Here is a 52030-nt window from a genome sequence, read left to right as displayed (position 1 = left end):
CGCCGGCCGCCGGCATCACCAGCGCGTCGCCTGGACTCGCGGGGTGCGGCGCCGGCGCGGACTCGCCGTCTTCGCGCTCGACCACCGACAGATTTTCCGGCAGCACGCCCGACACATACACGTCTTCGGTGATGAATTGCGCGAGCGGCCCGGACTGACCGACCGGCGTCAGGTTGATGGTCGGAATGCGCTTGCGCGGATAGACGCCGCAGCGCGCGGTGCCGCCGCAATCGATCACCACCGCGGCCATTTCCGATTCGAGCGGCGGCGCGCGAAACCCGTCGACGACGGTCGCGCCAGTCAGTTCGGCCAGCCGTATCGCGAGTTCCGGAATCTTGCCGCCGGTCACCGCGACGATCTTGCTGCGCTCCGGCGTCGGCTGAATATAGAGCGGGCCGCCCCAGCCGTTCGGCCCACGCTCGACCTTGACGGTCCGATAAGCTCTCGTGTCCATTGCGTTTGTCCCCTTTCGTCTATCGATGCGCGGCGCGCGGTCACAGCTTGATGTTTTCGCGGTGCGCGATAAGCCGCGTGATCGCCTCGGTGAGCACGCCCTTGAGCAGGTTCACGACAAGGCCCACGATCAGATAGAACAAAGCGAGCTTGGGAATCGAAAAAGGCAGCGCTTGCGTTTCCGCGAGCTTCGTGAGCCCCGCGGCCACGCCGAGCCAGACGAACAGTTCACCCGGATTGCAGTGTGGAAAGAGCCCGGTGATCGGATGACACAGCGACACGGCCGAGTCGTAGAACGCGGGCTTGTGCCGCTCTTCGAGAAACACGCCGAACGTGTACGCCATCGGGTTGGTCAGGAAGAACATCGCGAGCAACGGCAACAGCGTATAGCGGGTGATCACGTTCTTCGAGAAAAAGCGCGCGAGCCCTTGCACGCGATGCTCGCCGATCAGCGCGATCAGCGTATAGACCGCGGTGAGCAGCACGATCAGCGTCGGCAGGATACCGGTGACGAAGCCGATAAACACCTTGCCGCCCGCATTGAACACGCCGATAAATGCTTCGGCAAAATGCGTAAGCCAGTCGAGAACGATCACGGCGACTCTCCCAGTGAGTCCAACACATGCACAGAAAGCTCCGTCGAAAAACGGCTAAAAGCTAAACGGCTGCGGACGGAACCGGACGATAAGGCGGCGGACTTTGCGGTTGTGCGGTGCGCTGCGCGCGTTCGAGCGCATCCGCGGCGGCGATCACGATGCTGCGGCGCAGGCCCGCACCCGAGAGCCGCATGCTGAATTCTTCGATGGAAAGGCCGGAAAACCCGGGGTGCGAACGAAACCGGCTAAAGACAGTCGCACCGGACATGCTGAGAAATTCGCGCACACGCAGCGCATCGTCGAGCACGACGATGGCAATGGCGCCGCGCCCGAAGCGGACCTTGCATGCGCCGACGCCGAGAAAGCCGTTGTCCCAGCGGCGCGCCGCCTGGCGCAACGCATCGCCGTAGCGGCGCATCTGAAACCACGATGCGACCACTTGCAATGCCCAGAACACGGCCAAAGCGAGCAACGCTCCACGCACATAGTCCATTGTCGTCTCCTGTATGCAGCGAGTCGGCCGGCGTAAGCGTGCAGCGCCTGCGCCGATTCCGTGCTGACGGAGCCTTCAGCGCGCAGCCCGCTTGCGGCAGACCTCGCGTGGCCCGATGTCGTTGCATCGAGCGGGCTCTCTATGCATGTGTCTCGCGCTTCCGGCGCACGTTATTCTGATGCGACCGGAATGCCAGCGCGTGTGCCGTGAAAACCGCGCGGCGCACGCATGAACATCATGCTCTCCTAATAATACAATTGTTCAATGCCGGCCGAATTGGGGAAAACGCGAGTCGGCCTGCCGGCGAGTGTGCCGACCGGTTGCATTGTCACTCTAATTGCGTGTCGCGTGCAGCCTTTTCGTCGGATGCGTGTTTATCGCGTTGTGCGGGTTGCCCCTCGCGTTGCCGCCTTTACAGCGGGCCTTCATGTGCTTTCCCAGCTGCGTTCGCACTCGCGATGTTCTGTGCGACGATCGCGGCAACGTCATCGCGCGCTTCGACTTGCGGCAGATGGCCGACCTGCGCAAAACGATGCACCGCGACACGCCCCGGCAGGCCGTCCGCGTGCCGTGCCGGCAGGATACGATCCTGCAGACCCCAGACCACGCGCACCGGTATGCGCAGCGCGGCCAGCGCGCCACGCAGATCGAGGCTTTGCGCGCCGTCCGGAAAGAATGTATCGGCGAGCGCGGCGAGGCGCGCGCGTACGCCGGCATCGGCCAGTTGCTGCCCGGCGGTCGTGATGAATCCGTCGTCCAGTTGCGCCGGGTCCGCGAACAGCTCCTTCAGCCATGCGGCCAGGCTCGCGCGCCGCGACGCTTGCGTGATGCCGCGCAGAAACGCCGCATTGCTATCGGGACCGAGGCCGGCGGGCGCGATCAGCGTCAGCGAAGCCACCCTCGTTTGTGCGAGCGGACCCGCGGACGCGGTCGCAAGGGCAAGCGCAATTGCGCCGCCAAACGAATGGCCGACCAGATGACCATGCGTGGCTCCTTCCGCGGCAAGCGTTTCGTCGACGGCCGCGACGATCTCGTCGAGCGTGCCCGCATGCTGCGCGGACGATTTGCCGTGCGCCGGCAGATCGAGCGCGAGCACGCCGAGCGTCGGCGGCGCAATGCGGTTCAACGCGTGGCAGAACGGACGCCAGCTATTGAGCTCAGCCGCAAAACCGTGCAGCAGCACGAGCGGACCTGTTGTGCCTTCGCGCAGCCAGACACGATGCAAAGGCGCGGCGGATGAGCGGGTGACGCGCGGCCTCGACGCACGATCCGGCTCGGTCGAGCCGCGCGCGTCAGGCGTCGTATGCGGTGCAGCAGATGCGGATTCGCGCAGCACATCGCTTGCACCGATCCGGCCGTGCGGGCCCGAGCCGGTCAGGTCCCGCAGACGCATGCCGCGCTCACGCGCGAGGCGCCGCGCGGCGGGCGTCGCGCGCAGGGCGCCGACACCCGCCAGATCCGCGACCGCTTCACCGTCCGTATAGATCCACGCGACCGGCGTGCCGACCGGCATCGACTCGCCGATCACGCCGCTGATATGGCGGATCACGCCGCTTGCCGGCGCGTCGACTTCCATGGTCGCCTTGCTCGTCTCGATCTCGAAGATCACCGTGCCCGCGCGCACCGTATCGCCTTCGTGCACATGCCACGCGGCGATCATGCCTTCGGTCATGTCCATATCGACGCGCGGCAGGATCACTTCGGTCGGCATCTCACGCTCTCCCGCCGACGCAGCGCCGCGCAGCCGCGACAATATCGCCGACTTGCGGCACCGCGGCCTTCTCGAGTTCCGGGTTGTACGGCAGCGGACAATCGGCGCCACCCAACCGAATCACCGGCGCATCGAGATAATCGAACGCATCGCTCTCGCAGACGATCGACGCGATCTCCGCGCCGATGCCGAGCTGCTGCACGCCTTCATACACGCAGATAAGACGCGAGGTCTTCTTTACGCTGCCGATCAGCGCGTCGCGATCGATCGGCCGCACGCTGCGCAGGTCGATCACCTCCGCGTCGATGCCCTCTTCTTCGAGCAATGCGGCCGCCTCCAGCGAACGGATCGACATCACCGAGGTCGCGACGATCGTCACGTCGCGCCCCGCGCGCCGCACCGCCGCCTTGCCGATCGGCTCCGTGTAATAGCCCTCGGGCACCGGGCCTTTGCTCTTGTAGAGCAGCTTGTGCTCGAAGATCATCACCGGGTCCGGGTCGTCGAGCGCGGCGAGCAACAGCCCTTTCGCGTCGTGCGGCGTACTCGGCTGAAGCACTTTCAACCCCGGCACATGCGCGAACCAGGCTTCGAGGCTCTGGCTGTGCTGCGCCGCCGCGCCGGTGCCGGAGCCGGCCGGAAAGCGCATCACGAGCGGCACCGACACCGCGCCGCCCAGCATGAAGCGCAGCTTCGCCGCCTGATTGACGATCTGCTCCATCGCGAGCGTTGCGAAGTCGGAGAACTGGAATTCGTAGATCGGCCGCGAGCCGGTCAGCGCCGCGCCGACCGCGATGCCCGCGCCGCCGAGTTCGGAAATCGGCGTATCCATCACGCGCTCCGCGCCGAAGCGCTGCGCGAGGTCGCCCGTCACCTGAAACGCGCCGCCATACACGCCGATATCCTCGCCCATCACGAATACGCGTTCATCGCGTGCGAGCGCGATCGCGATGCCTTCCTGGATGGCCTGCGCGTAGGTCAGCTCACGCACGTTCGCGTTCATCGCGCGCTCCCGCCGTCGCCGGCGCATCACTGGGCGGATCGCTCGCGCCGCACGATCCGGCTTGCTCCGTGTAGACATCGCGCGTCAGTTCCGCAAGCGACGGCGCCGGGCTGTTTTGCGCAAACGCGAGACCCTCTTCGATCTGCGCTTCGACATCCGCGCGCAGCGCTTGTGCTTGCGCCGCATCGAGCAAACCGTAGCGCAGCAGGTCCTGTTCGAAGCGCACGATCGGGTCGCGCGCGCTCCACGCGTCGATTTCCTCGCGCGTGCGGTAACGGTTGCGATCGCTCTTCGAATGACCGCGCAGCCGGTAGGTCTCGCACTCGATCAGGCTCGGCCCCGCGCCGCCGCGCGCCCGCGCGACCGCCTGTTCGCTCGCGTCGAGCACGTCGGCAAAGCAGTTGCCGTCCACCGTTACGCCAGGCATGCCGTACGCGGCCGCGCGCTGCGCGATATGCGGCACCGCGGTCGAGCGTTCGACCGACATCGACATGCCGTACCGGTTGTTCTCGCACACAAAAATGACCGGCAGCGTCCAGATCGACGCGAAGTTCAGCGACTCGTGGAACGCGCCCTCGTTATTGGCGCCGTCGCCGAAAAAGCACATCACGACCGCGTCGCGTTGCTGCTTGCGGATCGACAGCGCCGCGCCGACCGCGATCGGCAAGCCGCCGCCAACGATACCGTTCGCGCCGAGATTGCCGCGCGCGACGTCGGCGATATGCATCGAGCCGCCGCGGCCGCGGCAATAGCCGGTCTCCTTGCCGAAGAATTCCGCGAACATCCGTTTCGGGTCCGCGCCCTTGCCGATGCAGTGGCCGTGGCCGCGATGCGTCGACGTGATGTAGTCGGCATCGGTGAGCGGCAGCGTCGCGCCAATCGCGCTCGCCTCCTGCCCGATCGACAGATGCATCGTGCCGTGAATCAGCCCGCGCATATAGGCCTGTTCCGCGCTTTCCTCGAAGCGGCGCACGAGAACCATCTTGCGCAACGCGTCGCGCAAGCGCGCGGCGTCGTGGCGGCGATAGACGGCGGGCACGGAACCGGGCAGTTCCGTCGCGGGCTCGGCGAGTGGCGGCATGACAGTCTCCTGCGCGTGCGGCGTGCGTGTGGGGTGCGCGCGGGTGCGTTCAGCGTGCGGGCGGGGTGCGTTCAGGCCGCAGCCGCAGCCGTTGCAACCGCGGCCGCGCCCAGCACCATCTCATCCTGGCGGCGCCGCAACGCGACAATGGCCGACGCGCCATCGACCGCGCAATTGCGGTACGTCAGCAGTTCGCCGCGCCGGATCGGCTGCGTGACCGAACCGTGTTCGATCAGGCCGCACGGCACCGCCTGTTGCGCGCGCGCATCGGCGACCGTCATCGCCCACGCGCGGTACGTGTATTCGCCGATCGCATCGAGCCGCTCGCCCGGCCGCAGGTCTTTCTTCGCAACCGCGCACACTTCGACGACCGGCGCCGGCAGCGGCTCCATATCGGCGCGCCGGTACAGCACCGCACGCGCGCAGGTGAGCGGCACTTCGAGGCTTGTCAGGTGATACGGCCGATAGAACGTGTAGTACGGACCCTTGCCGAGCTTCAGGTCTTCCATGCGCTCGCGTAGCCGCGGATGCGCGAGCTCCGCGACGACGAACACACCGGGCGCGACGCGCTGGCCGATCGTGTAATCGACCACGCCCTTGCGCGACAGGATGCCGCCGTCGGCCTTCGGGCACAGCACGTTGTGCAGAACCTCGAGCGTCGCGCAGGGGCCGTGCATGCCGGGCACGTCCGGCACGAGCCCGGTCGCGTTGCCGATCGCGGCCATTTCGACCGCGGTCTTCGAGCCGTCGACGAATTCGACGAGCATCCGCGGGTTCATGTGGCGACGTTGCGCTTCGGCCATGTAGGCATCCGGTGTCGCGTCGATATTGAGCGGATTGTTCTTGCCCTTGCCGGCCGCGACCACCGGATAACCGAGCGCGCTGACGAACTGGATCAACTCGATCGTCGCGCTCGGTTCGTCGCCCGCGCCGAGCGAATAGACGACGCCAAGGCGCTGCGCCTCGCGCCGCAGATAGGCGCCGATCGTCACGTCCGCTTCGACGTTCATCATCACCAGATGCTTGCCGTGCTCCATCGCGGCAAGGCCGATCTGCGCGCCGACCGCGGGCTTGCCGGTCGCGTCGATCACCACGTCGATCAGGCCGCTCGTGCAGACGAGCTGCGCGTCCTGGGTAATCGCGATATCGCCCGCTTCGATCGCCTGCGCAAGCGCGCCGGCCGTTTCGACCACGCGATAGCCGGTATCCGCGCCGTTCGCGACGCGCACCGCCGCGCATGCGGCGTCCACGCGCAGATCGGCGATCGCGCCGATCGCGAGGCCGTGCATCTGGCGCACCTGCGTGACGATGTCGGTGCCCATTTCACCGCTGCCGATCAGCCCGATGCGAATCGGACGGCCGGTGGCGGCGCGCTGTTCGAGATCGGCGGCGAGGCCGCTGGGGGTGATGTTGTGCATGAACCTGTCTCCCGTCCCGTGCCGCACTACGCCGGGTTGGCGCACCAGCGCTTACCGGCTGTGCGGCGAAAAACGCTTCCGCCGAATCGGCCCTATCGGCGCATCAGCACTTTTGTATTTCATACTAGCAGTATGTTCACGCAATGGACAAGGCCGCGCATGCGGAAAATCGCGTGTGCGCGCTCGGGACTAACCCCTGGATACATGACGCGAAAAACGCGCGCCGCCGCACGCGCGGCAAGCGGCGCGTGCGGGCGCACGGTGCACTGCAAAAAGGGATCTGGAGCGAAGGAGAGAACAGCGAACTTCACGCGCACCGTCACACGATGCGCCGATGCGCCGCACGGCGGGCCGCGCTGAATTTCAGAGAGCGCGCCGCACCGCCGCCACGCGTTACCCGCCGACGACGAGCTTGAGCACGTCTTTCGCGGTGTATTCGTCGGTGATCAGCACGGTCGGCTTGAGCAGTTTCAATGCGCCCGCGAGCGCATGCACCTTGTTTGCGCCGCCGGCCGCCAGCACCCGCACCGGCACTTTCTTGATGATGTCGAGCGGCACCGACATCACACGTTCGTTGATCGGGTGATCGACCAGCTTGCCGTGCGCGTCGAAGAAATTGAACAGCATGTCGCCGACCGCGCCCGCTTTCAGCACCGACGCACGCTCCGCATTCGTGATGAACTTCAATTGATGCGAAGTCTGATCCGCGCCCGTGCCCGCGGCGCCGAGCAGCACCGCATCGAGCGATTTCGCGAGCTCGAAAATATCGGCGAGGCCGCAGCGATCGATCAGCGTCTGCCGCGTCGTCGCGCTGTCGACCAGCAGCGGCGCGGTCATCAGATAGCACTCCGCCTGGAACAGCGACGCGAGCCGCCACGCGAATTCAGCCGGATTGAACTTGCGCGCCTTGATGATGCCGCCGAGCAGCGACACGACGGACAGCCGGTCGACCGCGCGTTCTTCGATAAAGCCGAGCGAACTGACGAGCGTACGACCCCAGCCGACACCGATGCGCATATCCGCGCGCGCGAGCGACGACACATACGCGCCGGTGGCCGCCGCAATCGGCAAGGTTGCATCGGCGCCGCGCGCCGACAGCGGCACCACGATCGCCTCGCCAATATTGAAGCGGCGCTCGAGCAAACGTTCCGCCTCCACGCATTCGGCAAGCCGGTCGCCGATGGTGATCTTCACCTCATTGCGCTCGCGCGCGGCAGCGAGCAGCCGCACGACCGTCACGCGTCCGACCCCAAGCTTCTGCGCGATTTCGTTCTGCGTCATTTCCTCGACGTAGTACATCCACGCGGCGCGCAAACGCAGACGTTGCGTCGGATTCTGCTCATCGGTTTCGACGCTCGCAGCGGAAATATTCGCCTTCGGCAAGCCTGGCTCCTATCATTAAAAAGTTCAGCATTGACGCTGAACAGTTGTGCTATCTTAACTTCAAATGTTTCACTATTGAGGCTTCGTGATTGCTGCATGAGTGGCCTGCATCAGCAGACTTCATGAACGAGGTTTCATCACGCGGGTTCAGCGCCCGGGTTCCATCACCCGCGTGTCATCATCGAGACAGACCCATGGAGACGAAATCGCTGTTGCCGCAGCAGCTCTCCCGAGACATCAGTCAGCTCGGCATCGCGCTGAAGGATTGCGCACGGCAATTGCGCTACGCGGCGCGCAACGTGCCGGGTCCGGTGCGCGGCGAAGGGCCGGGCCTGCCTCGCGCCGCGCGTGCCGCACCCGCGCGGCTCGCCTCGCCGCTCGCGTCGCTCTCGCCGTTGTCGCTCGAATCGGTCGCGCATCTCGCCGACGATCTCCTCGAAAGCGCCGAATCGTTTGCCGGCCATGCGGTGCCGCCGCTGCAGGATCACTGGAAGTCGCCGGTGCCGCTCGCGTCGCTCACCGTTTATCTCGGCGCATCGGGCAGCGACACGAAAGCGCAGCGCAAATTCTCGATGTCGTACTACGCGGCCGCGAAGCGGATGATCATGCAATGCGGCGCCACCGACGTGCTGATTTTCGAACATCGCGTAAGCCACGCGCTCGATCACGCGCGCGCCGCGCTCGCCACCACGCGCGAACGTTCGATCCAGGCGTCGTTTGCCGGCGGCACGGCGGCGGCGAGCGCGCTCGCGCGGCCGTGCGCGCAACTCGCGGCGTCGCTGATCGACCTGCAGCCGATCCGCAGCACGCGCTTCGATACGTTGCCCGACGTCAGCGCGCCGTGGTGGCTCGTCACCGAGCCGAACGCGTATGTCTTCCTGATGCTGACGCTCGCATCGCTCTGCAAGGAAACCTGTCCGAACGGCATCGTCAGCGAGCCCGATGCGGTGCTGCGCTTTTTCGCCGACGTGATCGGCGCGCGCGAAACGGCGCTGCGCACCGCGTTGAAAGAGCGTGACCGGGTCGGCGCACTGGCGGACGAAATCGGCCATGTCGTTTCGCATCTTTGCTGACGGGTTGATTCTTCGTTGATTCGTTGATTGGCCGATCGCTGAACGCGGGCCAGCCCGCCCGCCAAGGAGCCGCGCATGTTACAGGCGCCGCGCAACAGCCACGTGCAACCGCCCCGCACGTGGGAGCACATGCAGAAACTGACGTTGTGCCGCCCGTTGCTGCAGCAATGCTGCGACGAGTACGGTGCGCGTCACGGCATCCGCATCGAGATCGACAGCCGCCATTTCACCGCGGCTTTTTTCGCGTGGGTCGACGCACTCGCGCATAACGACGATTATCGCCGGCGCAATCCGCGCGACTTTTTCCAGTTCGCGTACGGCGTGCTATTGCGCGATCTGCTGCATGAGAAGGCGGTGCGCATCGTCGACGATCCGCTCGCCCATCGCGTCGAAAACCCCGGTGGCGAGCCGCCGTCGTCCGACGATATCGCGCACTGGTGGCCGGCCGGTTATATGCTCACCTACTTTTGCGTCGGCATGCTCAAACGCACCGTGCGCGAAGAATGCGGCATCACGCTCGAGCCGTCCGACGCGCTGTCGCAGCCCGCGGTGTGGCAGTCGTTTCGCGAGAACCTCGTCGAGGAGCCGGCGCTTGCGATCGCCTACTTCGACAAGTTTATGGGCATCGAGCCGAACTGGCGCGAACCGGGCTTCGTCGTGAATCGTCCCGGGTCCGCGCGGCCGTTGAAAAGCGTGCGGCCCGTGTGAGCACGGCTACGCTCGCGTAAGCAGAAAACGCACGCGGCGCGCCGCAACCATGTCCGTCGCGATGTACCTGCCAGGATTCTCCGCGAGACGCCCACACGCCCACACGCTCACGCCAGCGCCGCCTTCAATCGCGCGCCCGCCAGCGGCAGATCGCGGATTCGCGCGCCGGTCGCATCGGCAATCGCATTCGCGAGCACGGCGGCGGCCGGCCCCTGCGCCGCTTCGCCGACACCGAGAAACGGCATCCCGGGCCGGTCGATCAGATGCACGTCCACGCGCTTGGGCACCGACGAAAAACGCATGATCGGATACGTGCTCCAGTCATAGCTCGTGATATGCCGCGTATCGAACGCGGTCGCTTCGTAGAGCGTCCAGCTGGTGGTCTGCAGGATGCCGCCTTCGATCTGATTGCGTACGCCGTCCGGATTGACGATCTGCCCGCAATCGATCGCGGCGACCACGCGCTCGATGTCGACGCGACCCGTATCGCGGTCGACCGCAATCTCGATGGCGACCGCACAATACGCCATCAGGTTCTTGTACTTCGCAAACGCAAAGCCGACGCCGCGCGAGGTGCCGCCGGCGCCCGCGCGTAGCGGCGGCGTCGCGTGCGGCACACGTTGCAGCACACGTTTTTGCCAGCCGAAGCGTTGCGCCGCGAGCTGGATCACATCGCGGGCGCGCGGATCGTCGAGATGCTTCAACCGGAATTCGACCGGATCGGCTTGCGCGGCGAGCGCGAGTTCGTCCATCAGACTCTCGATCGCGAAGATGTTCATATGCGCACCGAGCGAGCGCATCGCGGACACGCGAATCGGCATGTCCGGCAGGAAGTGATGCTGAACATACAGGTTCGGCAGGCGATACAGCGGAATGCTGTTGCGATCGCCGCCGCCTTCGGGCATTGGAATCGGCTGCGGCGGCGCCGGCGTGAACGGCTGCGCGAGCAGTTGCGCCGGCAACAGGCGGCCCGCGTTGTCGATCCGGTTGTTGTGCGTGTTGCTCCAGAGTTCGTAGCGCCAGTCGACGATCGTGCCGTTCGCATCGAGCGACGCGGTGGCATGCGTGATCATCGCCGGGCCGAACGGTTCCCACAGGTGTTCCTGCTCGCGCATCAGTTGCACGCGTATCGTGCGGCCAGGCAGTGCGCGCGCAATCAGCGCGGCGTCGGCGGCGACATCGTCCGAGCTGTTGTGCCCGTAGCAGCCGGAGCCTTCGACGTGAATGCAGCGCACGTTGTCCTTCGGCAGCGACAGCATCTCGGCGATGCCCTCGCGCAGCGGAAACACGCCTTGCGTGTGCGACCACACGGTCAGCGAGCCGTTGTCCCAACGCGCGAGCGCGCACGACGGGCCGATCGAGCCGTGCGTCATATACGGCTTGCTGTAGCGCGCATCGAGCGTGCGCACCGCGGGCGCCGCGCTGCCGCGCTGATCGGCCACGCCGATCTCCCGCGCGGGCAGTTTCATCAGCGTCTCGTGGATGGTCGCCGGGTCCGGCAGCGGCGGACCCGCTTGCCAATGCGCAGCGTCCATCAACTCGCGCATCGCGACGATCGCGCGCCATTCGTCATCGGCCACCACCGCGAGATAGCTGCCGTCGTGCACGACCTTCACGACGCCGGGCAAGCTTTCGATGCGCGCGGTATCGACCGATGCGAGCGTCGCGCCGTACGCGGGCGGCCGCACGACGCGCGCGTGCAGCATGCCCGGCGGCCGCATATCCTGGATATAGCTGGCGCCGCCCGTTACCTTGCCCGGAATATCGACGCGTCGCAGCGTGCGGCCGACCACCTGAAACTGCGCAGGCGGCTTGAGCAGCACGCCGGGTCGCGCGGCCTGATGCAAGTTGGCGCCGCGCACCGCGTCGCCATACGACAGACGCCGGCCGTCCGGCGCAACGATCTCGCCGTCTTGCGTCGTAAGCGTCGCCGCGTCGACCCGCAGTTGCGCCGCCGCGCTTTGCAGCAGCAGCGCGCGCACCTGCGCGGCTGCGTTGAAGATCGCGGTACCGCTATCGGCGACCGAATGGCTGCCTGCGGTGTAACCTTCGTTCGGCGTTTCGCCGGTGTCGGCGGTAATCAGCGTGATCGCGTGCGGCTCGATGTCGAGCTGTTCGGCCGCGAGCTGCAAAAACGCGGTGCGAATGCCGGTGCCAAGCTCGGCCTTGCCGGTGCAGACGGTCACCTTGCCCGCGGGATCGACCCGAATCCACGCGTCGAGCTGCGGCGATATTTTCAGGCTGCCCGGCAGGTTCGGCGCGGTCGCGGTGAACGTGCCGGCTTCGGTTGTCGTGCTTGCCGGGCTCTGCGCGAACGCGGCGCGCGGCCGCGGCAGCAGCGTGAAGCTGACGAGAAGCGCGCCGGCGCTCAGGAAGCGGCGGCGGCTCGCATCGGGCAGGGTGTCGCGAGGTATGTCGCGATGTGTGTCGCGGGCGGCGGCAGGTGTCGCGTGGCCTGATGCACCACGTGTCGCATCAAGTCTCGCATCATGTGCCGTATCGGCTTCCTGCCGCAGATCCGCTTCATGCGCCGCATAGACTTCCTGCCGCCCATCCGCTTCATGCGATTCGCGCGCCGCATCCGTCATAGGCGGCCCGCGCCCTTCATCGTCTTTCATGATTGCGCCTCCGCCGCGCGCTGCCCGCTCGCCGGCTGGGCCGCCTGCCGGATTGCCGCGACAATCCGCATATGCGTGCCGCAGCGGCACAGATTCGGCTGCAGGTGTTCACGAATCTGCTCGTCTGTCGGCGCGTTCTCGCGTTCGAGCAGCGCCTGCGCGCGCATGATCATCCCCGCGATGCAATAGCCGCACTGCGCGGCCTGCTGATCGATAAACGCGCGCTGCAGCGGCCCCGGATGCTCGACGCTGCCGAGGCTCTCGATGGTGCGCACCGCGCGCCCATCGCATGCGGCAACCGGCAGCAGACACGAAAACACCGGCTCGTCGCCGACGATCACCGTGCATGCGCCGCACTGTCCGAGACCGCAGCCGAACTTCGCGCCGTTCAGCTGCAACTGGTTGCGCAGCACATAAAGCAGCGGCGTCGATGGATCGACGTCCATTTCGTGGCTCATGTTGTTGACGGTCAGCGTGATCATGGCCCAGCAGTCTCCTTGCGGATGCGCGCGACGGCCGCCGCGTCGAGCCGCGGCCACGGCCCGCTCGCGCTGAAGCGCGCCCGTGTGTAGTTGGCGAGATCGGCGATCTGCGCATCGGTGAAGCTTTGCGCGAACGGCGGCATGTAATGCGCGGCGTCGCTGCGATGCCAGTCGATGCCGTCGAGTATCATCCGCACCGCGTTGCGCGGGCTGTCCGCGTTCACCGCGGTGCCTTGCGCGAGCGATGGGCGCTCGCCCTGCGTGGTCATCGGCGCGACGGTGCTATGGCACGACGCGCAGGCCGCATTGAACAGCGTCGCGCCGTTCGCGAGCGACGCCGGCGCCGCGAGCTGATCGAGATCGACCGGCTGCCGATAAGCGGTTGTTGCGCCAGCCGGCGCCTGCAGCGACATCACGTAGGTCGCGATCGCGTCGACGTCCTCTTGCGGTGCGTTCGCCAAAGACCGCGTGACCGGCAGCATCGGGCCGGCCGCCGCACCATGTTCGCTCGCGAAACCGGTGCGCAGATAAGCGACGAGCTGCGCCTGCGTCCACGGTGTCGGCGCCTGCGCGAGCTTCGTCAGCGCGGGCGCGTCCCAGCCTTCGAGCGTGCCGCCGGCAAACGGCTCATCGCGCCTTTCCGCGCCGAGCTTCGTGAGCGGCGTATGACATGCGCCGCAATGCGCAAGGCCGTCGACCAGATAGCGGCCGAGCTGCCATTGCACCGCGTAAGCGCTATCGGCATTCGCAGCGGTTGCGGCAGTGGCCGTGTTTGCCGCGGTTGTGCCATCGTCAGGTGCGGCTGTGGCACTGGCCGACGTGCTGGCCGATGTGGCGACCGATGCGGTGGCCGCAGCATCGGCCGATTCGTCAGCCGGCCCTTCAGCCGGCACCCACGGCGGCGCCGCAGCGGCGCGCTCGGGCCCGCGCTTCAGATACAGCATGTTCCAGCCCGCGACGAGCGGCCGGAAATTCAGCGGGAAGGTCAACCGGTTCGGCGGCGTGTTCGCGTGCACCGGCGCACGCGACATGAGGAACGCATAGAGGTCGGCAATATCCGCATCGCTCATGCGCGTGAAGTGCGGATACGGGAACGCCGGATACAGCAGATGCCCGTCGCGCGACACGCCTTTGCGCATCGCGCGCGCAAACGCCTCGAGCGACCAGTCGCCGATGCCCGTTTGCGGGTCCGGCGTGATGTTGGTTGCGTAGATCGTGCCGAACGGCGTGTTGAGCGGATAGCCGCCCGCGTAAGGTTTGCCGTGCACGGACGTGTGACAGACGATGCAGTCGCCGAGCGCGGCAAGACGCGCACCCCGCGCGATCTGCGCCGCATCTGCTGCATGCGCCGGCGGCGCGCTCACCGGATTGATCGTGGGCTCCCATGCCCGCGACAGCCCGGCAGCCACAGCCAGCACAACGGCAACAAAGACGACCTTCCCTTTCATCGGGCCTCCAGCGGCAGCGTGATGCGCGATGATGACGGCTCATGCTTTCAGCGAGCCTCCATCGCCTCATCGCCGCGCGCATTGACCCGTATGATGCGTCGGCCAGATAAAAGTTGCTCGCGCTCACGCGGGCAAACGCCGTCATCGATTCGTGTTCGACGGGATATCGGACAGGTTGCCGGAGAAGCCGACCTGCCTTTGGGCGAAACCGGATCGCCGCTCACCCGACCCTTGTCGAGACCCGCGAGTGTGATGGCGAGCGTGATGCCGCGGCCGGTCCTGCCATTCTTCGGTGACCCGGCGACGGTTCCGTTACAGCGGTGCGCGTCGGCTGTCGCGCCGACTACGCCTGATTACAGCGCGACAACACCGGATGCCGGGCGCGCCGGCTGGGCAATCGAAAGCGACTCGTTAGCACGCAGACGAACGGGATCGCGAGACGGCGAAGCAACGCGTCGCGCCCATTCAAATTTGGAGAATCCGCACTCACTATTCATGCCTGCCGGGAAAAACAGTGGCGCACAAAACGCACGAAGAAACGCGCGATATCGTTCAACGCCGTTGCGCCGGAGCGAACCTGCCCGCGCACATTCGAATCGCTCTGTTGCGCCGGCGCGTTTGTCCATACGGTTGTGCTCGTCGAATCGCGGCAACCGGCAACGAACGCGCGCCGCACTCCTGCTGTTATGTGCGCAAAGACCACGAGCACAATTTTTTATCGCTGCAAGATGCAAACTTTATCGTTGCAAGATACAAACCCAGACGGTAACGTCGTAGTTCGATCGAAGCGCGGTTAGGTAACCTGACATTCGACACTGCGTAGCGCAGGCAGCGTCGATCGCCGCAAATCTGCTGAAGCCTTCCCACAGGGAACCCGGTTCCCCGCACCCTGGAGTGAGCTGAGTGAATCGGTCGCCCGGCCTGTTAGGCGCCCTTGGAAACAGATCCCATGAAGTATTGTGGGACGACGGCGAACGCGTCCTGTCGAGAGCGTGGCAGGTCCACCCCGACGGCGGCCGCGAGTCGTTTCTGACCGTGCGGCCCGTGGCGGCGCAGCCCGCGCCGCGCACGCTGAGCCGCCTCGAACACGAATTCGCGTTAGCGGAAAAACTGGCCGGCGCGCCGATCGCGCGACCGCTGGCGCTGACCCAGGAAGACGGGCAACTCGTGCTCGTACTCGAAGACCGCGGCGACGCGCCGATCGCGCGAGAACCCGTGCCGATGGCGCTCGGTCATTTTCTGCGCGTCGCGCCCAACATGGCGAGTGCATTGGGCAAGCTGCATGCGGCCGGTGTGATTCATAAAGACGTCACACCGGCCAATGTTCTGCTGAATCCGGCAGACGACAGCATCCGTCTGACCGGCCTCGGCATCGCTTCATTTTTGCCGCGAGAACGCCAGGCGCTGTGGCCGCCGGAATCGATCGCCGGCACGCTGGCCTACATGGCCCCCGAGCAGACCGGACGCATGAACCGCTCGGTGGATTCGCGCAGCGACCTCTATTCGCTCGGCGTCACGCTCTACCAGTTGCTCACCGGTGTATTGCCGTTCAGCGCCGATGACCCGATGGATTGGGTGCACTGTCATATCGCGCGCAAGGCGGCGCCGCCCGCCGAGCGCGTCCCGAGCCTGCCGGCCGTGCTGTCGGACCTCGTGATGAAGCTGTTGGCCAAGGCCGCGGAGGATCGCTACCAGACGGCCGCCGCACTCGAGCTCGACCTGCGGCGCTGTCTCGCGCAGTGGGAAGCGCACGGCGAGATCGCGCCGTTCACGCTCGGTGAACACGATACGCCCGACCGGCTGATGATTCCCGAAAAACTTTACGGCCGCGCGCGCGAAATCGACACGCTGCTCGCCGCGTTCGATCGCGTGGTGGCAGGCGGCCGCACTGAACTGGTGCTGGTGGCGGGCTATTCCGGCATCGGCAAATCGTCGGTGGTCAATGAACTGCAGAAGGTGCTCGTGCCGCCGCGCAGCCTCTTTGCCACCGGGAAGTTCGATCAATACAAGCGCGACATTCCGTACTGGACCCTCGCGCAGGCGTTTCGTGGCCTGCTCACGCCGTTTCTCGGCAAGCGCGACGCCGAGCTGAAGGACCTGCGCGAACGGCTGCGCGACGCGTTGGGTTCGAACGGGCTGCTGATGACCAACCTCGTGCCCGGACTGAAACTGATCATCGGCGAGCAGCCGCCGATTACCGATCTGCCGGCGCACGATGCGCAACGCCGCTTTCAACTGGTGCTGCGCCGCTTTATCGGCGTGTTCGCCCGCCCCGAGCATCCGCTGCTGCTGTTTCTGGACGACCTGCAATGGCTCGATTCGGGCACGCTCGATGTGCTCGAAAGCCTGCTGCTCGATCCGGATCTGCGCCATCTGCTGCTGATCGGCGCGTACCGCGACAACGAAGTCGACCGCAACCATCCGCTGATGCGCAAGCTCGCCGCGGTGCGCCGCGCGCAAGCCGCCGTGCAGCAGATCACGCTGCGGCCGCTGTCAGGCGACGATCTGCAAAGACTGGTGGCCGATACGCTGCGCTGCGCGCCGGAGGAGGCCGAACAGCTCGCGCGCCTCGTCCACGAGAAAACCGGTGGCAACCCGTTCTTCGCGCTGCAGTTTCTGACCGCGCTCGCCGACGAAGGGTTGCTCAGCTTCGACCATGCGTGCGCCACCTGGGTGTCGCACATCGAATGCATACGCGCAAAGGGCTATACCGACAACGTCGTGCATCTGATGACAAGCAAACTCGCGCGGCTGCCCGAACACACGCAGGCCGCGTTGCAGGATCTCGCGAGCATTGGACATATGGCCGAGGCCGAGACGCTTGCGTTGATCTTCGAGAAGTCGCACGCGCAAGTCCATGCGGACCTGTGGGAGGCCGTCTGTCAGGAACTGATTTTCCACCAGGACGGCATGTACCGATTCGTTCACGACCGCGTGCAGGAGGCGGCCTATTCGTTGATCCCGAAACGGCTGCGCGCCCAGACGCATTTGCGCATCGGCCGCCTGCTGGCCGCGCGCACGCCGCCGGAAAAACTCGACGAGGCCGCGTTCGAAATCGTCAACCAGCTCAATCGCGGCGCCGCGTTGATGACCGAACCGGCCGAGCTCGAACGCCTCGCCGAGTTGAATCTGATTGCCGGCAGGCGCGCCAAAGCCTCCGCCGCGTATGGCTCGGCGCTCGAGTATCTGAAGGCGGGCGCGGAACGGCTCGCGGACGATGGCTGGCAAACCCGGCACGCGCTGGCGTTCTCGCTCGCGTTCGAGCGCGCGGAGTGCGAGTTCCTGCACGGCGATCTGGCCGCCGCGCAAGCGCGCGTGAGCACACTCATTCCGCTTGCGCGCGACACCACCGAACTCGCGACGCTCGCATGCCTCGGTATGGACGTGTGTCTGACGCTCGACCGGATCGACGAGGCCGTCGCCGTCGGCCTCGATTATTTGCGGCGGCTCGGCATCGTCTGGTCGCCGCATCCGTCAGATGAAGAAACGCACATCGAATACGCGCGCATTGCTTCGCTGCTCGGCGAGCGCACCATCGAGGAACTGATCGACCAGCCGTTGATCACCGACCCGACCTCGCTCGCGACGATTCGCGTGCTCGACAATCTTTCTCCAGCCGCGCTCTTCAGCGACGCGAATCTGCTTTCGATGGTGCTGTGCCGGGCCGTCAACCTCGGGCTCGAATACGGCAATTGCGGCACGTCCCCGGCCATTTTCGTCACGTTCGGCATGATCGCCGGGCCGCATTTCGGCGACTACGAGACCGGCTTCCGGTTTGCCCGTCTCGGCTACGAGCTGGTTGAACAGCGCTCGTTGACCCAGTTGCAGGCACGGGTCTATGTGAACTTCGGCAATATCGTGATGCCGTGGACCCAGCATGTCCGCGCCGGCAGGGAACTGCTGCGCCGTGCGTTTGACATCGCCACCAGAAGCGGCGACCTGACCTTCGCCGGCTACAGTTGCAACCATCTGAACACGAGCCTGCTCGCGGCCGGCGATCCGCTCGAGGACGCGCATCGCGAAGCCGAGCACGGGCTCGCGTTTGCAAAGAAGGCGCGGTTCGGGATCGTGGTCGACATCATCTCCACGCAGGTTGCGTTGATCCGCACGCTGCGCGGCCTCACGCTCCGCTTCGGTTTTCTCGACGACGAGCACGGCAGCGAGACGCAGTTCGAGCAGCGCCTGTCGAGCGACCCTGCATTGGCTATCGCGGAGTGCTGGTACTGGATTCGCAAATTGCAGGGGCGTTATCTGGCTGGCGACTATGCCGCCGCGGTCGAGGCGTCGCTCAAGGCCAGCAAGCTGCTGTGGACGTCGCCCTCGTTCTTTGAAACGGCGGAATACCACTTCTATAGCGCGCTTGCGCATGCGGCGCTGTGCGACGCGGCCGCGCCGAACGTGCGGCAGGAGTACGTGGCGGCGGTCGACGCGCACCATCGCCAGCTCGAAGTCTGGACGACGCACTGTCCGCAAAACTTCGGCAACCGCGCCGCGTTGGTCGGCGCGGAACTCGCACGGATCCACGGCCGCGGCACGGATGCCGAAGATCTGTATGAACGGGCGATCCGCTCGGCGCGCGAAAACGGATTCGTTCACAACGAGGCAATCGCTTATGAAACGGCGTCGCGCTTTTACGCGGCGCGCGGGCTCGTGGAATTCGCGAACCTGTATCTGAAGAATGCGCGCTACGCGTATCTGTGTTGGGGCGCGCAAGGAAAAGTGCGGCAACTCGACGACTTCCATCCGCAGCTCGCCGCGCCCGATCAACGCACAGGCGCGACGGGCACGATCGAGACGCCGGTCGAACATCTGGATCTCGCCACCGTGCTCAAGGTATCGCAGGCGGTATCGAGCGAGATCGTCCTCGACACGCTGATCCATACCATCATGCGCAGCGCGCTCGCCCATGCCGGCGCCGAGCGCGGTCTGCTGATCATGCCGTCGGATGCCGCGCCCAACATCGTGGCGGAAGCGACCACGAGCGGCGACGCGCTGTGCGTGAGTGTCGCGACCCAGGCGTTGCGCGCGGACCTGCTGCCGGAATCGCTCGTCCACTATGCGATGCGCACCGAGGATAGCGTCATCCTGAACGACGCAAGCGGCCGGCACGACTTCTCGACCGATCCGTATATCCAGCGTGGACACGCGCGTTCGATTGCCTGCATGCCGCTCGTCAACCAGGCCAAACTGATCGCGCTGCTGTACCTCGAGAACACACTCGCCCCCGATGTTTTCACCGCGAGCCGTATCGCGGTGCTGAAGCTGCTCGCATCACAAGCGGCGATCTCGCTCGAAAACTCGCGCCTGTATCGCGACCTCGCCGAGCGTGAAGCGCGCATCCGGCGGCTCGTCGATGCGAACATCATCGGCGTCTTTATCTGGGACTTCGACGGGCGCATCCATGAAGCGAATGACGCGTTCCTGCAGCTCATCGGTTACGAGCGCGCCGATCTCGCCGCGGGCCGGCTGCGCTGGACCGATCTGACGCCGCCCAGTGCGCGCGCGAACGACGCACGCGCGCTCGCCGAGATCAGTTCGCTAGGTTTTGTACCGGCCTACGAAAAGGAATTCGTGCGCGCCGACGGCGTCCGTGTGGCCGTGCTGGTGGGCGCCGCGACGTTCGGCGATGCGCTCGACCAGGGCGTCGCGTTCGTCGTCGATCTGACCGAACGCAAACGCGCGGAATCGGACGCACGCGAAAGCGAGCGACGCTATCGCGAGATCGAGATGGAGCTCGCTCACGCGAACCGCGTATCGACGATGGGGCAGCTCACCGCGTCGATCACGCATGAGATCCGGCAACCGATCGCGGCATCGGTGACCAACGCGCACGCAGCGCTGCGCTGGCTCGATGCGCACACGCCGGATCTCGACGAGGTCCGGCAGGCGCTCGCGCGCATCGTCAACGACGGCACGCGCGCGAACGACGTGATCGGACGCATTCGCGCGCTGGTGAAAAAGGCGCCCACGCGCAGGGAGCGCGTCTTCGTCAACGACGCGATTCGCGAGGTGATCGGACTGGCCCGCGCCGAAGCGACCCGGCACCGCGTATCCATCGAGGCTCAGCTCGACGATACGCTGCCGGTCATTCATGGAGACCGCGTGCAGTTGCAACAGGTGATGCTGAACCTGATGATCAACGCAGTCGAAGCGATGAGCTGCATGAGCAACGGCCCGCGCGAACTGCTGATCACGACGCGCACCACTCATGGGCCGGCGGGCGAACAGGCCGCGCGCATCGCGGTATGGGATACCGGCCCGGGCGTGGATGGCGAGGATATCGAACAGCTTTTCGAGCCTTTCTATACGACTAAAGCCGGCGGAATGGGCATGGGTCTGTCGATCTGCCGCTCGATCGTCGAAGCGCATGGCGGCACGCTGCAGGTTTTCGCGAACTCGCCGCGCGGCGCGACATTCGAATTCGAACTGCCTCGCGCCGACGCCGGCGCGTTGCCCGAGAACGACCGGGAGCGGCCAGAGTCGTGACGGCCTGCGCTTTCCGCGTGCGTTGAAGTCAGCCGGCGACGGCGGCCATCTCGCGAGCCGGGGCGTGCTTCAGGCCGAGTCCGCTTTCGGCATGCCGCGTACGACGAGTTCCATGAAACCGGTAGCGGCATCGGGTTCCCGCGAGAACGCATGCTGCGGCAGCAACGCCAGCAACAACTCCGCGGTCGTGCGTACTGTGCAGCCGTGTGCGACATGGCCGCCGAACACCTGACCGTTTGCGTCGGCGATAGACATATGCAGGTGCGCGCCGTCCGGCGACACGGAACCGGCGAGGGTCAGGATTTCGAGGTCGCCGTGAAGCTCGGCGGGAACGGCCGCGCCGGCAAACCGCAAGCTTGCGACGCTCAGGCTGCCGATGCCCTGGATCACGAATGCGGCGCGCAGCGCGCGCTGATGGAGCGCGTCCTCCACGGCGGCGCGCAGATCGTCGCCGGGGACGAGGCGTAGCGGATGAACCTGCATGATCGACAAGACTACGTCTCCTCGCGATTGGCGCGCAACGGAAAGATCAGCAGCGCGGCCGCGAGACCGAGCGCGCCGCCGATCAGCGTCTCCCACAAGCGCGCAAAGAGATACGACACCGAGTGCACGCCGTTCGCGGCAAGCGTGACGATCAGGATAAACGCGAACGCGCCGCACGCGACATCATAGCGATCCGGCAGCCCCATTGCATAGACGATCATCGCGAGCGCCGCGAACGACCAGACGACGAGCGGCGCGTGCTCGGCAAGCGGCAGGCACGCGAGGCCGAGCGGCACGCCGATCAGCGTGCCGATGATGCGCCGGCGCACGCGCTGCGCAGTGCCGCTCGTCGAGCCGGCCACGACGTACGTGCACGCGGTGATCGCCCACACCGATTCCTCGAGCTCGAATATCTGGTTCAACGCGACCACGACCGCCGACCCGGCCGCCGCCTGCAGGCCCATCACCAGTTCGGGCGGCCAGCGCCGCGCGAAGCCCGGCGGCATCGCGGGGACCGTCGAGAGCGCCGCCAGCGAAACCGGCCGTTCGGCCGGCCCGCTCAACAGGCGCGGCACGATCGAGCCGAGCGCGGCAATCAGCACGGCCACGCCGATCGCCTGCAAATCGGCAGGGACCAGATTCGTGCCGTACGCATAAAGCTGGCCGAGATAGATCTGCGAACCGATGCCGGCGCCGAGCATGCCGAACCGCTTCAGATAACCGACGCAGAACGCGCCGCTGACCAGCGTCATTTCCGGGCCCACGCGGCCGACGCCGGAGAGAAGCGGCAGCAGCGCGACAAAGGACGCCGCGCCGACGCCCGCCGCGATGCACAGCAACGCAAGGTCGCGGCTCGAGTCGGCGCGCGTGGTGCTCGCTTCGGACACGCTCGCCCACAGCGCGAAGCTCGCGGCGAGCGTCGCGAGCACCGCGCCCTGATGCACGTCGCGGGTGACGTCGTGCAACGCGCCGAGCGCGGCGGCCAGCCCGTACGCCGTGACGAGGCGCAGCCCCTTCAGACGACGGTGCGCGCCCGGGTCGAGCCGTTCGAGCCACGCGACGAACGTTGTCCACGGTTGCACAAACCGGCGTGCCGGCGGCGCGCTAAAGGCCACATGGTCCGCTTCTGCACCTCCGCCCGCATCCACGCTGGCGTCTGCGTCGCCGTGCGCGGCCCGCGCGCGCCCGGCCGGGCGCGGCGGCATTGCATCGACCTGCTTCGGATCGTCCATGACGTCGACACTGCCGGTAATCGACACAGTGTCTTTATAGACGCTTTACGCGGGTCGCGGCAATCAGCGGAAGCACCGCACGAACGCGCGGCGGAAAACCGCTTAGCGCGGTGGCGGCCCGCCCGCCTGCACCGCAAACGCAGCAGGACTGAGCTCGATATGCAGAATGACGAGCCAGCGCTTCGGGCAGTCCGCGGCGATCTGCAGCGCGCGTTCCTTGCCCTCCTTGATCGTCACGAACTTCCGCTTGCGTGCGAACGCGAATGCGCGGCGCGCATCGGCCTGCAGCCACAATGTCAGCAGGCCGCACGTGATGCAGCTGAAGAGCCACACCGTCTGATGCGGCAGCGTCGCATCCACCTTCTGCGCGACAAACTCGAACACGGTCGTCAACACCTGGTTGACCGCAAACGCGATCGCAATCACCTTGCACATGCCGCGCAGCATCATCAGGCGCTGCGGCACCATCAACAGCGGAGCGGCGCGCGGGCTTCCGTTGCTGCGGTTCATGCGGCACGCGGGAAAGTGGGGCACGGCAGTTCGAGGCGGCGCGACCAGTTCGCGAGCGTGCGCGCGGCCACCGGCGGCTTGCTGAGAATCGCGCTGTCGTAGTCGCGTTCCGGAAAACGCAGCACGTCGATCATGCGAAAGCCCTGGCTGCGATAGAAGTCGAGCAGATGCACGGCCGGATACGGCGTGTCGAGCGCGAGCTGCGCATAGCCGCGCGTCGCGGCCCAATGCTCGGCAAACGCGATCAGCGACTTGCCGATGCCGCGGCTTTGCCAGGCCGGCTCGACGCCGAACTGACGCAGCGTCGCGACGTTTTCGACGCGATAGTGCTCGCAGGGCGATTCGGTATCGCGCGCATAGAGCGTCATCGTGCCGACCACGTCGCCGCCGCAGACCGCGACGAAACAGTCGCCGGCCTTCGCGCGCTTACGCGTCGCCGACGGCGTCTGCGCGACGCACAGGCAGTTCAGGCCCATCATGCCGAGCCGCGCGAACGCGCGGTGCAGCACCGCGGTCAGTTGCTCGTACGAGTCGCGCGCCGGGTCGAAGCGCCGCAGCACGACGCTGCCGGCGCCGCTGCCGCGCTGAACGGTGGCGACGCGGGCAGTCTTGCCATCCGGCTCTGCCGCCCGCGTGCCGGCCGCGATGTGTTGCTTGTGCATGGATACCTCCAGACTTCGAGCGCTACCCGAAGTCCCAGAACTGTTTGAGTCGTGAATCGGTTTCCTGCCGGCCTCGCAGAACGCGTACGACACGCCGCGCCTTGTCAGTGCGTCGCGCCCGTCAACTCCGCGCGCAAATCCTGCAACGCGTTGCGTGCCTGCAGGAGCCGCTCGACCAGTTGCGCCGATGCGCGTGCAATCGGCATGCGCGTCTCGTCGGTCAGCGGGTGATCGAACGCGAGCATCGCCTTGATGGCGGCCGGGTTCGGCGCGGAAAACAGCAGCCGCAGCAGCGGCACGAGGTTCGCGAAGAGCCGCCGCGCGTCGTCTTCGCGCCCGCCGCGATGCAGTTCGCGCACTTCGACGAGCAGGTCCGCGCACACATGCGCGCTCGCGAGAATGCCGCCCGCGCCGCCTGCGTCGAGGCAATCGACGAACGCGTCATCGGTGCCGCACAGCACGTTGACCGGCAGATCGTGCAGCGCGTCGAAATGGTCTTTCACGCATTCCTTGATCGCGACGATATTGTCGAATTCGAGCAGCCGCTCGACCGTGTCCGGCGCAATCCTGACGCCGGTGCGATGCGGCACGTCGTACAGCACGACCGGCCGCGCGGTGGCGCAGGCAATCTGTTCGAAATGCCATTGCACGCCCGCCTGATCCGGACACAGATACGCGGGCGCCGACACCAGAAAGCCGGCGCAATTCCAGCGCTCGTAGCGCCTGATCTCGCGCACCACGTCGCGCGTATCGAAACCGCCCGCGCCGACCAGCACCGGCAGGCGGTCGCCGGCCACATCGAGCAGCGCCTGCAGCACCGTGATGCGCTCGCTTTCGGAGAGCAGCGCCGCCTCGCCGGTCGTGCCGAGCGCGACGAAACCGCTGATCTCCGTATGCAGGTAGTAATCGGCGAGACGCTGCAAGCCTTCGACATCGACCTCGCCGTTGCGAAACGGCGTGACGATCGGCAGCCAGATACCGGAGTACATCAGTGCGCCTCTTTGGACGAGCCGGTGCGCGCGAGCGAACCGATCAGCGCGTGCGGCACCGAGGCGATCAACGTATGCAAGGTGAAATCGAGGTCTTCGGGGGCGATCGAGAACAGCACGCGCACGCCGTCACGGACGACTTCCGTGCTGACGACATAGACACCGAGTGGCGAGTGCAGCAGCGATTTGAGTTGTGCGCGCGCTTCGTCTTCTGACTGACGGAGCAAGGTCACCGGCAGGAGCACGCGCGACAGCGGGAAAGGAATGACGTTGTTGTTGCGGACGACGTTGGAGTGGGACCGGACAGCGCCGCGTACGGAATCGGGGACTTCGGACGGTTGAGAGAGAGCCATGGTGGGCGGACAATCCCGCAGGTGTGGTGAAGACAGATACGAGATTAGTCCCGCGGGTATAAAGGCGGTGCAAAAAAACGGCGGCCACGCGAAAAAATGCGGTGACAAACTGCGACACCGCCGCGCGGCCGCCTGCAATCCAGGCGCCTGCAAGCGCCTGGCCTACGCCTCTCAGCACCGTTTCAACTTGATGACACGCGAAATCTGGCCGACGGTAAAGCTGCTGTTGCGCGCATAGGGCGCGCATTCGAGCGGCGCCGTCAACGATTCCGCGGGCTCGTACTGGCCGACATAGCGGAAGCGGTCGGTTTCCGAGCGGATAAAGACCGGAATGGCGTGCGCCTGCTTCGCGAGCGTGCGGCCCGCGGCGCGCGCGGCCGCGCCGCTGTTGCAAAGAACCACGTCGGGCGCCTGCGGGTTCAGGTCCATGCGCAGACACGCGGCCACCACCTTGCCGCGTCGGGTCGGCAGAAAGGCCTGCTTGCTGCCGCCACACACCGTGTGAATATATTCGCGAGAATATTCCTTGCCGATTTCGAATTCGTCCATAAAGGCCTCCAGAGAACCGCTCGAAGCGAGCACGCTTCAGCGGAGGCCAAGACGATAGCGAAATACCCCTAAAACACGCGTCAATTCAATCGGGGGCAGAATAAAGGATCCGTATCTTTTAGTTGCGTCGTCTACTTCATCGCTGTGTCCGCCCGTGGCGCGCGACGGCGCAACGGCAAACACGCGCGCGCCGTTACTCCTGCTCGCACGCGCGCGCCAGCGCCCGATCCATCGCGACCGCGTACAACGAATCCAATGCATGGCTGGCAACATATTCTTGCGTTGCGCGCGCCAATTGCGCGCCGCAATCCGGCTGCGCGCGAAGCGTCTTCGTATCGGCGAGCACCTTGATAAAGCCTTGCTGCAGGCGGTCCAGTTCCGGACGAATGTCCTTCTTCAGATCGACGCGCTTGTCGTCGGGCGCGCGGCCATCGCGATGCCATTGCGCGAGTAACCCGTATTGCACGAGTTTATTGGCTTCGATCTGATCGGCGAAGAAGTGCGTGGCGAGTTGCGGCGGCACGCCGAGCGCGCGCGCTTCCTCGGAAGCGGCCTTGATGACCTCCGCCTCGCGCGGCAGGTCTTCCACCGGCTTGCGCGTGTCCCACTTCGACAACGCAACCTGCCGCGCGATATGCAAGCGCGCGACCGTCATATCGAGCAGCGGAAGAAATGCCTGGCTGTCGGCCGGCGCGCTGTGCGAAGGCGGCGCGGCGAACAGCAGAGCGGCGACGGCAAGCGGGCTGACCATAAAGCGTGATTTGTCGAAACTGAACTTCAGCATCAATCGGTTCCTTTTTGCAGGTGAGCGCAGGCGCTGCGACAAGCGCACCTGCAGAGGCGACGCGGGCTGCGCCCGGAGCCTCGATAACGCCTGACGCGCCCGTTATATTCCTGACCGGTCGAATTTTCGTTCAACCTGCACGCCGCGTTCCGCGCGGCGTGCAGGTTGAACGCGCGGGTCGATGCTACGTTCGGCGCGCGGTCATCACAATTGGAAGCGCGACTAGAAACGGTAGTCGAGCGTCACCGTCGCCGCCTGCGCGGACGCATGGCTCGTCGCGATCCATGCATCGTAACCGACCGATACCGTCAGCGCCTTGGTCGGCCGCATGCCGACGCTCACGCCCGTGGTCAACTGATCGCGCGGCAGCGTGGTGCCCGGCGCGGCGAACAGCGTGCCGTCCTGCGCGCCGACCGTTACCGTGCGTCCGGTGCCGAGCATTTCGCGTGCATAGCCGACGCGCAGCTCGACATTCACCGGCCTCAACGGGCTACCGAAGTCCTTGTCGAAGGTGATTTGCGCATAGGGTTGCAGGCTGCGCACATTGTCGGTGCCGACGGTCAGGTCCTGCCCGTTCGCACCGCTTTCGCCGAAGCCGTTCGCATGCAGATACGAAAAGCGCAGGCCGATGCGCGGCGTGACCGTCACGCTGCCGATGGCGAGCGGCAGCGCGGCTTGTGCCGCCGCGGTCGCTTCCTGCCCGATATGATCGCCCTCGGCGGTGCCGGCGGCGCCGAACGGGCGCTTTTGCGACAGGAAATCCAGCCCCGCGCCGACGGTTGCGGAGAGATCGACCGGCCCGAGCGCGCGTGCGCCGTAAAACGCCGCGCGCAGCGTATCGGTGGTGCCTGAATCGCCGGTGCTGTCTTCGCTGATATCGCTGTGGTTATAGCTGCCGGAGAAGCCGACTGTGTATGCACCGACCTGATGATCGACGCCCGCGATAAAGCCGTAGTTGCGCGCCTCGAAACCCGGCTGGCCGTTCGCGCCGTGCACGTTCGTCTGCGAACCGGTCGCGTTCACCCACACCGACGCACGCGAGGACGCGCCGTCGGCAAACGGCACGCGCTCGAGCAACGCGGCGTTCGCCATCTGCGCGGACAACGCGAGCGACGTGCCGAGCGCCGTATAGATGCTCGTGTCGGTCGGCGCGATGATGGTCGTGCCTGTGCCTGCGCCTGGCGGGTCTCCTCCCGGCAGTTGCTGCGCGAGCCCGCTCAGCACGAGATCGACTTCGTTCGCGTCGTATTCGACCGACTGCTGCAGCGGGCCGAGATTCGCACCGGATGCGACCGTGCTCGACACGTTCGAAAAACGGCCGTTCACCCCGCCGCCCGCTGTGACGATCGCATAGCGGTTCGCCTGATAGGTGCCCGGGTCGTACAGGATCTTCAGGCCGCCGTTCAATGCCGCGCTGCCGCCCACGCGCAATTGCGAGGCCGAGGTCGGATTCACCTCGATTTCGAGCGATGCGCCGCTTGCCTGCGTGTAATTGCCGCCGACGGTCAGCGTGCCGATCGAGCCGCCCGGCATCACGATGCCGTTGTTCATCACGTTGCCGCCGATCGAACCATGGCCGCGCAGCGTGCCCGGTGCATCGACGATCACATCGCCGCCGAGTTGCGCCCCCGGGTTGTTCGCATCGCCGATCGCGAGCGCGCCCGACATGACTTCGGTGACGCCGGTAAACAGATGGCTGTCGCCGTTCAGCACCACGCTGCCGATGCCCTGCTGCTCGATGCGCCCGGCGCCGGAAATGTCGCCCGCGTATGTGATCGCATCGGGCCGGTTGAACACGAGCAAACCATTGTTGACCGTATTGCCGACCAGATCGCCCGCCGCCGTGCCCTGGCCGATCGTCAGCGTGCCGCCCGACGACACCACCGGGTCGATCAGGGATCCGAACAGATTCTGCGAGCCGCCGCTCAACACCTGCGTGCCGCTCACCGTCGCGCCGCTCGACACGGTCTGCAAGCCGCCGCTCGACACGATCGAGCCGTTCGCGGTGCCGCCGGACTGTACGTCCTGCGTGCCGCCGGAGGCGACCACCGTGCCGGACGTGACGCCGCCCGCGCCGACCGTCTGCGTGCCGCCGGACGCGACCATCGTGCCCGACGTGACGCCGCCGGAGCTGACCGTCTGCGAACCGCCCGATGCGACCGCGGTGTTCGACGTGACCCCGCCGGCGCTGACCGTCTGCGAGCCGCCGGATGCGACCGCGGTGCCCGACGTGACACCGCCGGCGCTGACCGTCTGCGAACCGCCGGAACTCACCACCGTGCCGCTCGCCGTGCCGCCGCTCGCCACCGTCTGCTGGCCGCCGCTGCGGACCGATGTACCGGTTGTCGTGCCACCCGCCGACACGTTCTCCGTGCCGCCGCTTTGCACCACCGTGCCGCTCGCGCTGCCGCCGGAGGTCACGATCGACGTGCCGCCGCTCGACACCGTCGTGCCGCTTGCGGCCCCGCCCGACATCACCACGCTCGAGCCGCCATTGCCGACCGACGTGCTGTTCGTGACCCCGCCCGACGAGACAACCTGCGCGCCGCCGCTGCTGACCTGCGTGCCGCTCGTGCTGCCGCCCGCCGACACGGTCTGCGTGCCGCCGCTGTCCACCAGCGTGCCGCTCGTGAAGCCGCCCGACGAGACGACCTGCTGGCCGCCGCCGCTCACATGCGTGTTGTCCGCCGTGCCGCCGGCGACGCTCTGCGTGCCGCCGGACGTGACTTGCGTGCCGCGCGTGGTGCCGCCCGACGACACCACCTCGTGGCCGCCGCTGCCGACTTCCGTGCCGCTTGTCACACCGCCCGAGCTGACCAGCACGCTGCCGCCCGAGGACACCGTCGTGCCCGACGCTTTGCCGAGCACCGTCTGCGAACCGTTGGACGTCACGGTCGTACCGACCGCGGTGCCGCCGGACGACACGAACTCGGAGCCGCCCGACGTGACGAAGGTGCCGCTCGCGAGACCGCCGGAAGACACCGTTTCGAGGCCGCCGCTGCCGACCGATGTGTTGAATGCGGAGGTGCCGGGCAGGATCGTCAACTGGCCGCCGTCTTCGGCGATCACGTTCTGCGCATTGCCGTCGAGGATCGAGAACGGCCCGTTCGCATTCGAGCCGATCAGCGTCGCCGACGTGTTCGTAATCAGCGCGGCGCCGGCCTGTTGAATCACGCTGATCGCCTCGGCGCCGGACGACACGGTGAGCGTGCCGCCGCTCGACACCGTCGTATCGAACGCTTCGCCGCCCGTCAGCACGGTCTGCGAACCGCCGTTGCTGATCGACGTCATCGACGTCGTGCCGCCCGCCGAGACGATCTCGAGACCGCCGCTGCCGGCAGTCGTCTGTTTGGCGACATCGCCGGCCAGCACGGACAACTGTCCGCCGTTTTCGACAACCACGTTCTGCGCGGTGCCGTTCGAGATGCTGAACGGGGTGCTCGTACTGCCGCTCACATAATTGCCGCTCACCGTGGCCGACGTATTGGTGATGAGCGCCGCCCCGGCGTCCTGGGTGATATTGATTGCCGTGCCGCCGCCGGACACGATGAGCTGGCCGTTATTCATGACCGTCGCCACATTCGCGGTGCCGCCCGACGAAACAAGCAGTTGCCCGCCGTTGCTGACCGTCGTGCTGTCCGCCTCGCCGCCCGCTTGCACGAGCGCACTGCCGCGCGTGCCGACCTGCGTGCCGCTCGCGGTCGTGCCGTTGAGCACGGTGAGCGAGCCGCCGGCTTCGATGAACACGTTTTGCGCGACGCCGCCGGAAATTGAAAACGAATGGGTCGTGCCGTTCGCGGTATTCGTGCCGTTCACGGTTGCCGAGGTATTCGTAATCAACGCCCCGCCGGCCAGTTGCGTGACGTTGGTCGCGGTGCCGCCCGACGATACCGCCAGCGTGCCGCCGTTGCTGAGCGTCGTCGAATTGGCCGAGCCGCCGGCCATCACGACCGCCGAGCCCTGATTGAGGATCAGCGTACTGGTCGCGGAATTGCCGGTCAGCACGGTGAGCGTGCCGCCGTTTTCGAGCACGACCTTGTTCGCCACACCGCCCGAGATCGAAAACGCGCCGTTGACGTTCGTGCCGCTTACCGTCGCCGAGGTATCCGCGGTGAACGCCGCGCCGCTCGACTGCACGAGCCCGGTCGCGCTGCCGCCGGCGGACACCGTGATCGCGCCGCCGGAGAGCACCGTCGTGCTGGTCGCCGTGCCGCCTGACGACACCGTTTGCCGGCCGCCGTTGCTGACGTTCGCGCTGGTCGTGGCGCCCCCTGCCAGCACGTTTTGCGTGCCGCCGCTGCGAACGCTCGCCGACGTATCGGTGCCCTGCACGTTTTCGATGCCGCCCGCCGACAGCGTGGTCGACGTCGCCGTGCCGCCGGCCTGTACCGCCAGCGTGCCGCCGCTCACAATCGCACCGGCCGCCGAGCCGCCATTGGCGACGCTCGCGGAGCCGCCGTTGCCGATGGTCGTCGCACTCGCGACGCCGCCCGACGACACGAGCAACTGGCCGTTCGCGCCGACCGTGCCCGACGTATCGGTGCCCGCGAGATTTTCGATGCCGCCCGCGCTGACCGCGGTGCGTGTCGCGTTGCCGCCTGCGGAGACGGTCAGCGTGCCGCCGTTCACGTTCGCGCTTACCGTGGCCGCGCCGCTGCTAACGACGCTTTGCCCGCCGTTGAGCACAGTCGTTGCGCTCGCCGTGCCGCCCGCGAGGATAGTTTGCGACCCGCCGTTGCTGAGCGTGGCCGAGATGTCCGTGCCGGCCACCGAGTCGACGCCGCCCGACAGCACCGTCGTGCGTGTCGCGCTGCCGCCGGCGGACACGTTGATTTTGCCGCCGGCGCTGACCGTCGTGCCGCTCGCGACGCCGCCCGCCGACACGTCGACCGTGCCGAGGCTGCCGATCGCCGTGCCATTCGCCATGCCGCCGCTATCGACAAACTGTGTCGATGCGTCGCTGACTTTCGTGCCGGTTGCAATGCCGCCGGACGACACGGTCTCGGACGATCCGCCCAACAGGGTCGTGCCGCTCGCCGCGCCGCCCGCCGAGATCACGTCGGCTCCGCCGCTGACCGTCGCGCTGCGCGCCACACCGCCGGACGACACCACCAGCAGGCCGCCCTCGGCGCCCGTGGCTTGCGCGATGCCGCCCGCGAACACGGTCTGCGTGCCGCCGAGGTCGACGACGGTGCCACTCGCGACGCCGCCCGACGACACGTTCTGCGCGCCGCCGAGCGCCACGCTATCGTTGACAGTCGTGCCGAACACGCTCTCGGTGCCGCCGATTATCGTGTTGCTCTCGGTGTCGCCCGCGGCGACCGTGGTCTGCGCGTGCACGCCGGGCGCGAACCACGGCTGCACCGTCACGGCGGCGAGCAGCATGCCCAGCAGACGCGAGCAGCGCCGGTAGCGCCGGCCGAAGGCACGCACGGCGTGCACGCGGCGCCACGTGAATCGTTTCATGGTGTTCCCCGAATTCTTACCGCTCTTCTTGTGCTTCTTCTTGCTTGTTCGGCTTGCCGATGCGGTCCGCTCCTGCCGGCTATTGCCTGTTCGTATTGCCGGCTCGCGGATCGTCTCTGTATGTCGTCTTTTTGCGCCGCGCCTTTAATCTTTTTTTGCGCGTCGGCTGTTTTACGCCAGTTTCTTTCGGCGCTATTACGCCGTCTCGATCACACCGCCGCTTCCGGCTGTGCACCGAATGCCGGAATGCGCCGGATCGTGCTGATCACCTGCTCCGCGGTAATCAGCCGCGTGCATTCGAATTGCCGCGGCGTATTCGCATGACGCGGACACCACAGAAAATCGTGGTGATCGAACTGCACGCGCACGTCGTTCCAGCAGCTATTGCACGTGTGGTAGTTGATCACGCGATACGGCGTATCGAACTCGTTGGTCGGATGCGTAAAGCCGCTGATCATCACGACCGGCGTGCGCATTGTCCATGCGAGCCACGACAGGCCGCTGCTCAAGCCGACGAAAAAGGCCGCGTGCTTGAGCCAGCGCGCGCGCTCCGCGAGCGGCCGCTCGCCGGTGAAGTCCTCGGAGCCGTACGGTATGTGATTCCACACGACGCCGCTGCCGTGCGTCGCCTTCTGGTCGATGCAGATTACGCGGTAACCGGCCTGCTTCAGAAACTGTACGATTTCACGCCAGCCGCTCGGGTTGTTCCAGTACTTGCATTGCGTCGTGCTTTGCGCGGCGATGCACACGTATGGCTCCGGAATCGGCCGGCTGCTGTCGGGCAGCACGATCTCGGGGCGCTCTTCCCGCGGATCGACGCCAAGGATGTACGCGGCCGTCCGATGCAGGCCGACGAGGCGAAAGTCGCAAGGCTGGCGCACGTTCGCGTCGTCGGTGAAGAACAGGCCGATGTTGTAGGTCGCGTAGAAATCGTTCGCGTCGACCGCGTCGGGCGTCGCCAATGTGATCGACGGGTACGCGTGCGTGAAGAGCGGAATCAGCGGTTCGGCCATCACGCAGGTGAGCTTGCAACGGTGCTGCCGCTCGAACTTCGCGACATACGGGAACCAGCCGAGCGTATCGCCGAGCGTGCCGACCGGCAGATGCACGAGCACGTTGCGCCCGCTCAGGTCCAGACGATGGCGGAACACTTCCTTGCCTTGCGACCAGACTTCGATCTCGAACGGCACATAGTATTTCTTGCTGCTCGCAACGACGCCGGCGGAGATCTGCGTTTCGAACAGCGGGTTCGCGGTGGCCGTGTCGCGCAGCAGCACGCGCCAATCGCCGTCGCCTTGCGGCAGCATCACGCGGCAGCCGTCGTTGAAGTCGAAGCGGATGCCGGCGGGGCCCTCCTGCGTCGGCACGGACGGCGGGCTTTGAACGGCCTGACCGTTCTGGCCGCTGCCGGACGACGCGGCGGGACTTGTCGGGTTCGTGTCGGCGGTGTTCGTCGGGCTTGCGGCGGCGGCATGCGTGACGTTCGCGTCGGCGGTGGCCGTCACGCTCGCGTCCGTCTCATTCGCGAGGCTTGCGGCGGCGGTGCTCGCCGGACTCGTACCGGTGGTGCTTGCCGCGCTCGCATCGGCGGCGCCGGTCAGGCTCGCATCGGCGGCGCCTGTCACGCTCATGACGGCGGCGCCCGGCGCGGAACCGGCCGCTGAACCGGCTGGAGCCTTCGTCACGGACGCTCGAGCCGCAGCGTCGCCGCCCACGGCCTGCGTTGTGGCGCCGGCGGACCCCACCGCCGCGCGCGCCTGCGTACCTGCTTGGGACATAATCGATCCGAAAGGTGAACGACCGGGATGTGCCTTGTAGTTGTTAGCGGCAAGTGCCTGCTTTTCTGGTCGTCGTAAAACGAAAAAGCCGCTTATTTTACGAAAAAGCCGCGTATTTAACCATTGGCCGACCTCACCCGCAATACGGGCGCACCGGTGCGCGTGCCGTTCCTGTGTGCATGGCGGCCTGACAGTGGAGAACGTCGATGAGCGTCAGCATCGTTCAACTGGGCTCGGCACGCGCAGCCGATGAAGGTTTGCGTATCGGCACCGTGCGCCGGCCGCCGCGTGGCGTACCGAAAAGCGAGTTCGGCACGCGCAATTACTACGACGTGTGGCTGCCGATTCTGTCGCCAACGCCCGAGCTCGTCAGCGACGCGCTGGCGGCTGAAACCGAGCGGGCATGGAATGCGTTCGCGCGAAAATTCCGCGCGCAGATGAATCGCGGCGACGCATCGAAAGTGCTCGACACCCTCGCGGCACTATCGACGACGACCGACTTCTCGGTCGGCTGCTATTGCGATAACGAAAACCGCTGCCATCGCAGCATCCTGCGTCAGTTGCTGACGGATCGCGGCGCATCGGTCCGGTAAGGCGGGGCGCTAATCGCGTCCAAGCCGCGACAGCAACGGTTCCCTGACATACGTGTCAAGCACCTGCCCCGCCGGAACCGGCTTGCCGAACAGGTGCCCCTGCATCACGGTCGCCCCCAGTTCGCGCAGCGCATTGGCCTGCGCGCGCGTCTCGACGCCCTCGATCACGCACGCAAGCCCCAGGTTCTCGCACAGCTCGACGATGCTCTTCACAATCGCGCGCGCAGTCGGCTCGCGCTCGATGCCCGCGACAAAGCTGCCGTCCACCTTCACCTTGTCGATCGGCAAGCGGTGCACGCTGTTGAGGCTCGAAAAGCCGGTGCCGAAGTCATCGAGCGAAATACGCGCGCCCAGTTTTTTCAGCGATTCGAGCGCGATGCGCGCCTGTCCGAAATCCTGGATCAGCGCGGTCTCGGTAATCTCGAAGTCGATCCTGTGCGGCGCGACGCCGCTCGCGAGCGTCGTGCGGATCACGCGGTGCAGCGCGCCCGGCACGTTCAGGTCGCGCGCCGACAGATTGAACGAAATGCGCACCGCTTCGGGCCAGCTGCGCGCCGCGTCGAGCGCCTTGCGCAGCAGCACTTCGGTAAGCGCGTGAATCAGGTCGCAGCGTTCGGCCACCGGAATGAACATCGACGGCGCCACCACGCCGAGCACCGGGCTCGTCCAGCGCGCCAACGCCTCGAACGCCATGATCTCGTGCAGCCCGGTATCGAAGATCGGCTGGAAATGCAGTGTGATTTCGCGTTCGAAATCCGCACTGCGCAAGCATGCCTCGACCTTGCTCAGATGGCGGATCTGCGTTTCGTGTTCGGGCGAGAAAATCACCGTGCCGCCGCGCCGGTGCGCCTGCGCGAAATGCAGCGCGTAGTACGCGCGTTCGACGAGCTGCGTGGTCGTTTCGCCCGCCTCCGGAAAATTCGCGAAACCAATCGACGCCGACAATCGCGCGGCGCCTTCCGGCAGCACATACGAACGCTCGATCGCGGCGCACAACGTATCGCCGAGATCCAGCAACTGGCGGTAAGCGGTTGCGCCGACCACCGTCAGCCCGAACTCGTCGCCGCCGATGCGCGCCACACTCACCTGCGGCGTGACTTGCGCGGCGAAACGCCGGCCGGTTTCCTCGAGCACGCGATCGCCGAACGCGTGACCGTAGAGATCGTTGATGCGCTTGAAGCCGTCGAGATCGATCACGCCGATCGCGAGGCTGCCCGGCGCGCGCGCCTGGCCTTGCAGCGGCATCAGCTGGTGGTCGAGGTCGGCGAAGAAGCGCCGGCGGTTCGGCAGATTCGTCAGCCCGTCGAGATTCGCGAGGCGAAAATTCTCGTCGCTCAGGCGCTGCGTTTCCGCATGCTGCGCGCGCAACTGCACCTGCGACTCGACGAGACTCGTGAAGTCCCGGTAGTAAAACAGCAGAACCAGCACCATCACGACTGCGACGAGGAACACATTCACGGCCATCGCAATGAACACCGGATTGTGCGTCGACGCGAAAAAGAACGTGAACGGCACGATCACAATGCCGGCGAGCAGCAGCGCGGCGAGGCGCATATGCATCAGGCAAAAAATGCAGCCGATTACCGTCATCGCCAGATAGAACGCGATGTGGCTGCGCGTGTAGGCGTCACCGTAACGGTACAGCGACATCGCCCACGCGGTGAACGCGACGCCGACCGCGGCAACCATCCAGACCGTCGTGCGCAGGCGTCGCGCGATCTCGTCGTCGGACAGCGTGCGCCGCCGCAGGCGCAGCCACAGCGCAAGACGCGCGGTGCAAAAGAGGCACAGCAGCAACGGCGCATAAACCGCCAGGTAGACCGGCGCGATGCGCCAGTGCGTGAACGCCACCGTCACCGTGTCGACGATCAGCACCGTATAAAGCAATGGAACCTGCTGCCGGAATGCGCGAAACTGCGACCGCCTCAGTTCGACCCGAGCCGCCGGCGCAATACGCGAACCCGACAATCTCTTGATAAAAGACATGCTCGTTCCGGATGCGTTACCGCCCAAGGTAGCGCGGGGGATCGTGTGCAACCCGACGTTTCACGCCTGCGAGGTCGCTTCGCCTGCGAACGAGCGCCGGAATCGCACCACACGTCGAAGCAATAGATCATTAGTTTCTTCGATGCGAGCAAAATTCCCGCCAGCTGCCGGTCATGATTTTCCGGGTGCGGCGGCAAGCGGCGGCCATCCTTACCGCGGCGCACGTAGATGCCTGAAAACACACGCAAAAAAAATCGCCGGCGCATAATGCCGGCGATTTCATCGGGTGCGGCGCAGGCCGCTTGCGTTGCGCCGAACCGTCCTCGTCGAGTTCAACGATCCGTCAGCAGGACGGACTGATTTACACGCTGCTGTCCGCCCGCACACTTGCGGTGCGTACCGGATCCACGGCCGCGACGCGGCTCTCCGCAGGCAGCGCCCATTCGAGCCAGCGCGCGCGATGCAGCATCACGAGCGCGAAGGCCAGCGCCGACAGGCCGCCGAACGTCGCAAAGCCCATCTGGTAGCTGCCGGTGCTTTCCTTCGCCATCCCCATGATCACCGGCAGATAGAAGCCGCCGATGCCGCCCGCCGCGCCGACAATGCCCGACATCAAACCGGTCTTGCCCTTCCAGCGCTGCGGCACGAGCTGGAACGTCGCGCCGTTGCCGAGGCCGAAGCACAGATACATCGCGACCAGCAGCGTGATGCCCGCGCCAGGTGGCGGCATCCACGCGGCGAACGCGAAATCGCAGATCGAAATGGCCGCAAGCAGCATCACGAGCGCGCGCACACCCGAGATGCGGTCGGCAATCAGCCCGCCGACCGGCCGCACCAATGCGCCGATAAAGGCGAGCAGCGACATGAAGAGACCCGCTTCGAGCGCCGGCATCTGGTAGAGCGAAATAAGCAGCGTGGTCACATACGAGGACATCCCGACAAAACCGCCGAACGTGATGCTGTAGACAAGCATCACGACCCACGTATCGCCTTCGACCAGCACGCTGCGATAGTGACGCGGCAACACGGCAATCGCGAGCAGCGCGCCGAACACCGGCAACAGCAGCACCCCGGTCTTGCCCGGTCCGAACACGCCGGCATGCACGGCGAGCACCAGCGCAATGAGACCCGCCAGCGTGATGAAGAAGCTGCGGAACGCACGCGGCGCGCTGCCCGCCTTCGGCGCGAGATCGTGCGCCCAGAAGAACAGCGCGGTGGCCGCGAGCGCCAGCAGCGGCAACGCGGCGCCGGCCGCGGTGGCCCAGCCGAAACGCGCGGCCAGACCCGGGAACATGAAGCCGTCGAGCACCGCGCCGATATTGCCCGCCGCCGCGAGACCGAGCACCAGGCCCTGCACCTTCGGCGGATAGTTGCTGCCCGCCATCGGCAACGCGACCGCGAAGCTCGCGCCGCCGACGCCGAGAAATACGCCGAGCACGAGCAGCAGCGTGTACGACGGCGTGACTGGCATCAGCAGCAGCACGATCGACGGAATCGCGGACAGCAGCACGCCCATCAGTGCGATGCGCCGGCCGTTGCACGCCTGGTACAGGTTGCCGAGCGTCACGCGCAGAATCGCCGCGCCGAGCACCGGCACCGCGACCAGAAAGCCCAGTTCGGCGGGCGTCATCGTGATGTCTTTGTGAATGAACGGCGCGAGCGGCCCGAACATCACCCACACGGTGAAACCGGTGTCGAAGTAGAAGAAGCACGCGAGCAGTGCGCGCCAGTTACCGCTCGTCAGCGAACTCAACAGATTTTTCATGGGTCTCTCTCAGAGGGCGGAGGCAAGTGGGCAGACGCGGGCGGTTTGCGCAGTTCGCCGGGCCGCTACGCGAGCGCGCGACGGGTCCATCGAGGTTCCTTGCGCGCGCAACGATATGAGCGCGCAAAAAAAAGCGCCCCGAACCGCACACGCGCGGATCGACACACGGATCGCGCTGCGCATGAGGTTCGGGACGCCTTTGCCCCTATGGTCCGCTCGACGCGAGCGTCCCTCTTCGAACTGAAATCAATGAAGCCGCCGTTGGCCTCGGCGGCGATTAACGCAATAGGTATGCCATCGCGCGTGGCGAACGGGCGGCGCAGGCCTGAAAAGGCGCGCTGCGAAATCGCGGTGGCGCGCGCAATCGCTTGTCAGGCGGGGCGTCGGGCGCGACGCGTCGCGCCTCGAAAAAAATGAAAGCGGCCTGACGAAGGCCGCGCGTTGAAGACTGCGGAAAAGGCTCGGCACGCTTTGGCGGAGCGCGCGCACGCACGCTCGCGGAGCGGGCCGGTGCTGCGCCGTGGTGCACCGCACCACGGCCGTGCGCGCCGCCACCCGCATGGCGCGTGTGCCGCCCAATGCTCACAAGGCCGTGAGCTTGCCGGATCAGCGCTGGTTCGACCCCGAAATCACGTCCACCCAGACCGCAAGCACGAGAATGCCGCCCTTCACGATCATCTGCCAGTACGAGTCGACGTCGAGCATCGACATGCCGTTGTCGAGGCTCGCCATCACGAGCGCGCCGATCAGTGCGCCGTACACGGTGCCGGAGCCGCCGCGCATCGACGTGCCGCCGATAAAGCACGCGGCGATCGCGTCGAGCTCGCCGGTCGTGCCCGCCGATGGCGACCCCGCCGCGAGCCGCGCGGTTTCGACGAGGCCGCCGAATGCGCACATCAACCCCATCAGCGCGAAGATCGCGAGCTTCACGCGGTTCGTATTGACGCCCGACAGCCGCGTCGCTTCGAGATTCGAGCCGACCGCGTAGATGCGCCGGCCGAACACGGTTTGCGTCGCGATATACGTGAAGATGCCGAGCAGCGCGAGCAGCACCAGCACCGGCACCGGAATGCCGCCGTAGCGGTTCAGCGTCGCGACGAATGCGAACACGAGCAGCCCCGCCGCGACAATTTTCACGCCGTCCTGCCACAGCGGCACCACCGGCAGATTGTAGTGCTGGCGGCTCTTGCGATGCCGCACGGTCAGCACCGCGAGCAGCGCGAACAGCACGACCGCGAGCACGTTGCCCGCCACGCGCGGCAGATAGCCCTGCCCGACGAAGACCAGCGCATCCGACGCCGGCGCGATGGTCGAGCCGCCGGTCACGCCGAGCAGCACGCCGCGATACGCGAGCATGCCGCCGAGGCCGACGATAAACGACGGCACGCGCAGATAGGTCGACCACCAGCCGTTGAAAAGCCCCACCACGATGCCGAGCAGCATCACGGCCGGCAGCGTCGCCGCGAGCGGCCAGTGGAATTTCACATCGAGAATCGCCGCGACGCCGCCGAGCAGCCCGAGCAGCGAGCCGACCGACAGGTCGATCTCGCCGGCGATGATGACGAACACCATCCCGCACGCGAGCATGCCGGTAATCGACATCTGCCGCAGCAGGTTCGACAGGTTGCGCGGCGTGACGAACGCGCCGTCGGTGAGAAACGAAAAGAAAGTCCAGATGACCGCGACCGCCAGCAACAAGGCCAGCAGCTTGTAGCGCGCGAACAGCTGCTTCACGCGCTGGCCCGACGCGATCGACGCGCGTTCGCCGGCGCGGTTTTCGACGGAACTGAGATCAGGTGTCATGCGACGCTCGCAAGGTTGGAAGGGTCGTTGCGTTCGGTTTGCGCATTGAGCGCGGCGGCGAGAATGTCTTCCTGCGTGAGGCCGTCGTTGACGAAGTCGCCGCGCAGGCGGCCTTCGCCGATCACCAGCACACGGTCGCTCACGCCGAGCACTTCAGGCAATTCCGACGACACGACAATGATCGACATGCCGCGCCGCGCGAGCGCGAACATCAGCTTGTAGATTTCGTATTTGGCGCCGACATCGACGCCGCGCGTCGGCTCATCGAGAATCAGCACCTGCGGATCGGTGAGCAGCATGCGCGTCAACACCGCTTTCTGCTGGTTGCCGCCGGACAGGCTCGCAATCGACAGCATCGGCGACGCGGCGCGCACCGACAGGCGCTTCATTTCCGTATGAATCGTATCGAGCTCCGACGCGCTGTCGATGCGCCCGCCTTTCGCGAAGCGCGCGAGCACCGCGAGCGTGATGTTGTGACCGACGCCCAGCTGCGGCACGATGCCGTGACGCTTGCGGTCTTCGGGCACCATCGCGACGCCGGCGCGAATCGCATCGGCCGGCGCGCCGATCTTCAAACGCTTGCCGTTCAGCCAGACGTCGGCGCGGCTCACGCCCGGATACGCGCCGAAAATCGCCTGCATCAGCTCGGTGCGGCCCGCGCCGACCAGGCCCGCCACGCCCAGAATTTCGCCTTTGCGCAGTGAAAACGATACGTCGTCGACGCGCTTGCGGTTCGGGTTGGTCGCATCGAAGCAGGTCACGTTGCGCGCTTCGAAGATCACCTCGCCGATTTCATGCGGCTCGCGCGGAAACAGATTGGTAATCTCGCGCCCGACCATCATCGCGATAATGCGGTCCGTGGTGAGCTGCGCCATCGGTTGTGTCGCGACATGCTTGCCGTCGCGGATCACGGTGATCGTGTCGCACACCGCTTCCACTTCGTCGAGCTTGTGCGAGATATACACGCACGCGACACCGCGCTTTTTCAGGTCGCGCACGATATTGAGCAGAATCTGCGTTTCGGCCGCGGTCAGCGACGAAGACGGCTCGTCGAGAATCAGCAGCTTCGCGCGCTTGTTCAGCGCCTTCGCGATTTCGATCAGTTGCTGGTGGCCGCCGCCGTAGTTCATCACCGGCTGCGCGACGTTGATGCCTTCGATATTCAGCTCGCGCAACAACGCGTCCGCGCGCTGATACATCGCCGCGTAATTCATGCGGCCGCCGGACAGCGTGATCTCGTTGCCGAGGAAGATGTTCTCGGCCACCGAAAGCTGCGGCACCAGCATCAGTTCCTGATGGATGATCACAATGCCGGCGCGCTCGGTATCGCGCACGTTTTGCGCGATGAGCGGCCTGCCTTCCCACAGCATCTCGCCGGACCAGTCGCCGTGCGGATACACCGCCGACACGATCTTCATCAGCGTCGATTTGCCCGCGCCGTTTTCGCCGCACAGGCCGACGCATTCGCCGGGGGCGACGGACAGATCGATGCCGTCGAGCGCCCGTACACCGGCAAATGACTTGGCGATGCCGCGTAGCTCCAGAAGCGCTTGTGCCATGCGTTGTCGTCCTCGTGAATCGGGGACGCGCGCGTGCCCGTGGCCGGGTCCGCGCGCGTGTGACAGAGGCGGTGCGCCGCCGGGTTGTGGCAACGCCGGTTTCTTCAACCGGCGGCGGCGCGCATCAGACCGCGGGCGATCAGTTGCCCGCGAGCTGCGCCTGCGAATAGAACCCGTCCTTGACGACCACGTCGACATTGCTCTTCGTGAGCAGCGTCGGCTGCAGCAGCACCGTGTCGACCTGCTTCTTGCCGTTGTCGTACTTCGCGTTGAACGCCGGCTTGTTGCCCTTCGCGAGATCGACCGACAGCTTCGCCGCTTCGCTCGCAATCAGCTTGAGCGGCTTGTAGACGGTCATCGTCTGCGTGCCGGCTATCACGCGCTTCACGCCCGCGAGGTCCGCGTCCTGGCCCGACACCGGCACCTTGCCCGCGAGGTGCTGCGCGGCCAGCGCCTGGATCGCACCGCCCGCGGTGCCGTCGTTCGATGCGACGATCGCGTCGATCTTGTTGTTGTTCGCGGTCAGCGCGTCTTCGGTGATGCGCAGCGCGGTCGCGGCGCTCCATTCCGGCACCCACTGCTGGCCGACCACCTTGATGTCGCCGCGGTCGATGGCCGGCTTGAGCACCTTCAACTGTCCTTCGCGCAGCATCTTCGCGTTGTTGTCGGTCGGCGCGCCGCCGAGCAGGAAGTAGTTGCCCTTCGGCTGCGCGTTGAACACGCCTTGCGCCTGCAGTTCGCCGACCTTCTCGTTGTCGAACGAGATATAGCCGTCGACGTCCGCGTCGAGAATCAGGCGGTCATACGACACGACCTTGATGCCCGCCTTGTGCGCTTCGGCAATCACATTGCCGAGCGTCTTCGAGTTGAACGGCACGATCACGATCACGTCGACGCCGCGCGAGATCAGGTTCTCGATCTGCGAAATCTGACGGGATTCGCTGGCATCGGCGGACTGCACCGACACCTTCGCGCCGAGTTTGGTTGCGGCTTCAACGAAGTAGTCGCGATCGCGCGACCAGCGCTCGACGCGCAGATCGTCGATACAGAAGCCGATTTCGGGCTTGTCCTTGCTCGCATGCGCAAGCGGTGCAATGGAAGTCAGGCCGGCAAACATCGCGGCACAGACGAGCGAATTCAATACGGAACGACGCATAGCGGATTTCAAGTCTCACTCCTTTTCTGATTGGCTACCGGTGCGTCCATTTGCGAGAGAAAGGAAACAGCCGGCGAAATCGTACGGATGCGCCGCGAATGCGTGTTCGCGGTCGTCGATTGTGTGAATCTGGATTTTTGTCCGCCCGACAGCGTGGGCTGTGCGGCACGGCCGGGCAATTGCGAAATTGACCGGCCGGGTTAATGTTTTTTACCGATGCGTGCCAGCGGCGCGCGCCCGATTGCCGGCGCTCATTTGCCAGCACGCATTGGTCAACCCTTATTTGCCCGTACCGTAAAGCGCCTGGGTCACCACGTTTTCGAGGTGCTCCTGGCGGCCGCTCAGATGCCTGGGCGCAATGCCGCGCGCGATCGCATCGTTCGCGAGCGCTTCGAGCGTATAGCCGCCCGCGAGAATCTTGCGACCGAGCTCGCCGTCCCATCCCGCGTAGCGCTTTTCCTTGAACGCGGCGAGCTGGTCGTTTTCGATCAGACGCGCCGCGCGTTCGAGCGCGATGGCGAGCGCATCGATTGCACCGATATGGCCGTGGAACAGATCGTCCGGATCGACGCTCTGGCGGCGCACTTTCGCATCGAAGTTCATGCCGCCGGACGTAAAGCCGCCGTTACGCAGAATTTCATAGAACGCGAGCGTGAGCTCTTCGACGCTGTTCGGGAACTGGTCGGTATCCCAGCCGTTCTGCGGATCGCCGCGGTTCGCGTCGATGCTGCCGAACACGCCGAGCGCGAACGCATTCGCAATCTCGTGATGGAACGAGTGGCCGGCGAGCGTCGCATGATTCGCTTCGATATTCACGCGAATTTCATCCTGCAGGCCGAACTGCGTGAGAAAGCCGTGCACGGTCGCGACGTCGTAGTCGTACTGGTGCTTGGTCGGCTCCTGCGGCTTCGGTTCGATCAGCAGCATGCCCTTGAAGCCCTTCTTGTGCTTGTGCTCGACCACCATGCTCATAAAGCGGCCGAGCTGTTCGCGCTCGCGCTTCAGATCGGTGTTCAGCAGCGTCTCGTAGCCTTCGCGGCCGCCCCACAGCACGTAGTTCGCACCGCCGAGGCGCTGCGTCGCTTCGAGCGCTTCGAACACCTGGGTGGCCGCAAATGCGAACACGTCCGGGTTCGGATTGGTCGCGGCGCCGGCCGCATAGCGCGGATGCGAGAACAGGTTCGCGGTGCCCCACAGCAGCTTCACGCCGCTCTCTTCCTGTTTGCGCGCGAGATAGTCGGTGATCGACTTGAAGTTGTTCACGTACTGCTTGATGCTGTCGCCTTCAGGGGCGACGTCGGCATCGTGAAACGTATAGAACGGCACGCCGAGCTTCGAGAACAGTTCGAATGCGGAATCGGCCTTCAGGTGCGCGCGCTCGAGCGGCTCGCCAGCGCCATGCCACGGGCGCTCGAAGGTGCCCGGTCCGAACATGTCGGTGCCGGCCCAGCCGAATGTATGCCAGTAACAGACGGCCACGCGCAGATGGTCTTCCATTCGCTTGCCGAGCACGAGCTTGTCGCGATCGTAATAGCGGTACGCGAAAGCATTGCTCGACTGCGGGCCCTCATAGCGCACAGCGGGCAGATGTTCGAAGTAGGACATGCGCGTCTCCTTGATTGATGTCGTGACGATGCGTCGCACAGCATGAAAGCGCGTGACAGGCGCAGCACGTTTGCTTGAGTGATGCCATGCTGCCAGCTTGCGGTTCATACCGGCAATTGCGAAATCCGCCAGTGCGGTTAGCGATTCTCGCCGCCCGATAAAATCGTGTGGCGGCGCGAGGCTCGCACCGCCTAGAATAGGCAGGCTGATCGATACCGGGCGAAACCGTGTTTGCCCTTAAGGGTTTCGCCGTATATGGATCAACCCGTGGATCAACCCCGAACACGCCGGCGCCGCCGCATCGCTGCCGCCGCGCGCCCTTGACTACGCGATGACACGCCAGCAATCCGCTCAACGCACGCACCGTATCGCGTTGCTCTTCAACGCGAACAAGGTCTACGACCGCGAGATCATCACCGGCATCGGCAAATACCTGCTGTCGACGCGCGTCGCATGGGACCTCTTCCTCGAAGAGGACTTCCGCGCGCGTCTCAACGGCATCGAACACTTCGAGGGCGACGGCATCATCGCGGACTTCGACGACCCGGCCGTGCGCGATGCGCTCGCCGACTGTCCGCTGCCGGTCGTCGCGGTCGGTTCGTCGTACGAAGACGCGTCCCAGTATCCGGACAATCTGCCGTATATCGCCACCGACAACCGCAAGCTGGTCACGCTCGCGTACACGCATCTGATCGGCGCGGGGCTGCAGCGCTTTGCGCTCTACAGCCTGCCCGAATCGCCGACCAACCGCTGGGCGCAGGAACGCGAACTCGCATTCAACGCGCTGCTCGCGGCCGACGGCCTCACCGGCGACGTGCATCGCGGCTTGCCGACCAGCGCGCCCGTGTGGAACCAGGCGAGCGAGCAACTGACCGCGTGGCTGCAAAGCCTGCCGAAGCCGGTCGGCGTAATCGCCGTCACCGATGCGCGCGCGCGTCAGCTATTGCAGATGTGCCTGATCTCCGGCATCGCGGTGCCGGAGGAAGTCGCGATTATCGGCATCGACAACGATCCGCTCACGCGTTCGCTCACGCGCATTCCACTGTCTTCGGTCATTCAAGGCACCGAGGAAATGGGCCGCACCGCCGCGCACCTGTTGCATCAGATGCTGGGCGGCGCGCGCTTCGCGGGACGGCGCATTCTGGTGCCGCCGGTCGGCATCAACGTGCTCGAATCGACGCGGCATCAACCGGTGTCGAGCCCGTATGTGATGCGCGCGCGCCATTACATCCGGCAGTACGGCTGCCAGGGCATCAAGACCGAACAGGTCGCCGACTATGTCGGCGTGTCGCGCTCGTCGCTCGAAGAGCATTTCCGGCGTGAGCTCGGCTGCACCGTGCATCAGGAGATCCTGAAACATAAGCTCGAGGTCGCGAAACAGTTGCTCGCGCAACCGGATCTCTCGAGCACGGAAGTCGCCATACGCTGCGGCTTCACGTCGTTGCAATACATGTACGCGGTGTTTCGCCGCGAACTCGGTTGTACCCCGCGCGAATACCATGAGCGTCTGCAAGGCACGCAGACATCGCAACCCGGCTGATTCCCCGACGCACATTTTTATTCATGACTTCCGTAGACTCGCGCCATACCGATCGCGCCCTTCCCGCCCATATCACCGTCGAACGCTGGGGCACGCTGCCCGGCGGTGATGCGGTCCGTCTCTTCACGCTGCGCAACGCGCACGGCATGCGGGTGGTGATCAGCGATCTCGGCGCGACGCTCGTGTCGTGGCATGCGGCCGACCGCGCCGGACGCATCGCCGATATCGTGCTCGGGCACGATACGCCGGCCGAATATCTCGCGAGCGCGTCGTATTTTGGCGGCACGATCGGCCGCTGGGCGAACCGCATTGCGCAGGCGCGCTTCACGCTCGACGGGCTTACGTATCAGCTCGACCGCAACGAAGGCGACAACCTGCTGCACGGCGGCGCGAGCGGCTTTCATCGCGCGCTGTGGGACGCGCGTGAAGTCGACGGCACGCTGGTTTTCTCGCACGAATCGCCGGAAGGCGATGCGGGTTTTCCGGGCGCGCTCGAAACAACCGTACGCTACGCGCTCGACGACCACGGCGCGCTGACGATCGACTACGACGCGGTGACCGATGCGCCGACGCCGGTCAACCTGACCCATCACGCGTACTTCAATCTGTCAGGCGGCCCGGCGGACATCCGCGGTCATATGATCGAAATCGACGCGGACGAATTCTGGGAAGTCGACGACACGCTGATTCCGCTTGCGCGCGCGAGCGTCGCCGGCAATGCGTTCGACTTCCGCTCGAGCGCGCCGATCGGTGCGCGCCTCGACTGGCCGCATGCGCAGCTCGCGCGCGCGAAGGGCTTCGACCATTGCTATCTGCTGCGCGACGCGGCGGGCGCGTCCGGCGCGGTACGCCGGGTGGCGGTGCTGTACGACCCGGGCAGCGGCCGCGAGCTGACCGTCGAAACCGACGCGCACGGCTTGCAGTTCTACACGGGCAACTATCTGGAAGGCGTGGCCGGGCGCGGCGGCGAGCGCCTGCGCAAGCATGCGGCGCTGTGCCTCGAAACCGGCGGCTATCCGAACCAGATCAATATGGCGGACAGCGCCGCGCAAACCGTGCTGCGACCGGGCGAGCGGTATCGGCATACGACCGTTTATCGGTTGGGTATCCGATAGATGTCGTTTGCGCGCATCGCCGCAGTCGGCGTCTTCGGTGCGCAGGCCGCGGCATGCGAGCGCTGCGCGCGGTTGCCGTAACCCTTCGAAAGATTTGCGGCATGCTTCGTCGTGCTTGCAAGCGTTGCGGCATGCTCAACGGCGTGAAATGATAGCGGCTCTTGTCTGAACGCCAGCCACTCCGTCGTGCGCGGCCCGCTTGCACTGTCAGCAGTTAGCGGCCGCTTTCGTCAACGACGGCTAGCCAGCCCGAACGCCCGCCGATCACGGCGCACCTGCGAGGTGTGCGGCGCCGTGCCGCCGCGTCGGCGTCCCTGTTCCACGTAGTCCCATGCAATGCGTGCGTGCGCGCGTGCACCGTCGGTGTCCGGTTGTGCCCGCTTGTGTCCGCTTATGACCGGCACACCGGAGCAGCCGCGTCGTGCCGCGGCGCGCCGGCAAATCAACCTGCGGTTTCAATTCGCGGAGCCATCTTGAACACCACTGACACGCTCGCATCGGGCGCCACCGATTTTTCGCCGCTCGCGCCACCTGCCGGGGCAGCCGATGTTGGCGCTTACCCGCCGCAAACGCGCCCGCGCCGGATCGCATTCATCCGCTGGCTGCGCAAGATTCACGGCTGGATCGGCCTGTGGGGCGCCGCGCTCGGGCTGCTGTTCGGCACCACCGGCTTCTTCCTGAATCATCGTGCGGGGCCGTTGCGCGTGTCGACCGGCGTGCCGCAGGTAACCGAACTGCAAGTGCCGCTGCCGCAGCCGGCGCCGCAGTCGCCGCGCGAACTCGCGGCCTGGCTCAAAGACGAATTGAAGCTGACCGGCAAGCCGGGGCGTGCACAGAAGGAACCCGCGCATCCGGTTGCATGGGGCGATCGCAGCGCGATCCAGCCCGAGCACTGGCAGCTGACGTTCGCGTCGCCGCAGCAGATGACCTCCGCCGATTACTGGGTCGGCAGCGGCTATGTGACGGTCAAGCGCACCGGCAACACGTTCCTCGCTACGCTCACCAATCTGCACAAGGGCGTGGGGCTCAGCGTCGGCTGGGTGCTGTTGATCGATACGCTGGCCGGCAGCATCATTTTGCTGTCGCTGACCGGCGTATTGCTATGGACGCAGTTGAATACGAAGCGCACGGTTGGCGCGGTGCTGGTGCTGGGGTCGATGGTCGCCGCGGTGTGTGTCGGGCTAGCGTAGACACATTTACGCGCGCGTGCCGCGCCGCAACGGCACGCGCGTTTGTCGTTTTCCCTGCGCTACCGCACGCTGGTCAGTGCGGCGCCCGGAAGATCGGCGCACCGGACGGCGCCCCCGTCAGCCCGCCATCGACGACGATTTCCGCCGCCGTGACCCCCACCGAGTCGTCGGACGCGAGGTACAGCACCGCGCGCGCGGTCTCCTCCGGGTTCGCGAGGCGCCCGAGCGGAATACGCGGACCGAACGCGCTTTCGGTGTCGTCGAGCGTCTGGCCCTCACGCGCGCCGCGCGTCCAGATCGGTGTGCGTGTCGCGCCCGGAATCACCGTGTTCACGCGAATGCCGCGTGGCGCGAGTTCGGACGCGAACACCTTCGCCATCCCCGTCACGCCCGCCTTCGACGCCGAGTAGGCCGCCGAGCCGGCGAAGCCTTCGCCGCGCATCACCGAGCCGTTCAGCACGATCGCGCCGCCTTCGCGCATCAGCGGCAGCGCGGCCTGCACGGTCAGAAACACGGCCGTCAGATTGGTGCGCGTGATCGCCTCGAACGCGGCTGCGGTCGTGCTGCCGAGCGGCGTGGGGCCGCTGATGCCCGCGTTCGCAAACACGATATCGAGCGAACCGAATTCGGTTGTCACCTTTTGAGCGACACGCTCGAGCGCGTTGGCGTCGTTCAGGTCCGCTTCGATACCGATCGCATTCGGGCCGAGCGCCGTCAGCGCATGGTCGAGCTTCTTCGGATCGCGGCCGGTGATCGCGACGCGCGCGCCCTGTTCGATCAGCATTTTCGCAGTCGCGAAACCGATACCGCTGTTGCCGCCCGTCACGAGCGCCGTCTTGTTCTGGAAACGCATGATGTTTCTCCTTTGAAACTGTGGTTTGCGCTGGGCCGGCTGGCCGGGCGCTTATTCATTGCTTTCGCAATCATTGACGTAATGATATCGATCGCAATGAATGAGATCAAAGGGGGAAAACCGAAAACTGTGTTCTGAAAAGTCGGCTAATGGGGGCAAGGTGGGCCAGGCGGATCGAAGGTCGGCGGGTCGGTGGCAAACGGCTGGGGTGGCGCTGGGGTGGCTGTGGCTGTGGCTGGATGGCGGTGCCGGCGCGGTGGCTTGCGGTGACGGGCGACCGCGGCTGGGAGCCAAGATCTGTCGGCTGTGGCCGCGAGGCCACCGCGGCGCCGCCAACCGGGCGCGATAAGGCCCAAACCCATCGCGAACCGCCAACCCTTCGCCGCGCTATACGTGCGCGTCATCGGCGGCGTCGCGGACCACGCAATCGACAGTACATTGACGGGCAAATGCAACCGTCTCATCAAAACGCGGCGCCCACGCGCCGCTCCGGTTTGCGCCCGATGCCCGCCCGCTCGAATCCGCCATCGCCGGGCGGCGCTAGCGAGTCGCGTCGGGATGGGTCCGACCGAGCCGAAGCCACCGTACAAAAGTATTTTTGAGATTTGCGGACGAGATCTTCACCCCGTCAGGGATTATAATTGCACATGCAATCATAACTAGGCATAGCGACCGCAACCGATGGTCGAGGCCGTTCGATCGCAGCAGGCTGGGAGTCAGTCATGAAAGTCAGCAAGGAGCAGGCGGCGCAAAACCGCGCAAAGCTTATCGAGACAGCCGCGCGGCTGATGCGTGAGCGCGGCATCGACGGCGTCGGCGTCGCCGAGATCGGCAAGGCGGCGGGCCTCACGCACGGCGCGCTGTACGCGCACTTCCCGTCGAAGGAAGCGCTCGCCGCCGAGGCGCTCGCCTTCGGTCTCGAGCGCGGGCACAGGCGTCTCATCACGCCGCGCGACGGACGCATGCCGGAGCTCGGCGAGGTGCTCGACGGCTATCTGTCCGAGGAAAGGCGCAACGACATTGCGGAGGGCTGCGCGATGGCGGCATCGGTCAGCGAGATCGGACGGCAGGATGCGTCGGTCGGCGAGCGGTTTGCGCTCGGGCTCGAGCAGATGACCTCCGTGTTCGCGTCGAAGCTCGATGCGCACGTGCCCGAGACGCAGCGGCGCGAGCGTGCATTGACGATGGCGGTCGCACTGATCGGCGCGATTTCGGCATCGCGTGCGGTGATGAAAGCGCAGCCGGAACTGGCCGATGAAATCCTGCACGCGGTGCGGCAGTCGATCGATACGATCGCGGCGCAGCCGCGCGGTGACAAGCAGGACGCCCATCGCTGATCGCGGCTCGCGCACCGCACTTCGTGTATCTCTCCCTGCCCGCTTCCCTTCGTCTACAGCAATCCAAGCGCGGACGCCTTCAACGTCGCAGCCGCCCGTGTCGAACACTCGAGCTTGCGAAACACGCTTTCGACATGCGTGCGCACCGTGCTCGGACTCAATGTCAATTCGCGTGCGACTTCCTTGTTGCTGGCGCCGCGGCTGATCGAACGCAGCACATCGGTTTCGCGCGCGGACAGGCGCACGCCGGACGGCTGGCGGCGCGGCGCAACGTTCGACACGCGCGGCGCCGCGCCCGGCTCGCGCACGCATGCGAGCAGCGCGTCGACCACCTGCACATCGAACCGCCCAAGCGCCGCTTCGTCGCGCATCGTCTGCGCGGCCGGTTCGACACCCAGCGCCGCACGCCACGGCCGCGCCGCACGCAGCGCGCCCCATGCAACCGACGCCGCCAGCACACGCGCCTCCAGCGACAGCGCATCGAGCGCGACGCCGCGAAAGTAGCCCGAGCCATCGCCGCGCTCATACGCGTACGACGCGAGCGCCGCCGCATCGGCGAGCGCGCCGGTCTGCCGGCCGGCACGCGCGGTCCAGTACGGCACGAGGCGCACGCGCTCCCACGCGGACGCCGGCAGCCGGCCCGGCGTATTCCACAGCACGTTCGGCACCGCCGCGCGGCCGATGCCGTGCAGCAGACCCGCGCGATACACGCGCTGCTGCGCAAGCGGATCCGCGATCAGCTGCGCGCAGCATTGCGCGGCGGTCGCGGCGACCGCGCGCGAGTAGCCGGTCATCCACGGCAGCTTCAGGTCGATTACGTCGGCGATCAGTTCGGGCGACGTCGTCTCGGACATCCGCGGCGTCAGCAGCGCATCGTCGAATTGCGCGGGTTCGAGCGCGTCGAGTTCGGCGAGCCATTGGCGTCCGTGCGCATCGGCGAGCGCGGCGAGCGCCGCCGGGTAGCGTGCATTCGCGCGCTGCGCGATCAACTGCAGCGCGTCGTCGACACCATAGACGCGCGCGAAGATTTCGAGGTCGCCGGCCAGCGCGACCCAATACACCGCGAGCGGCACCGCGTCGCCCGCGAGCTGGTCGGGCATGCCGCCGCCATCCCACGCTTCGAAGATGTGCCGCAAGGTCGCTTGCGTATCGTGCGCGAGGCCGAGCATCCGCGCGACTTCACCGGACACTTCGCAGTGAATCTGCGCAAGCGGCGTCAACGCGGCGCTCACGCCGCCCTGCGCGGCAAGCGGTTGCGCCCAGTCGGGCCGCTGCGCGAGCATCGCTTCGCGACCGCCGACATCGTCGCCGAGCACGTCGGCAAAACCTGACGCATTCGCGGTACAGCCGGACCAGCGCAGCAGCGATGCCTCGATCGCCGCGCCACGTGTCGCGTCGTCAGCTCCGGCCGCACGCGCGCATTGCGCGGCGAGCCACGCGGTGCGCAGCGAATGATCGGTGGGTTGGCCCATGCTGAGGTCGCCGATAAAGGCGAGCGCCTTGACCGCGTCGAAGACGCGCAGCGCGGCGCCCGGGTCCGGCGCCATTGCCGATGCGTTCATGAATCCGTTGTCGAAAGAAAACCGGGGTTCGGGGAGGGACGATCTCCTGCGCACTATACCGGAGCTTGCTTGTATCAATTGCTTCAAGCACTTGGGCTGGTCTTGCGCAGGATGTCCACAGGCTTGCGCACGGGAACTGTGGATAACGCGGACCTACGACGAACGGGCGTTGCCGTATGGCGAGCACGGGCACGAATGTGAGGCGCATCA

The 52030-nt window shown here is 66.1% G+C and carries 36 protein-coding genes and 1 pseudogene; 8 read left to right on the top strand and 29 right to left on the bottom strand.

Annotated elements, in window-relative coordinates; genetic code table 11:
- The 8 genes and pseudogenes from HV675_RS26140 to HV675_RS26105 form a co-directional block, all read right to left on the bottom strand.
- Nucleotides 1–454, bottom strand: a pseudogene (locus tag HV675_RS26140) (hypothetical protein); the annotation flags it as partial.
- A gap of 40 nt (nucleotides 455–494) precedes the next feature.
- A complete protein-coding gene (gene srlA, locus HV675_RS26135) occupies nucleotides 495–1049 on the bottom strand; it encodes a PTS glucitol/sorbitol transporter subunit IIC (RefSeq protein ID WP_175114344.1) in 555 nt (184 codons plus the stop codon).
- Between the two features lie 61 nt (nucleotides 1050–1110).
- Nucleotides 1111–1542 carry a transcriptional regulator GutM gene (locus tag HV675_RS26130; protein ID WP_175114343.1) on the bottom strand — a complete coding sequence of 144 codons (432 nt, stop codon included), beginning with the start codon at nucleotides 1540–1542 and terminating at the stop codon, nucleotides 1111–1113.
- 412 nt (nucleotides 1543–1954) lie between these two features.
- Nucleotides 1955–3253: an acetoin dehydrogenase dihydrolipoyllysine-residue acetyltransferase subunit gene (locus HV675_RS26125; RefSeq protein ID WP_175114342.1), complete on the bottom strand. Its 1299-nt coding sequence runs from the start codon at nucleotides 3251–3253 to the stop codon at nucleotides 1955–1957.
- A gap of 1 nt (nucleotide 3254) precedes the next feature.
- Entirely contained in the window at nucleotides 3255–4253 is a 999-nt protein-coding gene (locus HV675_RS26120) for an alpha-ketoacid dehydrogenase subunit beta (RefSeq protein ID WP_175114341.1), read from the bottom strand.
- A complete protein-coding gene (locus HV675_RS26115; protein WP_175114340.1) occupies nucleotides 4234–5334 on the bottom strand; it encodes a thiamine pyrophosphate-dependent dehydrogenase E1 component subunit alpha in 1101 nt (366 codons plus the stop codon). The genes HV675_RS26120 and HV675_RS26115 overlap by 20 nt, the downstream gene beginning before the upstream one ends.
- Before the next feature lie 71 nt (nucleotides 5335–5405).
- The gene (locus HV675_RS26110) at nucleotides 5406–6752 is read right to left on the bottom strand and encodes an NAD(P)H-dependent oxidoreductase (protein ID WP_175114339.1); all 1347 of its coding nucleotides are present in this window, start codon (nucleotides 6750–6752) and stop codon (nucleotides 5406–5408) included.
- Nucleotides 6753–7145: 393 nt separating this feature from the next.
- Nucleotides 7146–8135, bottom strand: coding sequence for a sugar-binding transcriptional regulator (locus HV675_RS26105; RefSeq protein ID WP_217478266.1), 990 nt, complete (start codon nucleotides 8133–8135; stop codon nucleotides 7146–7148).
- A gap of 194 nt (nucleotides 8136–8329) precedes the next feature.
- Here HV675_RS26105 and HV675_RS26100 point away from each other — a divergent pair, with 194 nt between their 5' ends.
- Both HV675_RS26100 and HV675_RS26095 read left to right on the top strand, forming a co-directional pair.
- Nucleotides 8330–9208: a hypothetical protein gene (locus HV675_RS26100; RefSeq protein WP_175114338.1), complete on the top strand. Its 879-nt coding sequence runs from the start codon at nucleotides 8330–8332 to the stop codon at nucleotides 9206–9208.
- A gap of 75 nt (nucleotides 9209–9283) precedes the next feature.
- A complete protein-coding gene (locus HV675_RS26095; protein ID WP_175114337.1) occupies nucleotides 9284–9916 on the top strand; it encodes a hypothetical protein in 633 nt (210 codons plus the stop codon).
- A 107-nt stretch (nucleotides 9917–10023) separates the two neighbouring features.
- On the opposite strand, the gene HV675_RS26090 is transcribed toward HV675_RS26095, so the two are convergent.
- Genes HV675_RS26090 through HV675_RS26080 form a run of 3 tightly spaced genes read right to left on the bottom strand, consistent with a single transcriptional unit; the run spans nucleotide 10024 to nucleotide 14464 of the window.
- The gene (locus HV675_RS26090) at nucleotides 10024–12534 is read right to left on the bottom strand and encodes a xanthine dehydrogenase family protein molybdopterin-binding subunit (RefSeq protein WP_246270552.1); all 2511 of its coding nucleotides are present in this window, start codon (nucleotides 12532–12534) and stop codon (nucleotides 10024–10026) included.
- Nucleotides 12531–13016 carry a (2Fe-2S)-binding protein gene (locus tag HV675_RS26085; RefSeq protein ID WP_175114336.1) on the bottom strand — a complete coding sequence of 162 codons (486 nt, stop codon included), beginning with the start codon at nucleotides 13014–13016 and terminating at the stop codon, nucleotides 12531–12533. The genes HV675_RS26090 and HV675_RS26085 overlap by 4 nt, the downstream gene beginning before the upstream one ends.
- Nucleotides 13013–14464 (bottom strand): cytochrome c, encoded by a 1452-nt coding sequence (locus HV675_RS26080; protein WP_175114335.1) that lies wholly within the window; start codon nucleotides 14462–14464, stop codon nucleotides 13013–13015. Before HV675_RS26080 ends, HV675_RS26085 begins: the two co-directional genes overlap by 4 nt.
- 903 nt (nucleotides 14465–15367) lie before the next feature.
- On the opposite strand from HV675_RS26080, the gene HV675_RS26075 reads away from it, so the two are divergent.
- Complete coding sequence (locus HV675_RS26075; RefSeq protein WP_246270551.1) at nucleotides 15368–20950, top strand: trifunctional serine/threonine-protein kinase/ATP-binding protein/sensor histidine kinase; 5583 nt, start codon at nucleotides 15368–15370, stop codon at nucleotides 20948–20950.
- A 69-nt stretch (nucleotides 20951–21019) separates the two neighbouring features.
- Here the strand turns inward: HV675_RS26075 and HV675_RS26070 are convergent, their stop codons facing one another.
- From HV675_RS26070 to HV675_RS26025, 10 genes are all read right to left on the bottom strand, one after another.
- The gene (locus HV675_RS26070) at nucleotides 21020–21433 is read right to left on the bottom strand and encodes a PPC domain-containing DNA-binding protein (RefSeq protein ID WP_175114351.1); all 414 of its coding nucleotides are present in this window, start codon (nucleotides 21431–21433) and stop codon (nucleotides 21020–21022) included.
- 11 nt (nucleotides 21434–21444) lie between these two features.
- Nucleotides 21445–22665, bottom strand: coding sequence for an FUSC family protein (locus HV675_RS26065; RefSeq protein WP_246270550.1), 1221 nt, complete (start codon nucleotides 22663–22665; stop codon nucleotides 21445–21447).
- 102 nt (nucleotides 22666–22767) lie between these two features.
- A complete protein-coding gene (locus HV675_RS26060) occupies nucleotides 22768–23175 on the bottom strand; it encodes a hypothetical protein (RefSeq protein WP_246270549.1) in 408 nt (135 codons plus the stop codon).
- Nucleotides 23172–23837, bottom strand: a complete 666-nt coding sequence (locus tag HV675_RS26055; protein ID WP_175114334.1) for a GNAT family N-acetyltransferase — start codon at nucleotides 23835–23837, stop codon at nucleotides 23172–23174. Before HV675_RS26055 ends, HV675_RS26060 begins: the two co-directional genes overlap by 4 nt.
- A 104-nt stretch (nucleotides 23838–23941) precedes the next feature.
- On the bottom strand, nucleotides 23942–24826 hold the full coding sequence (locus HV675_RS26050; RefSeq protein WP_175114333.1) for a 4-hydroxy-tetrahydrodipicolinate synthase family protein: 885 nt from the start codon (nucleotides 24824–24826) through the stop codon (nucleotides 23942–23944).
- Entirely contained in the window at nucleotides 24826–25179 is a 354-nt protein-coding gene (locus HV675_RS26045; RefSeq protein WP_175114332.1) for a hypothetical protein, read from the bottom strand. Before HV675_RS26045 ends, HV675_RS26050 begins: the two co-directional genes overlap by 1 nt.
- 171 nt (nucleotides 25180–25350) lie before the next feature.
- Nucleotides 25351–25728 carry a DUF6697 family protein gene (locus HV675_RS26040; protein ID WP_175114331.1) on the bottom strand — a complete coding sequence of 126 codons (378 nt, stop codon included), beginning with the start codon at nucleotides 25726–25728 and terminating at the stop codon, nucleotides 25351–25353.
- Between the two features lie 193 nt (nucleotides 25729–25921).
- Entirely contained in the window at nucleotides 25922–26512 is a 591-nt protein-coding gene (locus tag HV675_RS26035) for a chorismate mutase (RefSeq protein ID WP_246270548.1), read from the bottom strand.
- A gap of 222 nt (nucleotides 26513–26734) precedes the next feature.
- The gene (locus HV675_RS26030) at nucleotides 26735–31978 is read right to left on the bottom strand and encodes an AIDA repeat-containing protein (protein WP_175114330.1); all 5244 of its coding nucleotides are present in this window, start codon (nucleotides 31976–31978) and stop codon (nucleotides 26735–26737) included.
- 209 nt (nucleotides 31979–32187) lie between these two features.
- Entirely contained in the window at nucleotides 32188–33663 is a 1476-nt protein-coding gene (locus tag HV675_RS26025) for an autotransporter strand-loop-strand O-heptosyltransferase (protein ID WP_246270547.1), read from the bottom strand.
- A gap of 299 nt (nucleotides 33664–33962) precedes the next feature.
- On the opposite strand from HV675_RS26025, the gene HV675_RS26020 reads away from it, so the two are divergent.
- The gene (locus HV675_RS26020; protein ID WP_175114329.1) at nucleotides 33963–34349 is read left to right on the top strand and encodes a DUF488 domain-containing protein; all 387 of its coding nucleotides are present in this window, start codon (nucleotides 33963–33965) and stop codon (nucleotides 34347–34349) included.
- Nucleotides 34350–34358: 9 nt separating this feature from the next.
- Here the strand turns inward: HV675_RS26020 and HV675_RS26015 are convergent, their stop codons facing one another.
- The 6 genes from HV675_RS26015 to xylA all read right to left on the bottom strand — a co-directional run bounded on the left by HV675_RS26015 (nucleotide 34359) and on the right by xylA (nucleotide 44223).
- Nucleotides 34359–36335 (bottom strand): putative bifunctional diguanylate cyclase/phosphodiesterase, encoded by a 1977-nt coding sequence (locus HV675_RS26015; protein ID WP_175114328.1) that lies wholly within the window; start codon nucleotides 36333–36335, stop codon nucleotides 34359–34361.
- Between the two features lie 361 nt (nucleotides 36336–36696).
- Nucleotides 36697–38100 (bottom strand): MFS transporter, encoded by a 1404-nt coding sequence (locus HV675_RS26010; RefSeq protein WP_175114327.1) that lies wholly within the window; start codon nucleotides 38098–38100, stop codon nucleotides 36697–36699.
- Between the two features lie 606 nt (nucleotides 38101–38706).
- Nucleotides 38707–39903, bottom strand: a complete 1197-nt coding sequence (locus HV675_RS26005; RefSeq protein WP_175114326.1) for a sugar ABC transporter permease — start codon at nucleotides 39901–39903, stop codon at nucleotides 38707–38709.
- Nucleotides 39900–41462 carry a D-xylose ABC transporter ATP-binding protein gene (gene xylG / locus HV675_RS26000; RefSeq protein WP_175114325.1) on the bottom strand — a complete coding sequence of 521 codons (1563 nt, stop codon included), beginning with the start codon at nucleotides 41460–41462 and terminating at the stop codon, nucleotides 39900–39902. The genes HV675_RS26005 and xylG overlap by 4 nt, the downstream gene beginning before the upstream one ends.
- 139 nt (nucleotides 41463–41601) lie before the next feature.
- Complete coding sequence (xylF, locus tag HV675_RS25995; RefSeq protein ID WP_175114324.1) at nucleotides 41602–42630, bottom strand: D-xylose ABC transporter substrate-binding protein; 1029 nt, start codon at nucleotides 42628–42630, stop codon at nucleotides 41602–41604.
- Between the two features lie 267 nt (nucleotides 42631–42897).
- Entirely contained in the window at nucleotides 42898–44223 is a 1326-nt protein-coding gene (gene xylA, locus HV675_RS25990) for a xylose isomerase (RefSeq protein WP_175114323.1), read from the bottom strand.
- A 331-nt stretch (nucleotides 44224–44554) separates the two neighbouring features.
- On the opposite strand from xylA, the gene HV675_RS25985 reads away from it, so the two are divergent.
- The 3 genes from HV675_RS25985 (at nucleotide 44555) to HV675_RS25975 (ending at nucleotide 48068) form a co-directional block, all read left to right on the top strand.
- Complete coding sequence (locus HV675_RS25985) at nucleotides 44555–45763, top strand: XylR family transcriptional regulator (RefSeq protein WP_175114322.1); 1209 nt, start codon at nucleotides 44555–44557, stop codon at nucleotides 45761–45763.
- Between the two features lie 23 nt (nucleotides 45764–45786).
- Nucleotides 45787–46878, top strand: coding sequence for an aldose epimerase family protein (locus HV675_RS25980; protein WP_175114321.1), 1092 nt, complete (start codon nucleotides 45787–45789; stop codon nucleotides 46876–46878).
- A gap of 473 nt (nucleotides 46879–47351) precedes the next feature.
- The gene (locus HV675_RS25975; RefSeq protein WP_246270545.1) at nucleotides 47352–48068 is read left to right on the top strand and encodes a PepSY-associated TM helix domain-containing protein; all 717 of its coding nucleotides are present in this window, start codon (nucleotides 47352–47354) and stop codon (nucleotides 48066–48068) included.
- A gap of 73 nt (nucleotides 48069–48141) precedes the next feature.
- Here the strand turns inward: HV675_RS25975 and HV675_RS25970 are convergent, their stop codons facing one another.
- Nucleotides 48142–48921 (bottom strand): SDR family NAD(P)-dependent oxidoreductase, encoded by a 780-nt coding sequence (locus tag HV675_RS25970; RefSeq protein ID WP_175114320.1) that lies wholly within the window; start codon nucleotides 48919–48921, stop codon nucleotides 48142–48144.
- Between the two features lie 722 nt (nucleotides 48922–49643).
- Between HV675_RS25970 and HV675_RS25965 the strand changes: the two genes are divergently transcribed.
- Nucleotides 49644–50258, top strand: a complete 615-nt coding sequence (locus HV675_RS25965) for a TetR/AcrR family transcriptional regulator (protein WP_175114319.1) — start codon at nucleotides 49644–49646, stop codon at nucleotides 50256–50258.
- Between the two features lie 53 nt (nucleotides 50259–50311).
- On the opposite strand, the gene HV675_RS25960 is transcribed toward HV675_RS25965, so the two are convergent.
- The gene (locus tag HV675_RS25960; RefSeq protein WP_246270543.1) at nucleotides 50312–51820 is read right to left on the bottom strand and encodes an HD domain-containing phosphohydrolase; all 1509 of its coding nucleotides are present in this window, start codon (nucleotides 51818–51820) and stop codon (nucleotides 50312–50314) included.
- Nucleotides 51821–52030: the final 210 nt, after the last annotated feature.

Source organism: Paraburkholderia solisilvae (assembly GCF_902859875.1).
In the GTDB taxonomy this organism is placed as follows: Bacteria; Pseudomonadota; Gammaproteobacteria; order Burkholderiales; family Burkholderiaceae; genus Paraburkholderia; species Paraburkholderia solisilvae.
The sequence above is the reverse complement of the archived record's forward strand: the minus strand, read 5'-3'. Positions and strand labels throughout refer to the sequence as shown.

What these genes read in the sequence shown, in the direction of transcription:
- HV675_RS26130 (WP_175114343.1), bottom strand. Translation starts at nt 1,542, where the DNA reads ATGGACTATGTGCGTGGAGCGTTGCTCGCTTTGGCCGTGTTCTGGGCA.
- HV675_RS26125 (WP_175114342.1), bottom strand. Translation starts at nt 3,253, where the DNA reads ATGCCGACCGAAGTGATCCTGCCGCGCGTCGATATGGACATGACCGAA.
- HV675_RS26120 (WP_175114341.1), bottom strand. Translation starts at nt 4,253, where the DNA reads ATGAACGCGAACGTGCGTGAGCTGACCTACGCGCAGGCCATCCAGGAA.
- HV675_RS26115 (WP_175114340.1), bottom strand. Translation starts at nt 5,334, where the DNA reads ATGCCGCCACTCGCCGAGCCCGCGACGGAACTGCCCGGTTCCGTGCCC.
- HV675_RS26110 (WP_175114339.1), bottom strand. Translation starts at nt 6,752, where the DNA reads ATGCACAACATCACCCCCAGCGGCCTCGCCGCCGATCTCGAACAGCGC.
- HV675_RS26100 (WP_175114338.1), top strand. Translation starts at nt 8,330, where the DNA reads ATGGAGACGAAATCGCTGTTGCCGCAGCAGCTCTCCCGAGACATCAGT.
- HV675_RS26095 (WP_175114337.1), top strand. Translation starts at nt 9,284, where the DNA reads ATGTTACAGGCGCCGCGCAACAGCCACGTGCAACCGCCCCGCACGTGG.
- HV675_RS26090 (WP_246270552.1), bottom strand. Translation starts at nt 12,534, where the DNA reads ATGAAAGACGATGAAGGGCGCGGGCCGCCTATGACGGATGCGGCGCGC.
- HV675_RS26085 (WP_175114336.1), bottom strand. Translation starts at nt 13,016, where the DNA reads ATGATCACGCTGACCGTCAACAACATGAGCCACGAAATGGACGTCGAT.
- HV675_RS26080 (WP_175114335.1), bottom strand. Translation starts at nt 14,464, where the DNA reads ATGAAAGGGAAGGTCGTCTTTGTTGCCGTTGTGCTGGCTGTGGCTGCC.
- HV675_RS26070 (WP_175114351.1), bottom strand. Translation starts at nt 21,433, where the DNA reads ATGCAGGTTCATCCGCTACGCCTCGTCCCCGGCGACGATCTGCGCGCC.
- HV675_RS26065 (WP_246270550.1), bottom strand. Translation starts at nt 22,665, where the DNA reads ATGGACGATCCGAAGCAGGTCGATGCAATGCCGCCGCGCCCGGCCGGG.
- HV675_RS26060 (WP_246270549.1), bottom strand. Translation starts at nt 23,175, where the DNA reads ATGAACCGCAGCAACGGAAGCCCGCGCGCCGCTCCGCTGTTGATGGTG.
- HV675_RS26055 (WP_175114334.1), bottom strand. Translation starts at nt 23,837, where the DNA reads ATGCACAAGCAACACATCGCGGCCGGCACGCGGGCGGCAGAGCCGGAT.
- HV675_RS26050 (WP_175114333.1), bottom strand. Translation starts at nt 24,826, where the DNA reads ATGTACTCCGGTATCTGGCTGCCGATCGTCACGCCGTTTCGCAACGGC.
- HV675_RS26045 (WP_175114332.1), bottom strand. Translation starts at nt 25,179, where the DNA reads ATGGCTCTCTCTCAACCGTCCGAAGTCCCCGATTCCGTACGCGGCGCT.
- HV675_RS26040 (WP_175114331.1), bottom strand. Translation starts at nt 25,728, where the DNA reads ATGGACGAATTCGAAATCGGCAAGGAATATTCTCGCGAATATATTCAC.
- HV675_RS26035 (WP_246270548.1), bottom strand. Translation starts at nt 26,512, where the DNA reads ATGCTGAAGTTCAGTTTCGACAAATCACGCTTTATGGTCAGCCCGCTT.
- HV675_RS26030 (WP_175114330.1), bottom strand. Translation starts at nt 31,978, where the DNA reads ATGAAACGATTCACGTGGCGCCGCGTGCACGCCGTGCGTGCCTTCGGC.
- HV675_RS26020 (WP_175114329.1), top strand. Translation starts at nt 33,963, where the DNA reads ATGAGCGTCAGCATCGTTCAACTGGGCTCGGCACGCGCAGCCGATGAA.
- HV675_RS26015 (WP_175114328.1), bottom strand. Translation starts at nt 36,335, where the DNA reads ATGTCTTTTATCAAGAGATTGTCGGGTTCGCGTATTGCGCCGGCGGCT.
- HV675_RS26010 (WP_175114327.1), bottom strand. Translation starts at nt 38,100, where the DNA reads ATGAAAAATCTGTTGAGTTCGCTGACGAGCGGTAACTGGCGCGCACTG.
- HV675_RS26005 (WP_175114326.1), bottom strand. Translation starts at nt 39,903, where the DNA reads ATGACACCTGATCTCAGTTCCGTCGAAAACCGCGCCGGCGAACGCGCG.
- xylG (WP_175114325.1), bottom strand. Translation starts at nt 41,462, where the DNA reads ATGGCACAAGCGCTTCTGGAGCTACGCGGCATCGCCAAGTCATTTGCC.
- xylA (WP_175114323.1), bottom strand. Translation starts at nt 44,223, where the DNA reads ATGTCCTACTTCGAACATCTGCCCGCTGTGCGCTATGAGGGCCCGCAG.
- HV675_RS25985 (WP_175114322.1), top strand. Translation starts at nt 44,555, where the DNA reads ATGACACGCCAGCAATCCGCTCAACGCACGCACCGTATCGCGTTGCTC.
- HV675_RS25980 (WP_175114321.1), top strand. Translation starts at nt 45,787, where the DNA reads ATGACTTCCGTAGACTCGCGCCATACCGATCGCGCCCTTCCCGCCCAT.
- HV675_RS25970 (WP_175114320.1), bottom strand. Translation starts at nt 48,921, where the DNA reads ATGCGTTTCCAGAACAAGACGGCGCTCGTGACGGGCGGCAACAGCGGT.
- HV675_RS25965 (WP_175114319.1), top strand. Translation starts at nt 49,644, where the DNA reads ATGAAAGTCAGCAAGGAGCAGGCGGCGCAAAACCGCGCAAAGCTTATC.
- HV675_RS25960 (WP_246270543.1), bottom strand. Translation starts at nt 51,820, where the DNA reads ATGAACGCATCGGCAATGGCGCCGGACCCGGGCGCCGCGCTGCGCGTC.